This window comes from Bifidobacterium mongoliense DSM 21395 (assembly GCF_000741285.1).
GTDB classification, from domain to species: Bacteria; Actinomycetota; Actinomycetes; order Actinomycetales; family Bifidobacteriaceae; genus Bifidobacterium; species Bifidobacterium mongoliense.
In genome coordinates this window covers 1-57,671 of the sequence record NZ_JGZE01000018.1, presented here as the reverse complement: position 1 = coordinate 57,671, position 57,671 = coordinate 1, and the positions used below count along the sequence as shown (strand labels likewise).

At 62.7% G+C, this 57,671-nt stretch carries 46 protein-coding genes, 4 tRNA genes and 5 pseudogenes (1 of these 55 running past the window's edge); 24 read left to right on the top strand and 31 right to left on the bottom strand.

The features are described from left to right. Both BMON_RS07145 and BMON_RS07140 read right to left on the bottom strand, forming a co-directional pair. Positions 1-617 carry the 5' portion of a transglutaminase family protein gene (locus tag BMON_RS07145; RefSeq protein ID WP_033511662.1) on the bottom strand. The gene continues 184 nt to the left of window position 1, outside the view, so 617 of the gene's 801 nt are visible here — the first part of the coding sequence; it begins with the start codon at positions 615-617; its stop codon lies off the left edge, out of view. A 178-nt stretch (positions 618-795) separates the two neighbouring features. Continuing rightward, a pseudogene (locus BMON_RS07140) lies at positions 796-2,973 on the bottom strand (circularly permuted type 2 ATP-grasp protein). A 414-nt stretch (positions 2,974-3,387) separates the two neighbouring features. Between BMON_RS07140 and galE the strand changes: the two are divergent. The 6 genes from galE to BMON_RS07110 all read left to right on the top strand — a co-directional run bounded on the left by galE (position 3,388) and on the right by BMON_RS07110 (position 8,354). After that, a complete protein-coding gene (galE, locus tag BMON_RS07135) occupies positions 3,388-4,398 on the top strand; it encodes a UDP-glucose 4-epimerase GalE (RefSeq protein WP_033511660.1) in 1,011 nt (336 codons plus the stop codon). A gap of 272 nt (positions 4,399-4,670) precedes the next feature. Then, the gene (locus BMON_RS07130; RefSeq protein ID WP_237745372.1) at positions 4,671-5,363 is read left to right on the top strand and encodes a DUF4190 domain-containing protein; all 693 of its coding nucleotides are present in this window, start codon (positions 4,671-4,673) and stop codon (positions 5,361-5,363) included. Positions 5,364-5,542: 179 nt separating this feature from the next. After that, positions 5,543-5,616 (top strand) — tRNA-Asp (locus BMON_RS07125). 43 nt (positions 5,617-5,659) lie between these two features. Beyond that, positions 5,660-5,735: transfer RNA gene (locus tag BMON_RS07120), tRNA-Phe, on the top strand. 298 nt (positions 5,736-6,033) lie between these two features. After that, the gene (locus tag BMON_RS07115; protein WP_162176698.1) at positions 6,034-7,170 is read left to right on the top strand and encodes a tyrosine-type recombinase/integrase; all 1,137 of its coding nucleotides are present in this window, start codon (positions 6,034-6,036) and stop codon (positions 7,168-7,170) included. A gap of 155 nt (positions 7,171-7,325) precedes the next feature. Further along, positions 7,326-8,354 (top strand): calcium/sodium antiporter, encoded by a 1,029-nt coding sequence (locus BMON_RS07110; RefSeq protein WP_033511658.1) that lies wholly within the window; start codon positions 7,326-7,328, stop codon positions 8,352-8,354. A 152-nt stretch (positions 8,355-8,506) separates the two neighbouring features. Here the strand turns inward: BMON_RS07110 and BMON_RS09320 are convergent. Both BMON_RS09320 and BMON_RS07100 read right to left on the bottom strand, forming a co-directional pair. Continuing rightward, positions 8,507-8,952 (bottom strand): annotated as a pseudogene (locus BMON_RS09320) (arsenate-mycothiol transferase ArsC). 167 nt (positions 8,953-9,119) lie between these two features. After that, positions 9,120-9,347, bottom strand: a complete 228-nt coding sequence (locus BMON_RS07100; RefSeq protein ID WP_033511656.1) for a hypothetical protein — start codon at positions 9,345-9,347, stop codon at positions 9,120-9,122. 23 nt (positions 9,348-9,370) lie between these two features. Here BMON_RS07100 and BMON_RS10535 point away from each other — a divergent pair, with 23 nt between their 5' ends. Together BMON_RS10535 and BMON_RS07095 are read left to right on the top strand one after the other, a co-directional pair. Then, a complete protein-coding gene (locus BMON_RS10535; RefSeq protein WP_272944910.1) occupies positions 9,371-9,502 on the top strand; it encodes a hypothetical protein in 132 nt (43 codons plus the stop codon). Positions 9,503-9,528: 26 nt separating this feature from the next. Further along, positions 9,529-9,729, top strand: a complete 201-nt coding sequence (locus BMON_RS07095) for a hypothetical protein (protein ID WP_033511654.1) — start codon at positions 9,529-9,531, stop codon at positions 9,727-9,729. 318 nt (positions 9,730-10,047) lie between these two features. Here BMON_RS07095 and BMON_RS07090 read toward each other — a convergent pair whose 3' ends face one another. From BMON_RS07090 to BMON_RS07075, 5 genes are all read right to left on the bottom strand, one after another. Next, the gene (locus BMON_RS07090; RefSeq protein ID WP_237745371.1) at positions 10,048-10,740 is read right to left on the bottom strand and encodes a zinc-binding dehydrogenase; all 693 of its coding nucleotides are present in this window, start codon (positions 10,738-10,740) and stop codon (positions 10,048-10,050) included. Then, positions 10,653-11,045 (bottom strand): alcohol dehydrogenase catalytic domain-containing protein, encoded by a 393-nt coding sequence (locus BMON_RS10445; protein WP_237745375.1) that lies wholly within the window; start codon positions 11,043-11,045, stop codon positions 10,653-10,655. The genes BMON_RS07090 and BMON_RS10445 overlap by 88 nt, the downstream gene beginning before the upstream one ends. 120 nt (positions 11,046-11,165) lie before the next feature. Then, complete coding sequence (locus BMON_RS07085; RefSeq protein WP_033511652.1) at positions 11,166-12,752, bottom strand: hypothetical protein; 1,587 nt, start codon at positions 12,750-12,752, stop codon at positions 11,166-11,168. Beyond that, the gene (locus BMON_RS07080; protein ID WP_081882977.1) at positions 12,745-13,590 is read right to left on the bottom strand and encodes an ATP-binding cassette domain-containing protein; all 846 of its coding nucleotides are present in this window, start codon (positions 13,588-13,590) and stop codon (positions 12,745-12,747) included. Before BMON_RS07080 ends, BMON_RS07085 begins: the two co-directional genes overlap by 8 nt. 155 nt (positions 13,591-13,745) lie before the next feature. Then, positions 13,746-14,387: a TetR/AcrR family transcriptional regulator gene (locus BMON_RS07075; RefSeq protein ID WP_033511649.1), complete on the bottom strand. Its 642-nt coding sequence runs from the start codon at positions 14,385-14,387 to the stop codon at positions 13,746-13,748. Positions 14,388-14,811: 424 nt separating this feature from the next. On the opposite strand from BMON_RS07075, the pseudogene BMON_RS07070 reads away from it, so the two are divergent. Continuing rightward, a pseudogene (locus BMON_RS07070) lies at positions 14,812-17,224 on the top strand (glycoside hydrolase family 3 N-terminal domain-containing protein). Between the two features lie 92 nt (positions 17,225-17,316). Here the strand turns inward: BMON_RS07070 and BMON_RS07065 are convergent. From BMON_RS07065 to BMON_RS07055, 3 genes are all read right to left on the bottom strand, one after another. Further along, entirely contained in the window at positions 17,317-17,829 is a 513-nt protein-coding gene (locus BMON_RS07065; RefSeq protein WP_033511645.1) for a low molecular weight protein-tyrosine-phosphatase, read from the bottom strand. Positions 17,830-17,848: 19 nt separating this feature from the next. After that, positions 17,849-18,529: a dihydrofolate reductase gene (locus tag BMON_RS07060; RefSeq protein ID WP_033511643.1), complete on the bottom strand. Its 681-nt coding sequence runs from the start codon at positions 18,527-18,529 to the stop codon at positions 17,849-17,851. 62 nt (positions 18,530-18,591) lie between these two features. Further along, positions 18,592-19,392: a thymidylate synthase gene (locus BMON_RS07055; protein ID WP_237745374.1), complete on the bottom strand. Its 801-nt coding sequence runs from the start codon at positions 19,390-19,392 to the stop codon at positions 18,592-18,594. 268 nt (positions 19,393-19,660) lie between these two features. On the opposite strand from BMON_RS07055, the gene BMON_RS07050 reads away from it, so the two are divergent. Beyond that, complete coding sequence (locus tag BMON_RS07050; RefSeq protein WP_033511641.1) at positions 19,661-20,074, top strand: OsmC family protein; 414 nt, start codon at positions 19,661-19,663, stop codon at positions 20,072-20,074. Between the two features lie 201 nt (positions 20,075-20,275). On the opposite strand, the gene BMON_RS07045 is transcribed toward BMON_RS07050, so the two are convergent. The 3 genes from BMON_RS07045 to BMON_RS07035 all read right to left on the bottom strand — a co-directional run bounded on the left by BMON_RS07045 (position 20,276) and on the right by BMON_RS07035 (position 23,403). After that, positions 20,276-21,301 carry a universal stress protein gene (locus BMON_RS07045; protein ID WP_033511639.1) on the bottom strand — a complete coding sequence of 342 codons (1,026 nt, stop codon included), beginning with the start codon at positions 21,299-21,301 and terminating at the stop codon, positions 20,276-20,278. A gap of 163 nt (positions 21,302-21,464) precedes the next feature. Next, a complete protein-coding gene (locus BMON_RS07040; protein ID WP_051918006.1) occupies positions 21,465-22,229 on the bottom strand; it encodes a C40 family peptidase in 765 nt (254 codons plus the stop codon). A gap of 175 nt (positions 22,230-22,404) precedes the next feature. Further along, positions 22,405-23,403 carry a CHAP domain-containing protein gene (locus BMON_RS07035; protein ID WP_033511637.1) on the bottom strand — a complete coding sequence of 333 codons (999 nt, stop codon included), beginning with the start codon at positions 23,401-23,403 and terminating at the stop codon, positions 22,405-22,407. Positions 23,404-23,718: 315 nt separating this feature from the next. On the opposite strand from BMON_RS07035, the gene serC reads away from it, so the two are divergent. Then, a complete protein-coding gene (gene serC / locus BMON_RS07030; RefSeq protein WP_033511848.1) occupies positions 23,719-24,861 on the top strand; it encodes a phosphoserine transaminase in 1,143 nt (380 codons plus the stop codon). A gap of 44 nt (positions 24,862-24,905) precedes the next feature. On the opposite strand, the gene manA is transcribed toward serC, so the two are convergent. Continuing rightward, positions 24,906-26,366: a mannose-6-phosphate isomerase, class I gene (gene manA, locus BMON_RS07025; RefSeq protein WP_033511847.1), complete on the bottom strand. Its 1,461-nt coding sequence runs from the start codon at positions 26,364-26,366 to the stop codon at positions 24,906-24,908. 68 nt (positions 26,367-26,434) lie between these two features. Here manA and BMON_RS07020 point away from each other — a divergent pair, with 68 nt between their 5' ends. Then, the gene (locus BMON_RS07020; protein ID WP_033511846.1) at positions 26,435-26,689 is read left to right on the top strand and encodes a hypothetical protein; all 255 of its coding nucleotides are present in this window, start codon (positions 26,435-26,437) and stop codon (positions 26,687-26,689) included. A 30-nt stretch (positions 26,690-26,719) separates the two neighbouring features. Here the strand turns inward: BMON_RS07020 and BMON_RS07015 are convergent, their stop codons facing one another. After that, positions 26,720-27,997, bottom strand: a complete 1,278-nt coding sequence (locus tag BMON_RS07015) for a sensor histidine kinase (protein ID WP_033511635.1) — start codon at positions 27,995-27,997, stop codon at positions 26,720-26,722. Positions 27,998-28,175: 178 nt separating this feature from the next. On the opposite strand from BMON_RS07015, the gene phoU reads away from it, so the two are divergent. Then, positions 28,176-28,856: a phosphate signaling complex protein PhoU gene (gene phoU / locus BMON_RS07010; RefSeq protein ID WP_033511633.1), complete on the top strand. Its 681-nt coding sequence runs from the start codon at positions 28,176-28,178 to the stop codon at positions 28,854-28,856. A gap of 143 nt (positions 28,857-28,999) precedes the next feature. Here the strand turns inward: phoU and BMON_RS07005 are convergent, their stop codons facing one another. The 3 genes from BMON_RS07005 to lysS all read right to left on the bottom strand — a co-directional run bounded on the left by BMON_RS07005 (position 29,000) and on the right by lysS (position 32,600). Continuing rightward, positions 29,000-29,740 carry a phosphoglyceromutase gene (locus BMON_RS07005; protein WP_033511631.1) on the bottom strand — a complete coding sequence of 247 codons (741 nt, stop codon included), beginning with the start codon at positions 29,738-29,740 and terminating at the stop codon, positions 29,000-29,002. 113 nt (positions 29,741-29,853) lie between these two features. Then, complete coding sequence (gene menA / locus BMON_RS07000; protein ID WP_237745368.1) at positions 29,854-30,912, bottom strand: 1,4-dihydroxy-2-naphthoate octaprenyltransferase; 1,059 nt, start codon at positions 30,910-30,912, stop codon at positions 29,854-29,856. Between the two features lie 38 nt (positions 30,913-30,950). Further along, positions 30,951-32,600: a lysine--tRNA ligase gene (gene lysS, locus BMON_RS06995; RefSeq protein ID WP_161786304.1), complete on the bottom strand. Its 1,650-nt coding sequence runs from the start codon at positions 32,598-32,600 to the stop codon at positions 30,951-30,953. A 190-nt stretch (positions 32,601-32,790) separates the two neighbouring features. Between lysS and BMON_RS06990 the strand changes: the two genes are divergently transcribed. The 5 genes and pseudogenes from BMON_RS06990 to BMON_RS06970 all read left to right on the top strand — a co-directional run bounded on the left by BMON_RS06990 (position 32,791) and on the right by BMON_RS06970 (position 38,796). Continuing rightward, positions 32,791-32,867, top strand: a tRNA-Pro gene (locus BMON_RS06990). Between the two features lie 109 nt (positions 32,868-32,976). Beyond that, a pseudogene (locus BMON_RS06985) lies at positions 32,977-34,162 on the top strand (MFS transporter). A 112-nt stretch (positions 34,163-34,274) separates the two neighbouring features. Beyond that, positions 34,275-36,422, top strand: a complete 2,148-nt coding sequence (locus BMON_RS06980; protein WP_152595718.1) for a DUF4037 domain-containing protein — start codon at positions 34,275-34,277, stop codon at positions 36,420-36,422. A gap of 127 nt (positions 36,423-36,549) precedes the next feature. Beyond that, positions 36,550-37,161, top strand: a complete 612-nt coding sequence (locus BMON_RS06975; protein WP_033511627.1) for a DUF4125 family protein — start codon at positions 36,550-36,552, stop codon at positions 37,159-37,161. 6 nt (positions 37,162-37,167) lie between these two features. Further along, positions 37,168-38,796: an alpha/beta hydrolase family protein gene (locus BMON_RS06970; RefSeq protein WP_152595709.1), complete on the top strand. Its 1,629-nt coding sequence runs from the start codon at positions 37,168-37,170 to the stop codon at positions 38,794-38,796. Positions 38,797-38,864: 68 nt separating this feature from the next. On the opposite strand, the gene BMON_RS09315 is transcribed toward BMON_RS06970, so the two are convergent. Further along, a complete protein-coding gene (locus BMON_RS09315) occupies positions 38,865-40,751 on the bottom strand; it encodes an HAD-IA family hydrolase (protein WP_051917991.1) in 1,887 nt (628 codons plus the stop codon). Positions 40,752-40,878: 127 nt separating this feature from the next. On the opposite strand from BMON_RS09315, the gene BMON_RS06955 reads away from it, so the two are divergent. After that, on the top strand, positions 40,879-41,412 hold the full coding sequence (locus tag BMON_RS06955; RefSeq protein WP_033511834.1) for a ClbS/DfsB family four-helix bundle protein: 534 nt from the start codon (positions 40,879-40,881) through the stop codon (positions 41,410-41,412). 133 nt (positions 41,413-41,545) lie between these two features. Here BMON_RS06955 and BMON_RS06950 read toward each other — a convergent pair. After that, positions 41,546-41,630: transfer RNA gene (locus BMON_RS06950), tRNA-Ser, on the bottom strand. A 124-nt stretch (positions 41,631-41,754) separates the two neighbouring features. Beyond that, positions 41,755-43,041 carry a serine--tRNA ligase gene (gene serS / locus BMON_RS06945; protein ID WP_033511625.1) on the bottom strand — a complete coding sequence of 429 codons (1,287 nt, stop codon included), beginning with the start codon at positions 43,039-43,041 and terminating at the stop codon, positions 41,755-41,757. Between the two features lie 188 nt (positions 43,042-43,229). On the opposite strand from serS, the gene BMON_RS06940 reads away from it, so the two are divergent. The 4 genes and pseudogenes from BMON_RS06940 to rpiA all read left to right on the top strand — a co-directional run bounded on the left by BMON_RS06940 (position 43,230) and on the right by rpiA (position 48,103). Then, positions 43,230-44,354: a diacylglycerol/lipid kinase family protein gene (locus tag BMON_RS06940; protein WP_033511832.1), complete on the top strand. Its 1,125-nt coding sequence runs from the start codon at positions 43,230-43,232 to the stop codon at positions 44,352-44,354. 85 nt (positions 44,355-44,439) lie between these two features. Further along, positions 44,440-46,116, top strand: a complete 1,677-nt coding sequence (gene pgm / locus BMON_RS06935; protein WP_033511623.1) for a phosphoglucomutase (alpha-D-glucose-1,6-bisphosphate-dependent) — start codon at positions 44,440-44,442, stop codon at positions 46,114-46,116. Positions 46,117-46,191: 75 nt separating this feature from the next. Then, a pseudogene (locus tag BMON_RS06930) lies at positions 46,192-47,312 on the top strand (ribonuclease H family protein). A 92-nt stretch (positions 47,313-47,404) separates the two neighbouring features. Further along, positions 47,405-48,103 carry a ribose-5-phosphate isomerase RpiA gene (gene rpiA / locus BMON_RS06925; RefSeq protein WP_033511620.1) on the top strand — a complete coding sequence of 233 codons (699 nt, stop codon included), beginning with the start codon at positions 47,405-47,407 and terminating at the stop codon, positions 48,101-48,103. 157 nt (positions 48,104-48,260) lie between these two features. Here rpiA and tpx read toward each other — a convergent pair whose 3' ends face one another. The 3 genes from tpx to BMON_RS06915 form a co-directional block, all read right to left on the bottom strand. Next, the gene (tpx, locus tag BMON_RS06920; protein WP_033511618.1) at positions 48,261-48,767 is read right to left on the bottom strand and encodes a thiol peroxidase; all 507 of its coding nucleotides are present in this window, start codon (positions 48,765-48,767) and stop codon (positions 48,261-48,263) included. Between the two features lie 199 nt (positions 48,768-48,966). After that, positions 48,967-49,056, bottom strand: a complete 90-nt coding sequence (locus tag BMON_RS09685) for a 30S ribosomal protein bS22 (RefSeq protein ID WP_003817716.1) — start codon at positions 49,054-49,056, stop codon at positions 48,967-48,969. 121 nt (positions 49,057-49,177) lie between these two features. Continuing rightward, positions 49,178-49,783, bottom strand: coding sequence for a hypothetical protein (locus tag BMON_RS06915; RefSeq protein ID WP_033511617.1), 606 nt, complete (start codon positions 49,781-49,783; stop codon positions 49,178-49,180). Positions 49,784-49,926: 143 nt separating this feature from the next. Between BMON_RS06915 and radA the strand changes: the two genes are divergently transcribed. After that, a complete protein-coding gene (gene radA, locus BMON_RS06910) occupies positions 49,927-51,369 on the top strand; it encodes a DNA repair protein RadA (protein ID WP_033511614.1) in 1,443 nt (480 codons plus the stop codon). Here radA and BMON_RS06905 read toward each other — a convergent pair. From BMON_RS06905 to BMON_RS10145, 5 genes are all read right to left on the bottom strand, one after another. Next, positions 51,358-52,650 (bottom strand): riboflavin kinase, encoded by a 1,293-nt coding sequence (locus BMON_RS06905; protein WP_033511613.1) that lies wholly within the window; start codon positions 52,648-52,650, stop codon positions 51,358-51,360. The genes radA and BMON_RS06905 overlap by 12 nt on opposite strands. Positions 52,651-52,660: 10 nt before the next feature. Beyond that, on the bottom strand, positions 52,661-53,716 hold the full coding sequence (truB, locus tag BMON_RS06900; protein ID WP_051917989.1) for a tRNA pseudouridine(55) synthase TruB: 1,056 nt from the start codon (positions 53,714-53,716) through the stop codon (positions 52,661-52,663). Beyond that, positions 53,713-54,330, bottom strand: coding sequence for a 30S ribosome-binding factor RbfA (gene rbfA / locus BMON_RS06895; protein ID WP_081882974.1), 618 nt, complete (start codon positions 54,328-54,330; stop codon positions 53,713-53,715). Before rbfA ends, truB begins: the two co-directional genes overlap by 4 nt. Before the next feature lie 123 nt (positions 54,331-54,453). Continuing rightward, positions 54,454-57,273: a translation initiation factor IF-2 gene (infB, locus tag BMON_RS06890; RefSeq protein ID WP_033511611.1), complete on the bottom strand. Its 2,820-nt coding sequence runs from the start codon at positions 57,271-57,273 to the stop codon at positions 54,454-54,456. 185 nt (positions 57,274-57,458) lie between these two features. Then, the coding region (locus BMON_RS10145) for a hypothetical protein (protein WP_034885381.1) at positions 57,459-57,671 on the bottom strand (213 nt) is incomplete at its 5' end.

Here is a 57,671-nt window from a genome sequence, read left to right as displayed (position 1 = left end):
ATCTCGACCCAGGCGTGGGTGGCGCCCTCACCGCCGAGCAGGCCGGCGATGTACCGGCTCGGCAGACCCAGATGCCGGCAGACCGCAAGCATCACGTGCGCGTAGTCCTGGCAGACCCCGCGGCCCTGCCGCAACGCCTGCTCGGCCGTGGTCCGAATCGTGGTGGAGGCCGGCGTGTACATGAACGCCGCGTACACCTCGTGCATCGCCACCTCGGCACGTTCCATCACGCTGAGGGGCCGGCCGGCCGCGGCGATCGTGCCGGCGCAGCGCCGTATCATCGTCTCGACCGTCGGCCCCGGCCGGGTGAGCGCCGAATCGAAACGATACAGGGGTTTGCTCATCTCCGGTTTGATGTTCGCATTGTCGACGAACACGATGCCGGTCACCGAATACTCGAAACTGGTGTGGGGCTGCGGGATGAATCCGGTGATCACGATGGAATCGAAGGCGTCGTGCTGGGTCTCGAATTCGGTTTGAGGGGTCACCTTGAGGTTCACGTCATTGACTTGCTGGCGTGGACCCGTCGCGGGTACGCACCGCAGCTGAAAGCGATGGTCCGAAACCGGGGCGCTGAACCGCAAGGTCATCGCATAGTCGAACACGAGTTTCTTCATCGGCACCCAACCCCCAATCTCCATCACCATGACAGCCGATATCGCGGCGCACACCGGCCGTATCCGGGCCACCACCATCCGTGCGCATGCACACGCACATCACACCCTCCGAAGGGTAGCCCACATTCCCGGTGAATGCACGTCCATGCGGCCCACCAGGGGCTGCAGGCCGAAAGGACTAGTGCTCGGCATCCATGTTCATCGCATTGAGCGCATTATAGGTACTCACGTCAGGATCAGCCACCCTGGATTGCGGATCGATGACGAACTTGGAGATCTCCTCCGTCACCTCACCGTACCCGCGCAACGGCAGTTGCCCGAGCAACCACTGGATCCCCGCGACTATGCCTTGGGGCAGGGGCATGCCGTCGAGCATGCCGAGATAGATCGCGAGTTTTTTCAATGGCGCCGTCATGCGCGAGGCCGGCACGGTGAACCGGGAATACAGGTCGACGCGCTCGAGGTACTTGCCGATGAACAGCATCGCCTTGAGCACGGGGTCCAACGCCGAGTCCTCGACGCCTCCCCAGAGCGAGAGCATATGATCGGTGATGTCGCGCTGGCGATAGATGTTCTCGGACGTGCCGTTGCCGTGGGCCGCGTCGTCGATCGTCGACACCGCCAATTCGACGTATTGCAGCAGCCCGGAACCCAGTTCGGGGCGCAGGACCACCGCGTTGTTGAACGCGCTGTGCACGGCGCTGCGCACCGAATCGGGATTCCCATCGTCGTAGAGGAAGGAATGGATGAAGGTGTCGAAGTCCTGGAAGTCCTCAGGCAGGTCCAGCGCACGGGCGAAGGGCTTGAACGCCTCGACCTGCGTGTCCATCACCAGATCGTAGAACAGCGAGAACTGGCTGATGGTGGTGAAGACGCGCTCCGAGTATCGACCGAGCCAATACAGGTTGTCGGCCTTCGTCGCCGTGACCAACGCGGGCGTGCTCAGCGAGCTCTCGTCGAGCAGATTCACCGCGTCGCGCTCACGCTGTTTCGAATACTCCTCGGATTGCGGCGGGGCGAGCACCCACGTGTCCTTGAAGCCGCCGCCCTGCGAGGAGTTGACGATCATCTGGCCCTGCCTGGCGGAATAGCGCGTGAGGCCCGAATACCACACATGCGTCTTCTGCCCCGTAAGCACGAATGCCCGCAGGTCGGCCTTACGCGGCGTGCGCTGGCCGGTGGCTGGATCCACGATGTCGATGTCCTTGAAGGGGATGACCTCCTGGGCGATGAAACGACGCGGCTCGTCGACGATCCGCTGCGCCATCTCCTCGCGCTCGCGGACGCCGAGACTCGAACCGAAGACCACCCCGTAGCCGCCGGCCTCGGCCACGTCCTTGATCACCAGTTCGCCCAGACGATCGAGTATGACCTTGCGATCCTTCTCGAACATGGGCATATAGGTCGGCGCGTTGTGCAGGATCGGCTCCTCGTGCAGGTAGTACCTGATCATCTCGGGCACGAAGCAGTACATGGCCTTGTCGTCGGCAACCCCGTTTCCGGGGGCGTTCATGATGGCCACGTTGCCGCTGCGGTACGCCGCCAGCACACCGGGTATGCCGATCACCGAATCCGGGTTGAACGCGAACGGATCGAGGAACTCGTCGGCGAGACGACGGTAGATTACGCCCACACGATGGCGCTTGCCCGCATAGTCGACGAAGAAGACGCGGTTGTCGACCACCTCGAGGTCCTCGGGGAATGCGAGCGCGGCACCGGTTTTCTCAGCGAGATAGGAATGCTCGAAGAACGCGGCGTTCTGCCGGCCGGGGGTGAGCACCACGGCGATGCCCTCCGTGGAGACGAAATCCATCGACTTGCGCAGCAGACGCGGGTAGGCGCGGTTGTCCCGGATGCGCACGTCGCGGAACGGGGTCGGAGAGATGCGCCGTTCGATGTCGCGCACGAAGAGCGGATAACTGGCGCCCGAGGGAATGCGCAGGTTGTCCTCGAGCACCCACCACTGCCCGTCCTCCCCCTGCACGAGATCCTCGCCGGCGCTGTGCGCGAACACCCCTCCGGGCGGCAGCACGCCATTGACCTGGGGAAAATAGCCTTTCGAGGTGTAGACGTACTCCTCGGGTATCACGCCGTCCTTGACGATGGCCTTGTCGGAGTACAGATCGCGCAAACATGCGTTCAGCGCGTTGACGCGTTGGGCGAGCCCGCGCTCGAGTGTGGAGAATTCATCGGATTCGATGATCCGGGGTATGGGATCGTAGGGGAAGAGCCGGTCCTAGTAATGGCCATCGGCGCTGATGCCGAACCTCACGCCATTACGGCTCAGCTCACGGTTGATGGACGCGCGATGGCCCACCAACGCATCGGCAAGTTCGCGTGCAACGGACTCCAGCATATCTGCCTCGTTTCTTCGACGAACCATGGGCGTCCGGCCCACCCCGCATGACCACTCATGCGCATGGCCGGTCGACACCCACCGCGACCGGCCCGGTGACTGGCGTTAGTGCTCAAGACTAAACGCGTTCGATTTCCGAGACCCACCGCCCATGTTACGAATACTGCGCACCGGCGTATTGCGCAGTGACATCAGGAGGATGGAAGGTGGAGAAGCCGGACGGTCCGTGGGTACCGTCATGTTCGAATAGGGTGCACGTAATGTGCTGAACGCCATATTCGCTGTGCTTCGACCCGTTCCCGCCACCTCCTTGTCGAGTGTTATACTAGAAATGTTCAAAAGGTAACAAATATGAGCAAAAGATAACAAACAAACGTTCGTTCTCCATCTGCTCACAACAACGAAAGGCCAGATATGACAATTCTCGTCACAGGTGGGTGCGGATACATCGGCGCCCATGTGGTTCACGCTCTCCACAAGGCCGGACAGCGCGTCGTCGTCGTTGACGATCTGAGCTACGGCAAGCCGACACGCATCGAAGGTTCGCGCCTGTATGGCATGGACATCGCGGCCACCGGAGCCGGCGAACGCCTCGGCGAGATCATGACCGCCGAGGACGTGGATGCGGTCATCCACTTCGCGGCCCGCAAGCAGGTCGGCGAGTCCGTGGCCAAGCCGCTGTGGTACTACCAGCAGAACCTCAACGGCATGCTCAACGTGCTCACCGGCATGACCAAGTCGCACGCGAAGAAGCTCGTCTTCTCCTCCTCCGCCGCCACCTACGGCGTACCGCCGGTCGACGTGGTGCCCGAGGACGTCGTGCCCATGGTCCCGATCAACCCCTACGGCCAGACCAAGCTCTTCGGTGAGTGGATGGCCCGTGCCTGCGAGGAGCCCTTCGGCATCAGGTTCTGCGCGCTGCGCTACTTCAACGTGGCCGGCTGCGGCCCCGTCGAACTTGAGGATCCCGCCATCCTCAACCTCATCCCCATGCTCTTCGACCGCCTCAAGCAGGGCAAGGCGCCGGCCATCTTCGGCGACGACTACCCCACTCCGGACGGCACCTGCGTGCGCGACTACATCCACGTCTCCGATCTGGCCGACGCGCATATCGCCGCGCTGCACTATCTGGACCGTGACGAGCGCAAGTACGACGCCTTCAACGTCGGCACCGGCGAGGGCACTTCGGTGCGTCAGATCGTCGACGAGGTCAAGAAGGTCACGGGGCTGCCGTTCCGCGAGGCCGTGATGGCCCGTCGCGCCGGCGATCCGCCGCACCTCATCGGCTCCCCCAAGCGCATCAACGAGGAGATGGGCTGGCACGCCAAGTACGGCGTGGAAGACATCGTGCGCTCCGCTTGGGACGCGTGGCAGGCCAACCCCGACCACCACATCGACGTCGCGAACTGGAAGCAGAACGCCTGACGCCTGAGGCCGATGATCGGTGATCGGTGATCAATCTATGACCGGCCGCCATCACACCGACGTCCGCAGCGTCGACACATGAGTGGCGCACCCCATGACGGGGTGCGCCACTTGTCATATGGAGCCGCCCGTGACCTCGAAGCGATGTGACCACACACCACGCTTCCTTATCGCGAACAGCGAGGCCGAACCATAGACCGCACACCTTGGCGGTGCGATTCCCGGGCGTAAAACCATGACCGCCCGGAACAATCTCGCGTAGACTGGTCCGTATGAACGAACAGCACGGCAATCCCATGGACCAGCAGCCCTTTGACAATAATCCGAACGCCTCTGGCGCCGGCTCCAACGCCTCGGACAATCAGACACCCGCGAACCAGGGGTCCCCCGCATACAGGCAGACCGGCGCGAGTCATCCGTATGCCGACAGCCAGCAGCAGTACGCACAGCCCCAAGGCCGGCAGTACGCACAGGGCGGCCAACCCTACCCGCAAGGGCAGCAGTATGCGCAACCGCAGGGCCAGCCCTACCCGCAGGGCCAGTACGCACCCTACGGCGGCCAGGTTCCCCCGCAGGGCCTGTATTACCCACCGAGCGTCAACGCCCAATGGAACGTGATGTGCATCGTCGGCTTCATCCTGGCTTTCCTCCTCCCGCCCGTGGGACTGATTCTGTCGATCATCGCCCTCGTCCAGATCAATCGGACACGTGAGAAGAACAAGGGCATGGCCATCGCCGGCATCATCATCGGTGCCTTCGAGACGTTGCTCTACGTCATTATCTTCATCTTCGTGGCATGGGGCATCGGCATGGCCATCGACAACAGCGACCAGTGGAGCAGCGACCTCAATTCGGCCTGCACCTCCGGCGATTGCTCATGGAGCAGCGATTCAAAAACGGCCGGTCTGCCCCAGTCGTCCGACCATCTCGGGACGCAAATCGCCGCACTTATGGCGCAGCGCTGACAGTCCTTTGCAACTCCCCAATATGAAGAGGCCCACGGATCCTTCAAGGCCCGTGGGCCTCTTCATATTGGCTCCGCTACCGTCTCGTGCCCTCCGCGCCACGCGAGCGACACGCAGGGGTTGCGCAGAGCCGGCATATGAGTAATATAACTACTCGGCTGCTTTAAACGAGCGGCCATGGCCCCGTAGCTCAGCTGGTTAGAGCGCCGCCCTGTCACGGCGGAGGTCACCGGTTCAAGTCCGGCCGGGGTCGCTTGGATAATGAAACCCGGCATATCCGGGTTTTATTCATTCATGGCTCTGTAGCTCAGTTGGTAGAGCGAACGACTGAAAATCGTTAGGTCAGCGGATCGATACCGCTCGGAGCCACCACGAAACGGCGGAATATCAACGATATACGCCATACGGAGACCGCACGGATGCTGTACAATTGTCTTATGGATGTTGCACAATGTTGCACAATCGCATGGAGACAATCATGGCCAGGGAAAATCGCTCCGGAATAATCCGTCCTATCAAGACCGAGGTCAAACACACCCTCAAAAACGGCAGTGTAAAAACATACACAAGATACCGCGCCAAGATCGGCGAACATTGGGTATCCGGGAAAACCTACAAACAATGCGACGAAAAAATCAGAAAAGCCCTACGCGACAAGAATGAGTGGGGCATGGCAGTCAGCAAAACCGTCCGCCTTGGCCCATACGCGGAAGATTGGCTCGCCATCAACAAAGCCAACTGCGACCCCAGCACCTACCGAGGCTACATGACATGCGTCCGCCGACACCTCAAACCATACGCAAACAAACCGGTTAATGACTTCACACCAACAATATGCCGTCGCATCCTCAACCAGATGCAATCATACAATCAAAAAGGCGAGCCGACCGGCCCTGCCTCCATATCATTGCGCCGCACACTGCACACGACGCTCAACCAGATATTCAAGAATGCGCTCGCCGACCGGATCATACCGTCGAACCCGATGGTCGCCGTCGAACGACCAAGCCCGAAGGACAATGAGATTGGCGTGAGCGACGAGCGTGGAGCGTTCACCGTGGAGCAGATGCAGTCAATGCTATCAACAGCAGCGGCTATGGGTCCCGCAATCGGCGCGATATGGTGGTGGCGTCTGCTCACCGGGATGCGCCAGGGGGAGATACTCGGCGCTAGTCTCGAGGATCTCAGTTTCGGTGTCTCCGACGGTGATGTGCCCTACGGGCAGTATGCCGTAAATTGGAAACTCGAGCAGATCATGCGGGAACACGGCTGCGGCGACCCCATCAAAGGCGTTTACCCGTGCAGAAAGAAGCGTCCGTCGTTCTGCACAAACCCGCAGTGGCGGGTGCCGGTCGGTTATGATATCACTCTCCTATGGGGTCGCTGGTGTCTCACGCGACCGAAAAGCAAGACTGGGAGGATTGTTCCCATCATCCCCATGCTCGCGCAGGTCATGCAAACATATCTCAAAGCCACATCATCACAGCCCAACCCCTACGGGCTCGTATTCCACCGGACCGATGGCAGGCCGATAGAACCCGACGACGATGAGCAGGCGTTCCGTGATCTCATGGATCAGGCAGGTATTGACGACACGCAGGTCCGGTTCGGTCATGGGACTCGGCATAGCACGGTGACCCTGTTGTCCAGCATGGGTGTCGATGTTGGGTTGATCATGCAGATCGTCGGGCATAGCAGCATAGCCATGGTGGAACATTATCGTCATGCCGACATCACGGAGCGCCTCAACGCCATGGAAACCCTCGACTCGTCGTTGAACCTCGCGCAGATCGAATGGAAGAAGTAGAGAATTGTATCTGGTGTTTTGTGACGGTGTCGAATCCCTGTGGTGGAATATTGGCATTCATCATGTTGTAGAGGTTGGGCTTTCATAAGCTTCAAGGAAATCATTCTCCGAGGGCGCGGAGGACGGTGCCGCGCACCGAAGGAAGGTCTCCTTTGATGGAAAGTTTTATATCTAGCCAGTCGAGTTTCCTCGTCGTGATTGTTCTACTGCTGGCATTGGCCTTGGTCGTGTTCAGCGCCGACAAGTTGATCGACGGGGCTGTGATCGTGTCAACAGAGTTGGGCATTCCAAGAATAGTCGTCGGTGCGACCGTCATCTCCCTGGGTACGACTTTGCCCGAACTGGCAACCTCGATCGTAGCTGTCGCTCAGGGGTCCTCGGATCTGGCCGTCGGCAACGCCACCGGTTCGGTCATTACAAATACCACCGTCGTTCTAGGAGCAGGTGCTTTGTTCGGTTCGATACCAGTTCTGCGGGAAACAGCATCCAAACTTCGTGTATTCACCATTGTCATGATTCTGCTGATCGGTCTGTGCCTGCTTGACAACGGTATATCGAGCTTCTCCATAGGAGGTTTGCTGCCACAGTGGGCCGGAATACTGCTGCTGGCAGTTGTGCCTGTATACCTCTTCATGATGTTCAAGGGCTCATCGCGACTCAAGACGCCCCACAGTTCCTCAAGCGACGATGGTGCGGGCACCGATGATGGCCGCAGCAAGAGCATACGCATGATCGCGGTGAACTTATGCGTGATCATCGTTTTCGCATCACTGCTGGCTTTTGGTTCCGATGCCGTCGTGTCCAGCGCATCGACCCTAGCCGCAAGGGCCGGGCTCTCCGAGGTACTCATCGCCTCAACAATCATTGCCTTGGGGACGAGTCTTCCCGAACTCGTGACGACCATCAATGCCGCCAGGAAAGGCCGTGGCGATCTCGCCGTCGGCAACGTTCTGGGAGCAAACACACTCAACATGACCCTGGTCCTTGGGTATTCCGCGACTTTCAACCAGGGTGGCGTTGGCATCGCACGCGATATCTTCACCACACACTTTCCCGTCATGGTCGCGACCGTCGCGATCTTCAGTTATTTCGTTTACAACACCAAGAAACACAGCATCTCACGTATCGAGGGGATGGGACTGGTCATCCTGTATGTTGTCTATCTGACTTCACTTATTATCTGAGAGAAGCACATGGGCCAGGAAAACCTAAAGCGTCGAGTATCGTGTCTTTGCGTTTCTCGAGGAGTGTGCGGGTGCGCTGGTTGCGTTCCTTGTCGGTGTTGCCATGCTGTTCGGCCTGCACTTTTGGTCGAGTGGTCACGTCGTCGTAATCGTCATAGTGGAGATGCTCTCCGGAATATCTCACATCGGCAGCCTAACTCGATGATCAGGACCTTGACTTTGCTCCGAATCAGTTCGATGACCTCATCATATGCTTCATCGCTGCCGCCCATCGGATCAGGTATATCCCACTTGACAAGCAGCGCACCTGGTACGTATGGGCAGGCCACGCCACACCCCATGGTGACCAGCACATCGATTCCGCCCACCTCATCCAAACGTTTGGGATGCTTGCCGGACAGGTCGATGCCGTGATTCGACCTCATGATTCTTACGGCACCAGGATCGACCATCTCATCAGGATGGGTTCCCGCTGAGACAGCACGGATGCCTCTGAGGCATACTTGTTGGCCCACGCTTCAGCTATCTGGCTGCGACATGCGTTGTGTGTGCACACGAACGCCACAACGGTCGGATCCTGCTGCTGTTCATTGCTCATATCCAACAGGATACGAAACCGCGTGAGTTAACACCACGAGCAGAACGCAGAAAAGGCCCCGCCCTCGGCGTGATGCCGGTAGCGGGGCTTAAGGGTAAATATGTACGAATTCGTACAAATTTAATGATTAGGATTTGGGGGCTGGCTGTGTGGCGTCAAGACTCTTATCATCGGCCGAGGTATTTCCACCCGAACGCGGCGGATACCATGGCACCAGCGGAGCCAAGCCCGCCGATCAGCGCGGGAATCCACGCGGGAGCGCTCACCACAGCCACCACGGGAGCCGCGACAATGGTTACCACGCCAACGGCGAAAGTGGCCATGTAGATGATTTTTCGTTGTGCCGGCGTGAATTGTGTAGCCTCATCAGGCGTTTGGGTGTTTTTGTCTTCCATGGCGTCCCCTATATGTTGATTACTTGACCGACGTAAATGCGAATTGGGTCACTGATGCCATTTTTATCGGCGAGAACGCAGGATACGTGCTCATGATCGGCGACGACGAGGAGAACAAGGAAGTGCTCGAAAGCGCTAAGGAAATCATCCAATAATCAGAACCATCGAGAATCGAGGAATCATGAAGTTCGGTATGCGCACGCCGAGTCTGAAACGCTCGTTGAAGGCTCGCACCACGTCGAAGTGGAAACGCCAGGCGAAGAAGGCCATCATCCCCGGATACGGGAGGAAAGGCATGGGCTGGGTGAAGAACCCACGCAAAGCCGCGTACAACAAGATCTACAGGAAGACAACGTTCAGCTTCTGGGACCTGTTCAAATAGATTAAGGCCTCGCTTCGGCGGGGCTTTTCCATGCCGCGAAAGTTTGTTGCACAATGTTGCACAATATGGTTTTTCCACTGAATCACATGCGTGTGGTTTGGGGCATTCGAGGCGTTGCGCGAGTAAGCGCACGAGGTCGCGCGCTACCACTTTCGGCGGTGATCCGCGCTAGCATCTGAAAATCGTTAGGTCAGCGGATCGATGCCGATCGGAGCCACCACTTTCAACCCTCACCCATCGGAAACACTGGCGTGAGGGTTGTCCTATATCCGCGGGTGCCGGGGTTGGCAAGAACGACCCCAGCACATACCCGCACACTCACGGCTGCAGCAGCACCTTGATCGCCCGGCGCTCATCCATGGCCCGATACCCCTCGGCGGCCCGCTCCAACGGCAACGTGAGATCGAAGACCTTGCCGGGATCGATCTCACGCCTCCAGATGCGCTGTATGAGATCGGGCAGGAAACGGCGGACCGGGGCGGGGCCGCCGAACAGATGCACCTCTTTGCCGAACAGCTCGCCGCCCGCAAGGGAGACGCCATGCGAGACACCGACGAAGCCCACATATCCCCCGGAGCGGGCTGCGTGGATCGCCTGCATCATCGATTCCTGCAGGCCGACCGCTTCGACGACGGCGTGCGCCCCATACCCGTTCGTCAGCTCCTTGACCGCCGCCGCACCCGCATCGCCACGTTCCTCGACGATATCCGTCGCCCCGAATTCACGCGCAAGCTTCTGGCGGTCCGGGTGACGGGACATGGCGATGATGCGCGAGGCTCCGAGCTGCTTGGCCGCCAGCACGGCCATCAGGCCGACGGCGCCGTCTCCGACCACGGCGACGGTCTTCCCCGGGCCGGCGTGCGCCGCGACGGCACCGAACCAACCGGTGCCGAGCACATCCGATGCGGTCAGCAACGACGGAATCAACGACGCATCGGGCATGCCGGGGGTCTTGACCAATGTGCCGTCCGCAAGCGGCACACGGGCGTACTCGGCCTGGGCGCCGGACATGAAACCGCCGTTCGCACAGCGGGAGGGTACCCCTCCTCGCAGATCTCGCACGTGCCGTCGGACAGGCAGAACGAGCCGACCACGAAATCGCCGACGGCCACGGTGCGCACCGCCGAACCGACCTCGGTCACCACGCCGACGTATTCATGGCCCATCATCTGATGGCCGACGGGCTGGGCACCTCGATACCCCCACAGATCGGAACCGCAGATGCATGCGGCCGACAGTCTGATGACCGCATCCGTCGGCCGTTGAATCCGAGGCCTGTCCACATCCTCGACCCGCACATCACCGGCGGATTCCATAACCACTGCACGCATGACACACTCCTACCAACTCGACATGGGATAATCGCAAACACACTCACGATAGAACGTGCCGTGCGCCGCATGCCGGTTGCGCTGGAGGAGATATATCGAGTTATGTCACGCCTTGAGGCGGAAGGTACGTGGGGCGAAGCGGAACACGGCCATGCAGGCGACCACGGAGTACAGCACGCAGAACACCAGGCTGCCCCCGGCGAACACCAACAGCGACGGGTTGGTGTAATAGACCGCAAGGAAATAGCACGCCAGGTATGTCAACCCGGTCGTCAGCTGATAGGGGTAGCTTTTCACCACGGCTTCGGAGGTGTAGGGCTGCAGGAGGTAATACAGCGCCAGGTAGTGCACCGAGAAGAAAACGCCGATAAGCAGCATGGCGGCGAAGGCCAGCGGATACTCGTAGGAGGGACGCGCCGCGTTCTCGATGGCCATGAGCGCCACCATCCCCGCACCGAGTATGCCCGCGGGCAGCAGATTGAGCTTCACGATCTCCACCAGCCGCAGCACGAACAGCTCGAGTATCGGCTTGGGTTGCTTATAGAACGGGTACGTGAGGAAGCTATGGTCGCAGTTCGCATACATGGCCTGCGTCATCACCGCACCGCGGTTGACGAAGTACATGGCGAACAGCATCGTCGGCATGAAGCCCACCGGATCGGGCATGGGCACCGGCCTGACCAGATACGCAACAATGGCGACGATAACCACGAAGGCGCATAGGGCCGAATACCGTAACGTGGCACCCCACAGGATCTTGCGGTGCCGTGCGATGAACACCGCGTTGATATAGGCGAGCCCGGTCTTGCCCCGGGACGATGAGGCATCGGTGGCGTCAAGCCGAATCGCCTTGTCCATCTGCTCACGCTGCACGGTGCCTTTCCTGACGCTGTCGAGCACCTCGACGGTCTGCGTGGCCCCTCTCTTGCACAGTTCCGGGTAGTACGCGAACCGCAGGATGGCAGGGGCCACGGCCACTCCCCCGACGATCAGCACCAGCATGACCACGAGAGCCACGCCCCTCGGCAAGGCCCACCCCAGCACGGTCAGACCGATGCCAATAACAGCCAAACCTATGATCAGCGGCCATGTCAGGGCGCCGATCGGCTTACTCGCGTTGAATCCGCCGGTGCGCCGGTAATATGCCATCTGCCCTGCCGTGACCAGGGATTTCACAGCGCTGGGCAGCAGCGCCATGATGAGCGCCGTCCACCACGGCAGGCCGAGCCTCGACCCGAACACCAGCAAAAAAGGCAACAAGCCGACAATCGAGCCACCCACCGCATAGATGAATCCCGAAAGCGCCCTATCTCTGGCGTTCATACGCATGAGCACCAACGCATAGTAATCGTGTCGGTAGAACGAGAACATCCAGGGGTCCAGGCACGCGCCCGCCAACGTCAGGAACAGGTAGGCTGTCAGGAACGAGGTATCAGGGGTGATGTTCAACGCCGAAGCGGGGCCGATGATGACGGCGAACATCAGCCCGACGAAGGCGAGTTTGCCAAAGAAGATGTCCAGCACCTCGCGGATTCCGGCGAGCACGACGGCCAGGGTCTTGATCCAGCGGATGCCGAAGACGTCATGGGGGAAGATCGGCAGCTTCGACACCATCTGTCGGATGCCGAAGAGGATCATGTTGACACGATAGACCGTTTTCAGGCGGAAGGAGATCAGGAACGTCTCACGCATGCTCGCCCCCGCGATCGAAGGTCGAGGCGGGACGGGGAGTCTCAGCGGCGACAGAAGCTTCGGCGACGACATCGGCAGCAACCTCGGCCTCGATGGCGGCATCCGCTGCCGGACCGGCATCCTCATCGCTGTCGAGCGATGCGCCGTGCGACAGCGCCGCGATAATCCGGTTCTTGAAATCTTCATCGTCGAGATTCGACTTCGGCACCTCCTGGAGCCGACCGTCATGGAGCAACACAATCTCGTCGCACAGACCCACGGCCAAGTCCAGCAGATGCGTCGAGAGGATGGTGATCCTGCCCGACTTCATCGACCTCAGCAACTGCTTCATCTCCTCGGCCACGACCACGTCCAGGGAGGTCAACGGCTCATCGAGCAGCAGTACGGCGGGGTTCGCGATGATGTTGACAATCATCTGCATCTTGTTCTTCATGCCCTGTGAATAGTCCTTAAGCAGCCGATCGCGGTCGGCGGGCTCGATCCGCAGATCGTCGAAATACTCGTCGACTTCGCGATGCACAGGCACCCGCTTCGCGTTGATCTCGAGGAAAAACTTCAGGAACTCCCGGGCGGTGAGGAACTCCGGCACCTGCGGTGTGGAGAGCACATAGCGAGATCCTCCGGCAGTATCGGCCCTGCTGCCATCGGGCCGAATCAGGCCGAAATCCCCGCCATCGACGGTGATGTCACGGTTCAACGCATTGAACAACGTGGTCTTGCCGGCGCCGTTGCGGCCGAGCAGACCGTAGATCTTCGAATCATCGAACGTGAAGTCGATATCCTTGAGCACGGGTTTGCCTTCATAGGATTTACTCAGATGGTCGATGAAGAATTGCATGGGTCTCCCCTCAGGTGGCCACCCGATACGGTGACTCCACAGGTCCGACCAAAACCGGGCGGCCCCCTGGGGCACCGATACAGAGCGTCCGCGGTTAGTAAGGCATTACCACTGTATCAGGAGCAACTTGAGGCGAGAGCGCCCTCGTTGTATCGCTATGCCGTGAGTTTGGAACCGGGCAAGACTGAATCGACGATGGTGTCAATCGCATACTCGGTCACTTTCGGTAGATTGATATCCTTGCCATCCAGTAGCCACTGCAACTGCAAACCGTCCATTACCGCCAATATGGACGCACTGGCCATAAGGACCTTGTCCATGTTAATCGTAGCTCGACGCTCCTTCGCCATATCAATCAAAGCTTCGGCAATCTCATCTCTGAGGTTGCCGTATCGCTGTAAAAAGTAGTCATGACCGGGATTACCTTCGGTGATTGATTCAGCAGATAGGGTCACAAAAGTGTACACAATACCCGGACGTTCCTCATTCCGATGCGCAGTTGCTTTGAGATGACGAAACAGATCAGCACCACCTGGCATATGGTGATATTCCAAATCCGCTACCGCGCTTGAGTCACGATATTGAAGGACCGCGAGCAACAGAGCACGCTTAGAACCAAAATGATGCAGAATCCCCGCCCTTGTCATCCCCACCTTGTTGGCGATTTCCTCAAGGGTGCCTTTGGCTGAACCTTTCATTCCGAACACTTCAGAAGCGGCCCTGAGTATTTCACGTCGTTTCAAGACCGTCTCAGGCCTGTGCTTGGTCTGTGCACGGCCCTTGCCAACGTCATCCATCGTTTCTCGACCCCTCACCGTTACACCAGGCTTAGCAGGCACATCATGCATTAACGAATACCACTATACAAATCTAGAGCCAACCATATCTTGTTAACGGCTAAGCGTGCTGAACTGAATGATGTTGAAAAACAGAGAACAGCAGCCATGTGTGGAGATATGCCGTGAGACTGAACGCAAAAAACACTACACGACCAACAGGCGGGCCATAACTACTTTGTCACCTCACAAGATACTTACTAATGAGTTAGTTGTCAACTCGTATTGTCGAGTCAATCAGTGGGGTCTTTTACAATGTTCCTAACGGTCCCACCAGTGTTCCGAACTTGATTAAAAACTAACTCTCCAGTAACATAATTGACAGCACGAGCCGTCCTCCTCAAGTGCGCGGAGGATGTCCATCGTTCAACGCCAAAGGAAAACCATGCATTCCACAAGCCAATCACCCACACCCACCTACCTCAACCGTCACGCAGATATAGATGACCGCGTCCAGGACCTCCTCTTACAAATGACAGTCGAGGAGAAGGTCGGACAACTCATGCAACTTGACGCTCAGCATGACCTCGCATCAAATATTCGGAATAAGCACATCGGGTCGATTCTTCACACATCGCCAACGAACCTCATCGAAGCAGCGGCATTGACTCGAGAGACACGACTACGCATACCTCTGCTGGTTGGCGAGGACTGTATCCACGGCTACTCCTTCTGGCCCGGCGCCACGATTTTCCCCACCCAACTAACCATGGCGGGATCTTGGATTATGACCTGGTGCGACAAGTGGCACGCATCACAGCAATCGAGGCATCCGCAACAGGAATTCACTGGACCTTTTCCCCCGTGCTATGCATCGCAAGAGATCTGCGCTGGGGAAGGGTCGGAGAGACCTTCGGAGAGGACCCCATGCTTATCGGTGAGCTCGCATGCGCCATGGTTGAGGGATACCAAGGTTCGGGCCTGAACGACCCCACGTCCATCCTGCAACCGCCAAACACTTTGCAGCGTACTCTGAGACCCAAGGCGGACGAGATGCCTCCGAAGCCGACGTCTCTCACCGCAAAATGCGTTCATGGTTCCTTCCCCCATTCGAAAAAGTGGCACGTGCTGGCTGCCGAACCTTTATGCTTGGATATCAAACCACCGACGGCATTCCCATTACCCTGAATCACTGGTTACTCAATGACGTATTGAGAAACGAGTGGGGGTACAAGGGCACTCTGATCACCGATTGGGACAACGTCGGGCGAATGATATGGGAACAACATCTCCAACCGGACTACACACATGCCGCAGCTGCAGCGATTCGTGCAGGAAACGACATGATCATGACCACGCCAAACTTCTACGAGGGAGCCCTGAACGCCATTCATCGGGGTTTGATCACGGAGTCCGACTTGGACCGTCCAGTACGCAATGTGTTGCGTCTGAAATTTGAACTGGGGTTATTTGAACATCCTCGAACTCCCGATCAGGCTCGCATCGCCGCTGCCATCGGAACCAGGGAGCACACGGAACTTAACTTACGTATGGCTCGCGAGTCTCTTGTTCTCCTTCGCAATGACGGCACTTTGCCACTGAACACTCAAGGATCCAATGTGAGCACAACTGCTCAGTCCTTCAGCTCGGTTACACACGATACGAAACCCGACCAGCAGAAACCAATTGCGGCAGCATCAGTTGCGAACCAACACACCATTGCCTTGATAGGCCCCTTGGCCGATGACCCCAAAAACCAACTGGGAGACTGGGCAGGGGGCTCCGGTCAGGTCAGCTGGATCAAGGAAGAGCCACGCGAAACCGTGGTAACGGTTCGTGATGGTCTCCAGGAGGCTTTACCTCACAATTATTCGCTAACCTACGCCAAGGGTGCAAATATACTCACTTTGGAGGCCGATCCTGCGGGCGCCACATTCCCCGACGGTCAACCAAGGCCACCGATTCAAACGCCCTGCGCGCCCGACCCCCACATGATCAATGAGGCAGCAGATGCAGCGGCTAACGCAGAGACGACAATCGTCGTCGTCGGCGACGTGATCGAACTAGTAGGGGAAGGTCGATCGACGGCCACGCTCGAACTCTTCGGAGCACAAACGGCGCTGCTTGAGGCGATTGCTCAAACTTGCCACGATAACCACCACCCTTGGATCGTCGTACTCATGGCCTCCAAGCCACTCGTCCTGCCACAATGCACAAGCCAAGCCGCTGCCATCATCTGGGCTGGCAACCCAGGCATGCAGGGTGGTAGAGCGTTGGCCGAACTGCTACTGGGAAAAATTGAACCTCAAGGTCGCCTCCCCATTTCATTTGCTCGCCATTCGGGGCAATTGCCGATTTACTACAATCAGATACGCGGACAACATGGTTCCAGATACGCCGATTTGACTCAGGAACCAGCATTCAGCTTCGGCGAAGGGCTGTCGTACACACACGTCGATTACTCGAATCCCTGTCTATCCGTAGAAGGCAGGGCCAATGACAACATACACGGCGGCAGGCTTCAGGATGTTCACATGGATGACATCCTCAGAATCACCGTGACCCTACACAATACAGGTCAACGCCCCTGCGTTGAAACAGTACAAGTATACGTTCGCGACGTCGTGACTTCAGTGAGTTGGGCCGACAAGGAACTCAAGGCATTCCAACGTGTTCCGTTGGAGATAGGTCAGGAAGCTCGGGTATCGATTAACCTCCCCGTATCAAATTGCACCATCGTGAACGCGGAGGAGAAGCGCGTCGTCGAGCCGGGAGACTTCGATGTCATGGTCGGTCACTCCTCGAAACCCGACGATCTTCTACCAGTCGGATTCACCGTCGTAGCGGAGAATCGGTAATCGACCACATGTTTCGAGCGACCACACCATCCCGCTACGTATGAACCATGGCAGTGTGGTGTGACGCCGCGACACCACACCAGAAGAAACCGTTACAGCTGCCGCTTGACCCAGTCGACGATGTAGGGCGCTCCCTGTTCGATCTGATCGATGGCGACATCGAACTCGTGCGCTCCCCCGTACCACGGGTCGACGAGATCGAGCTTGTCCTCCTGCCCGGCGGCCGGACGGGGCAGATCGGGGTCGAAACTGCGATACATATGCACATCACCACGCCGATCGGACGGAATGAGCCTCAGCAGGGCGCGCATGTGCGAGAACGTCATGGGCAGGAAGAGATCCGACTCCTCGACTTCGGCACGCGTAATTCGGTGGGCGCTGTGGTGCGCCGGAATCTCATACCCGCGGGCCCGGAGCACACGCACGGCTCGGGGATCGATGGGGTGCCCATCCTCCTCGTCGCTCACGCCACTGGATTCGACACGCACCCGGTCCGTGAGTCCGGCACGCTCGAATTGTGCGCGCAGGATGATCTCGGCCATCGGCGATCGGCAGATATTGCCGGTGCAAACGGTCATCACGGTGTAGGGATGCTGCAATGTCATGGTGTGCCTTATCGTTTCCTTATGCGTCGTGGTGTGATGGGCGTCGACGTTCGAGGGTCAGGAAACGATAGCCCCTGACGCTCGTCGACGGCGATGTGGGTTTGATCCAATCGGTCGACTCCACGGTCCGCCATCGTCTCGATGACGACAGCTGCTCCAATGAAGGCATATACGTATCCGCGTCGACCTTGGCATCGATCTGCGTGAGGTAGATCCGGTTGGCCAGCGGCAACGCCGACCTGAACAGCTTCGCTCCCCCGATCACCCAGATCTCACTGCGATCCAGGCCATCGTCGGGTATGGCCTCCTGGCGTGCGAGATCGAGCGCCGCATCCATATCGGGCACTACCGTGGCCCCCGGCGCGACGTACTCGGCATTGCTGGACACGACGAAGTTGTCGCGGTTGGGCAGCGGACGATACTTCGGGCTGAGCGACTCCCATGTGCCCCGCCCCATGATGACCGGATGCGACACGGTCAGTTCCTTGAACCGACGCATATCCTCCGGCAGGCGCCACGGCAGGCCCCCTTTGAACCCGATGGCACCGTCGCGACCGCCTTTGTCGCGAGCCTGGGCCCAGATAAGATTCACCGAGAAGGTCTTGACGATATCGTCACCCCACTCTTCGGTTTCCTCGAGCCCGGCAAATCCGGGCTCGGGTTCGTGATAGCCACTGCGGCTACTACTGTCATGCTCCATTTCACGTTCTCCTTGGACGATCCGACTGGCTCAATAGCATAGCGACGGGTTCAGACGGTTGTTCAGACCGCTATGGGGGCTTTGATGGCGGGATGGTGGCGGTAATCGACCACGGTGAAATCCTCGTATTGGTAGTCGAATATCGACGGCGCCTTACGCAGTTCCAGCCGCGGGTACGGGTACGGTTCGCGTCCCAGCTGGGTGAGGATCTGTTCGACGTGGTTGTCGTAGATATGGCAGTCGCCACCGGTCCAGACGAACTCCCCCGGCTCCAACCCGGTCTGCTGGGCCATCATCATGGTGAGCAGGGAATACGAGGCGATGTTGAACGGCACGCCGAGGAACATGTCGCATGAGCGCTGGTACAGCTGGCAGGAGAGCCTGCCCTCGCTCACGTAGAACTGGAAGAGGGCGTGGCAGGGCGGCAGCGCCATGTTCTCGACCTCCGCGGGATTCCACGCGCTGACGACCATGCGACGCGAGTCGGGGTGGTTGCGAATGAGATCGAGGACGTTGGCGATCTGATCGATGGTGCGATGCGGATCCTGCGCGGTCGGCGCGGGCCAACTGCGCCACTGCACGCCATAGACAGGCCCGAGATCGCCATTCTCGTCGGCCCATTTGTCCCAGATATGCACGTTACGTTCCTGCAGCCAACGCACATTGCTCGACCCCTTGAGGAACCACAGCAGCTCGTAGGCGAGGCTTCTGAAGAACACGGTCTTCGTGGTCAGGAGCGGAAAGCCCTTCGCCAGGTCGAACCGCATCTGCCGGCCGAACAGCGAAATGGTGCCGGTGCCGGTGCGATCGGACTTGAGATGCCCTTCGGTGAGGATCGTGCGAACCAAATCCTCGTAGGGCATGGGAATATCGCTGCTGGGACGCTCGGGAATGCGTGTGCGAATCTGTGCCAGTTCTTCGGGAGTCAAAGCCATGGGCTCCAGTGTATCGAGCATATGCGACGCTACCCCGCCCCGCCCTATCGCCATCCTTAGAACGAACCACGCTCCCATGCCTGGGCCGGTACCCATGCCGAAACCTTGGAACGGACGACACTCCCCTGCCCGGACTGGACTAGATTGATGAGTATCGGCACGTGCGACGCACGGCACTGAACAACGAGGAGGACGTATGGCCAAGCGGTTATGGGTTGAGCGCAACAAAGATGGTTCATGGGACGGGTTCAGCCAGGACGGGGCCCACGTCAAGTTCGGCAAGGGGCGTGGTCAGTTCACGCCGGGAGACCTGATGAAGATCTCGCTGGCGGCCTGCGGGGCGCTCAGCAGCCAGTTCGCCATCGAGCATGCACTGGGCGAAGGCAAGGGTGCGAAGATCGTCGTGGATGGCAAGTACGACGATGAGGAAGATGCCTACATGAGCTTCAGCGAGCAGGTCGTCGTCGATGCGGTCGACGCCGGGCTCAGCGACGAGGACGCGGCGAAGCTCAGGGATCGCATCATGCGGCACATCGACAAGGCTTGCACGGTGAAGCACACCTACGAGCGCGACACTCCCGTGCGCATGGATGTGACCATTCGTCACTAGACGATGACGGTGTGAGGCCGGACCGCGGTGGCGATTCGAGACACCGCGGCGATCACGGGCAGCACCACGCGCAATGCAACAGCGAAGGACCGGCGGTTATCAACCGTCGGTCCTTCGTTCTATCACTCGGCGCCTCGTCGCTCAGTGCTCTATCACTCAGTGCCCTATCGCTCAGCGGCCGATTTCCGCGCCGTTCGAGAGTTACCTCGTTTCAGGGTGGCTGCTTGCCTCACGCTGCGGGTCGATGGTCGACTCGATGGAACTGGTCTGCTCATGGGTCGCCGTGGGAACCTCGACTTGCTTGACGCCGCTGATGTCCTCGAGCTTCTTGGCGCGGGATTCCTCGGCCTCCACGTACTTGCGCGGCACCACATAGACCGGGCTGACCGCATGTTGGATGAGTCCCTGGCTGGTCGAACCGACGATGAGTCCGGTGAACCCTCCGCGCCCACGCGAACCGACGACCACGACGTCATGGTCCTTGCTCGCCTTGGTCAGTGCGTTGATGGCGGTATCCGACACGATGGTCTTGTTGATCGTCAGGTCCGGATAGCTCTTCTGCAACGGCCCGACCACCGTGGTGAAGTCCTCCATGTAAGCGGCCATGACATCCGAGTCATCACCCAAGCCCTTGACGTTCGGCAGGGCGAGAATCACATCGAGTTCCGCGCCCCACGTGTTGGCGAAGGCCGCGGAGATCTCCATGGCCTTGATGCCCCACTTGCTCTCGTCGATCCCGACGGCGACCTTCGTGATGCGGTTGTTGAGGTGCATGACCTCGCCCTCGTCGTTGGTATACGGCACGACGACGATCGGGCAGTAGGCATATGCCGGCAGCGACGAACTGGTGGTGCCCAGGAAGCGTTCGGCGAGTCCGCCCTTGCCACGGTTACCGATGACGATGAGATTGTAGTTGCGCGACAGTTCTACGAACACCGACGCCGGATCCCCGGTGACGATGAGCGTGGACGCCTCGACGCCCTGCTCGTCGGCGATGGCCTTGGCCTTCGACAGGATCTCCTGTGCGTCGCTGTGCGCGGCGTTGTCATCACCCATGGCCGTGTAGGTGGCGTCGAACGATACGGCGGCATAGCTCGGCAGCGAGTAAGCGCACACGATCTGCAGGGTCAGCCCCGCATGTTTGGCGTAATTAGCGGCCCACCACGTGGCCTTGTAACTGGCGTGCGAACCATCGACTCCAACAAGAATGGCCTTATCGTTGATCATGATGACCTCCTTATGGTCTTTGTCATCAATAGCGCCAGTGCGCTTCGATACCACCAAGAATACTCGCTGTACTGTGATTCCACTGAAAACGCCGGGGCGATCCGAATCGGGTACGCAAAAGGCGCACCCGAAGGTGCGCCTCAAAACTACGAAATTCTAATCTCTACAGCACTCGCCGAATCGAATAGCCGCCGGTGAAAGCGACACTAACGGGGGTCAATGCGGTACCTGCGCTCTCATTCAACGCGTTCACGACCATGCCATTGCCGATGTAGATACCGGCATGCATGCCATTTGCGATGATGTCGCCCGGTTGAGCTGCATTAATATCGCTCACAGAACTGCCAACCATAGCCTGTGCACCAGAGGTACGCGGTAAATTGATACCGATACTGGCGAATACATACTTCACAAAACCCGAGCAATCCCATCCCTTCGTGTCATTGCCACCATAGACATAAGGAACATGACCAACAAAGGAATTCGCGTAACCTACCACGCCACTGGCGGTGGCGCTATTGGGAGCCGGCGGGTTATAGGACGTCGCCGCCGGTGCGGAATTGGTTATCGGCTGACGTTCCTCGGAACGACTTGCAGCGGCCTGCTGTGCTGCAGCTGCAGCCTGCTCGGCCTGGCGTTGAGCAGCGGCACGGGCAGCTTCGTCCGCTGTCTTCTCGGCTGGACTTTGCGTCTTGGGAACATCCGTCTTAAAGGATGTGAGCGTCCACGGAGAACTGCCGTCGACCGTAGTCGAGACAGACTCCTGGAGGAGGTTCTTCCGGGGTGCCTGGACCCTGAACGAACGAGCTGAAGCCACGGCACCGTTGCCCTGACCCACCGCCGTAGCGGCCGGAACAAACACGGAGAGCATCGTGGCAGAGGCCAATATGGCGATACCTGTCGAAAGGGACTTCGTTAGTTTCATCATCGGGCACCAACGTAGCACACGAATCCGATAATCCTCGAGCCGGTCGCCCCACATACCCTATCATCGCTCGGAACACGCCGAAGGTGACGGTTATCGGAAACCGTAATTGGATTACCGTGACGCTCGGCACGCCGATGACGTCATGATCGCGTCTCAGACGCCCCACTCGGTGTCGTCAGTAATGAATGATGTCGTGCTGGGCGACCGAAGCCGCGCTGTACGTGTGGGAATAGGTCTTGCCGTTCATGACCGAGCCGCATTCCGAAGTCTCGACGGAGCCGTCGGGGTTGATCTTCTCGATGATCGCGACATGGCCGTAGGTCGCATCCGTGCCGTCCTGACCGGCGGCGAACACCATGATGTCACCGACGTGACGCGCTGTGTGGTCAACCCAATATCCAAGGGCGCGAGCGGAATTGCCCCACATGTTGCCGTTGCCCATATGAGACCCGGCGGGCAGACCGAGTTGATGGCGCCTGACGTACACCCACCAGGTGCACTGGCTGAATTCATAGGCGTTGCCCGAGTCACCCGTGGCGTGGTTGGGATCGAACCCGCGGGGCAAATCGGCCTGGTCGGCGTCGAGCCATGTGGCCACCTGGGGATTGTTGGCGGTGGCCCTGGTCATGCCATCGACCTTGACGTCGGTGTTCGTGCCGCTCAGCTGCCAGCTGCCTTGATTGGTGGTCTGGGCGGAGACGGAGGAGGAGCCGTTTGCGCTCAGATCGGTGCGATCCTCGGACCGTGACACGGCCTGGGACTCCACGCGCTTGAGCTCGGTGGTGGTTGTGGCGGGATCGCGTTCCGCGGCTGCCACGGATGCCATGGGGTTGGAGAACGACATGGCCGTCGCCGCGGCGCCGACGAGCGCGGCGAGCGAGGATGATGTGAGGACCATGGACTTGCGTTGTGCGGCCTGCGCCGATTCGCGAATCGAACGCCGAGTGACGGGAGCGACGGCATTGAATTGTTTCGCCAGATCCCAACTGACGGCGACTTCGGCGACATCGCCGGAGGTCGTACGCGCCATGGCTGCGGCTTTGACGCTATGGGATCCATGCGCGCCGTGCGAGCCGATACCACCGGGAATCAGCGAGAACAGGGACAAGTGTGACTGAGACGATATTGCTTGGCTAGTCGTTCGCGCCATTGCTTTATGCGCCGCATGCTTCATACCTGTTTGGCTCCTTGGTCGGGGTTCGGGACGGGGACTTGCCACGGTCCTGAGGAGGGTTTCACGGGGAAACCTCAAATACGCTCCACTGCGATACTGTACAAGACGGGGTGACTGGACGACGGTACCCGCCGCATCGACGAGGTCGACACCCGGCAAGGATTTCCCCGCCCCTGCACTGGAATACGTGGCCTTCATCACATTCCACCAATAGATACCTCCACGCCGGCCTCCGGCGTGTCTTATGCCCATCATCACGACGACATGACGACGACTCCGCAGAACGGCTCAACCGCATGCGCTATCCTGATGACCATGGTGCATTCCGTCACAATCCCCCGTTCCATATTGCCCTCCGATGGTCGTTTCGGCTCCGGTCCAAGCAAGATCCGCGTCGACCAGATGCGGACCCTGTTCGAGGCCGGCACCGACCTCATGGGCACCTCTCACCGTCAGCCGCCAATCAAGCATCTGGTCGCTTCGATCCAGGAGGGGTTGCACGATCTCTTCTCGTTGCCCGATGGCTACGAGGTCGTGCTCGGCAACGGCGGGGCCAGCGCGTTCTGGGACATCGTCTCCTGCTGCTTGGTGCGTCAACGCGCCGCCTGCGGCAGCTACGGTTCGTTCAGCGGGTCCTTCGCCACCACGATGGCGGCCGCACCCTTCATCGACGACCCGGCGATCTACGAATCCCGGCCGGGCACCTATCGCCTCCCCGAGTACATGGATGCCGTGGACGCTTACTGCTGGGCGCATAACGAGACATCGACCGGCGTGGCGGCACCCGTGAGACGGGTCGCCGGCAGCGCGGAACAAGGTGCCTTGACGATCATCGACGCCACCAGCGGCGCCGCGGCCCTGCCCGTCGATATCACGCAGACGGACGCCTACTACTGCTCGCCTCAGAAGGCACTGGGATCGGATGGTGGTCTCTGGATCGCCATGCTCTCCCCCGCCGCCATCGAGCGAGCCGACATCATCCAGCGGGAGGCGAACGAGGCGGGCTCCGCCCGGTGGATACCCCGATTCCTGTCGCTGCAACTGGCGATCAACAATTCGCGCAAACATCAGACACTCAATACCCCGGCCATCGCCACGCTCATCATGCTGGAACGGCAGGTGCGTTGGTTGAACGACAAGGGCGGTCTGACGTGGTCCACGGCACGATGCACGCAATCGGCCGAGACTCTATATTCCTGGGCGACACGCAGCGATTTCGCCGCACCGTTCGTCACCGATCCCGACGCACGCTCACACGCCGTCGTGACGATTGACCTGGACGACGCCATCGACGCGAACGAGATCGTCGCAGCACTCGCGGCGAACGGCATCAGGGATACCTTCGGATACCGCAAACTCGGCCGCAACCAACTGCGCGTCGGGGTCTTCCCCTCGGTCGAACCGGGCGACGTCGAGGCACTCACGCATTGCATCGACTACGTGGTCGAGCATCGCTGAGCCCCAGGTGAATCCGTGCCGCCTCCCAACGATGGCGGCACGGATCACAACTGGGTGGACGCGACCACATAGGAGCCGCTTGACGGTTCCCCGTCCACCTCGACACCGCCCTCGACGCCCTCACCGCCCGCGAACGACCGCATGTCGGTCTGAGCCACGCGATTGTTGGTGGAATCCCCGCCGACGGCACTCACCGATATCGCACCTTCGCAAGCGGGGATGAACACCGCCTCGCCGCACCGCAAGACACGCTCATCGCGAGGGCTTGAACACCGTATGCGCCCCTCCGTGCACAGCAGCACCCGGGGTCCGGCCTCCGCCGGGATCGTACGCTCCACACCGATCTGACGGATCAGCTTGCCGTATCGCCGTATCAGGCGCTCCGGCATCGCCCACTGGCCGTGCCGCTCATCGACATGGCCATAGGCGAGCATGAACGCCTCGACGCCCGGCTTGTAGACCACGGTATCGCGCATCATCAGCGTGACGAGGTTCTTGGCCACGGGGTCGATCGGCGCCGACGGCGCGCAATTGAGGGTGTGCAGCAGATTGCCGATGTCCTTGTGCTTCACCGTCATGCCGGCGCGCAGCACATTGTCGGAATTCGTCATGATCTCGACGCCCGTGCCATGGATGTAGGCGTGCGGCGTGCCGGCGGGGATGAACACGGACTCCCCCTCGTCGAGCGACACGGGGTTGAGCATGAGCAGACTGAGCACGCTCGGATCGTCGGGAAAGTCCCGGGCGGCGGCCACCGCGTAGGCGAACGACAGGCGCGAATGCGGCAGCATGGCCCTGCCTCCGGCATCGATCAACGCATCGATCAGGCCGGAATCAGGTGCGGCGGTGACGGCCGCATGAAACGCGCGGAACACCTGACGACTCGATTCGGGCCACACGGCTGCGGACATGGGCATCATGGCCTCGGCCTCCGAGAAATCCTCCTGACCGCTCGCCCGCATGGAGAACCGTCGGGACAGGGCATCGACCATCACTCGGGCCACCGGGTGGTCGACGAGCCTGAGATTGCGCAGCATGGAAGGTATGGGGGCGAAACCGACCACGGCCTCGAACGGCTCGAGGGCGACGATCATCTCGCATTTCTCGACCGCATCACGGAACGATCGCTTCGGATCATCCGAAGGTATGCCGGCGGCGTTCTCCGCGTTGAAGCCCGCCCTCGCCTCGAATGCGACCGGATGGACCTGCAGGGACAGGGGGATGCGCGCCGAGATGACTTTCAGCAGATACGGCAGCACGGGCCCGAACCGTGCCGAGTCGCGAGGCCCGACCAAACGCCCGGGGTCCCCCTGAATCAGGCTGGTCAACGGCGTGCGGTCACCGGTCGTCATATCGATCGAAGAGGGCCACTGCTGATGCCCGCTGAACCACATCTCGGCGAGCGGACCCTCGAGCCCCGCCTCGGGCGTCGTGGAGAACATGGTCTGCAGCCGTGTATGGGACCCCCACGCGTAGGGTTTGGCGACCGGATGCATCACGAACACCGGCACCCTCCTCTCCATGCGCTCATATGGACCCTCCCAAGGTTACCCCCGCGGCTAGTGTGATGAATATGAAATTCGCACCCATCGTCAATCCGGAGGCGCGCAGGGCATCACCACAGCCGGTTCGTGTCGATTTGCGGACGGTCTTTCTGGTGGGCATCGGCGCTTGGGTCGTGGCGGCCATCGTCTGTGCCGTCCTGCTGGCCGTGGGCCTGCATGCGATGCCCTATCTGCAGATATGCCTCGCCGGCATCGTCGTCGGCATCGCGCTGCTGATCTGGGAGCACTTCGACCGCTGCAACTATCGCAAACTGGGCGCCTAGCCCACGGTCAGCGCCCCTGCATCCGCGCCGTCACCGCCCTTGCGCGACCGGTAGGGTCATGCTGAATGTACTGCCCTGCCCCGGAGCGCTCCATAGGGCGACGGTGCCATGGTGCGTCAGGGCCACGTGTTTGACGATGGCGAGACCCAGACCAATGCCCTCGCGCGTACGATCGTTCTGATTGCCGCCGCGGTAGAAGCGCTCGAACACCCGGCTCTGATCCGCTTTGGCGATGCCCGGTCCGCGGTCGATCACGCGGATGATGACGTGGCCGCCGTCCTTCGACAACCCCGCCGTCACACTGACCGAAGCACCCCGAGGCGAGTACGCCATCGCATTATCCAGGAGTTTACGCACGGCGGCGCGTATCTGCACGGCATCGCCGTTGAGGCACAGGCCGGGGTCGCACGCCACGACGATGTCAACGCCCAACCGGCGTGACTCGTCCTGCAAACCGTCGACCACGGCGCGCAACTGCTCGCCGACCAGCAGCCGGTTCGCCTCGGACGGGGTCACCGGTTCCTGCGCCTTGATCAGCAGCAGCAGATCGGAGACCATATGGCTCATGTACCGACTCGAACGCCGCACCTCTCGAGCCTGGGCCCGCACACGGTCGACATCGAGATCCTCGGCCTCGAGGCTGTCGGCGAGATGCTCGAGATGCTCCGACGGTGCCAACAGCTGTTCGGAGACGTTCACGATGAATGAATCACGGGTCTGGGCGAAGCGCATCTCCTCGCTGACATCGTTGAGCAGCACCACGACGATTCGGCTGTTGAGCCGGCCCACCGTCACCTTGATCCAGTTCGGCCGGCTCACCGCCTGCATGTCGCGCTGATGCCGCGTATGACCCGGGGCATCGGGCATCGTCGGCACGAAGCGCTCCGGCGTGGCGGTCGTCAGATCGAAGCTGCGCCTGCCCCCATGCTCACGCACGTCGCGCACGGCCTGGCGGACGGTGTCGTTGACGATGGCGTCATCATCGACGACGCCGAGCGCATAGGCATCGGGATTGGCCTGCACGACGCCGTCCGTGGCATCCACGACGACCGAAGCGACGTCAAGCATGGCGATCAACGCGGCCGTGGAATCATCGAGATCATCGGACTGCTCATCATCATCGGGGACCCGGCCGCCGATGCGCTGCCGCAGCGTCGCGAACACTCGGGACAGATGCAGCCGTGGCAACAGGCGTACCACCACCCCGACGGCTCGGTCATAAAGCATGTAGATCGCCGCACCCACCAACGTGACGGCCAGAAGACCGAAGAGCACGAAGATCACAACGGAGGAATCGGAGGCGGACATGGCTCCATTCTCGCATAGCCACGGACCACTCGGGAGCGCCACACGCGTTGAAGATGAACGCCGGGTGAACCCACGGATGAATTCTGTGCGAACACCACGGGATTCCACATGTCGCGGCCCGTGGCGTGGGCATGTGCGCATACACTGGGACTACACAGATGATCAGGAAGGCTGCAACATGCGTGTTATTTTCAACGAAGAGCTCAAAGCCGTCGCCGACGACCTCGACCATATGGCGCAGTTGGTGCGCACGGCGATCACACTCGCCGGAGACTCCCTCATCGACGGCGACATCGACGCGGCGCAACGGGTGATCGACGGGGACATCGAAATCGATGCACTCGAATCGAGCATCATCGACCAGTGCGTCAGGCTGTTGGCCAAACAGAACCCGGTGGCCACCGATCTGCGCGTCGTCGTCGCCTCCATGCGACTGGCCTCGACCTTCGAACGCATGGGCGACCTGGCCCGTCACATCGCGGAGGCTTCACGGCGCACCTATCCCGAATGCCCCGTCCCCGCGGGGGCGAAGCCGTTGTTCGGCAAGATGCGCGATTTCCTGAACATGACAGCCGATCGTCTGGTCAGCATGCTGATGGACCGCGACGCCGCGGTCGCCGAAAGCATCATCACCGACGACGACACACTCGACAAACTGCACCACCAGACGTTCGAATTCGCGCTCAGCGACGACTGGAGCGGCACCAACCAGCAGCTCATCGACGTGGTGCTCATCGGCAGGTTCATGGAGCGTCTCGGCGACCACGCCGTGTCCGCCGCCCGCCGTGTGGTCTACATCGTTTCGGGCTTCGACCCCTCCAAGGAACCGCAGCGCGACGAAGGCACCGACATCGACTGATGACCGAGCGCCGGCCGATATGACTGAGGGGAACCGTTGATAACGGTTCCCCTCAGTCATATTCAGTGCATATGGCGAGATGCCCTGCCGGACATCTCGCCTCACCAGGCCCTGCGCCCGTGAACGGACGCCGGACCCTCAGATCACTTCTGTCCCTGGGCGGCGACGGCGGCGGCGCCGGCAGCTGCGGCGGCGGGGTCGAGATACTCGCCGCGGGGCTTGATCGGCTTGAAGTTCTCGTCAAGCTCGTACAGCAGCGGGATGCCCGTCGGGATGTTGACCTTCGAGATCTCCTCTTCGCTCAGGTTATCGAGCATCTTCACGATGGCGCGCAGCGAATTGCCGTGGGCGGCGATCATGACGGTCTTGCCGGACTGCAGTTCGGGAACGATGTCCGACTTCCAATACGGCATGACGCGGGCGACGACGTTGGCCAGGGCCTCGGCCTCCGGCACCGGATCGCCGGCGTAGCGCGGATCGTTGTTCTGGGAGAACTGATCGTTGGGATCGATCTCGGGCGGCGGGGTCGCATATGAACGACGCCAGATCATGAACTTCTCATCGCCGTACTCCTGGCGGATCTCCGACTTGTTCTTGCCCTGCAGCGCGCCGTAGTGACGCTCGTTGAGGCGCCAGCTGCGCTGGACCGGAATCCACAGGCGGTCGGCCTCGTCAAGGGCGTAGTTCGCGGTGTTGATCGCGCGACGCAGCAGCGACGTGAACACGATGTCGGGAAGAACGTTCTTCTTCTTGAGCAGTTGGCCACCGTGCTTGGCTTCCTCGACGCCCTTCTCGGTCAGCGGGACATCCACCCAGCCGGTGAACTGATTGGTCTTATTCCATGCGCTCTGACCGTGTCGGAGCAATACTAGTTTGTATGACATAGCCCTCAGTTTATGTGACCGAGCAGACAGTAGCCAGCCCATCGGCGGCCGTGCCGGACGGTACGGATGGGCTTGCCATATGACGCCCGTGGAGAAGCCGACCGGCGCCCGACCTAGAAGGCCGCGATGGCCGCACAGCCGGCACTGATCACCATCACGACGGCGAAGAGCAGCAACTGCCGCCCGGCCGCCCCGAGCGACCTGGGGAAGTCACCCGCATGCACGGCTCGCATCGTCGAGACGGAGGCAGGGACCAGAGGGAGCCAGATCAGGGCGCCCCACGGAGTCCAGAGGGTAACGGCGAGCGCCAGCGTCGCCACCGCTCCCCCCACCGTGCCGAACTGGAGCAGCGCCCGCGCCCGGGAGGCGCCGAGACGCACCGCCAGGGTGCGTTTGCCCGACATCTCGTCCTCCGCGACATCGCGCAGATTGTTGACCATAAGCACCAGCACCGCGTACCAGCCCGAGCAGGCGGCCGCAAGCAACCCCGCCCAGTCGACGCCCAACGCATGCCCCGGGTCGGGGAACCCGGAGGGATGGCCGATCATGACGGTATGCACGATGACGAACTGCGTGCCCAGCGTGGCGACCAGGCCGAAGAACAGAAACACGAACCACTCGCCCCAACCCGCATACCCATAGGGGTGGCTGCCGCCGGTGTAAAACCATCCGGCCAGCAGGCAGCACACGCCGACGAGCACGATCCAATACTGATGGCTCACCGCAGCCACGGCCAGCCCGCATACGCAGGCCACCGCCGCGGCGACACCCGCCGCGAGCAGGACGCTCTGCGGTTCGACCAGCCCGGATGCGGTGAGGCGCTGCGGTTTGCCAGATCGGCTTTCGTCCCCGCCTCGGTCGCCATCCGTGCCGCGTATGCCATCGGAGTAATCATTGGCGAAATTCACCGCAATCTGCAGGAACAACGCCACCGCAAGGCATAACACCATCGCGCCGAAGAACCGGAACGTGGCGCCGGGCCACGCGGACCACGCCAGAACGGCATCGGCGGAATCGGCGGATCGCCCCGTCGCGGGCGGTGCGACGACCCGACTGCCCATGTCGGTCAACAGCCGCCAGGCGGCCGCCGCACCCACGGCGACCGGGGCGACCGATGCCGGCAACGTGCGGGGTCTCAACCCCTCGACCCATAATCTGCCGTGTCGCATCATGCCCCGCCTCTCCCAAGTCCGGCCCGTCGGTCCAACGCTCAGTTCAGCGGCTTGACCAGCGGGAAGGTGATCGTCTCGCGGATGGTCGCGCCCGTAAGCGCGATCAGCAGACGGTCCACCCCCATGCCCATGCCACCGGCCGGCGGCATGCCCACGCCGAGCGCCTCGAGGAAGTCCTCGTCGATGTCCATGGCCTCCTCGTCGCCCGCCAGGGCGTCGTGCGCCTGGTTGACGAGCCGTTCGCGCTGCACGACCGGGTCATTGAGCTCCGAGTATCCGGTGGCCAGCTCGAAGCCGCGCACGTACAGATCCCATTTCTCCACCATGCCCGGCTTGGAACGGTGGGCCTTGACCAGGGGGCTGGTCTCGACGGGGAAGTCGCGCACGAACGTCGGCTCATAGAGCTTGTCCTCGTAGAAGTGCTCCCACAGGTGCTCGACGAGCTTGCCGTGGTTCTCGACCGCGTCGCGTTCCACACCGAGTTTGTCGGCGATGGCCCCCAGATGCTCGACCGTGGTCTGCGGGGTGATCTCCTCACCCAGCGCCTCGGAGAGCGAGCCGTACATGGTCATCTGCTTCCATTCGCCGCCGAAATCGTATTCGGTGCCGTCCAGCAGCGTGACCTTCGTCGAACCGTAGACATCCTTGGCGGTCTTCTGGATGAGCTCCTTGACGAGTGCCGCGATGGTGTCGTACGTGCCATAGGCCTGATAGGCCTCGACCATGGTGAATTCGGGGGCGTGCGTGGCGTCGACGCCCTCGTTGCGGAAGTCGCGGTTGATCTCGAAGACGCGGTCGATGCCGCCGACCAGGCAGCGCTTGAGGAAGAGCTCGGGGGCGATGCGCATGTACAGATCGATGTCGAAGGCGTTCATGTGGGTGATGAAGGGCTTGGCCGCCGCACCGCCGTGGATGGTCTGCAGCATCGGGGTCTCGACCTCGATGAAATCGTGGTCGTCGAACGTACGACGCAGTGAGGAGACCGCCTTGGAGCGGTTGCGCACCATGGAACGCACGCGCTCGTCCGCGATCATGCCGACATACGGCTTGCGGATACGGGTGTCGTCGTTGAGTTCCTTGTGCAGGGCGGGCAGAGGCTGCAGCGCCTTGGCGGCGATGGCCCACTCGGTGGCGAACACCGAGAGCTCGCCGGTCCTCGACGCGATGACGCGGCCGCGCAGATAAAGATGGTCACCCAGATCGACCAGCTGCTTGAACCGCTTGAGGGAATCGGCGCCGATCTCGCGCTTGGAGACCATGCCCTGGATCTTCGTGCCGTCGCCTGCGGACAGCTGGATGAAGCACAGCCCGCCGGAGTTGCGCAGGAACAGGACGCGGCCGGCGATGCCGACCATGTCCTCGGTCTCCTCGCCGGCGGCGAGCTTGCCGTCATAGCGGGCACGGATGTCCTCGATGCGATCCGTGACATCCAGATGCACCGGATACGGCTGCAGCCCCTCCTTGAGCATGAGGGCGCGCTTGGCCACGCGCATCTGCACCTGCTCGGGGTGGGCCAGTGGGCCGAACTCCCCGTTGCCCGGGTCGATGGCGTCATCCAACGCGGTGTCCTGATCGATGCGTTCGCGAATCGCGGCGTCCTGCTTCAGGAGCATGGTCGCACGGTCCACCGTGGACATGCGGGGCTCCTCGGCCCCCTCTTCGTCATGGTGTTCAACAGTCTGTGTCATGTCAGTCATACCGCACGAGTGTACCGAGGTGCCAATACACCTCAGAGGTTGTCGCGCACCCCCCAACTCGGCCGTGCGACCATCGCCGAAAGCCGCCCGACGGTATGGATTGGCGCCGAAACAACCCCCGACGCCGACACGCGTTTGCGGATGTCCCGGCGTCGGGGGTATCATTGCCCACGTTGCCAAACGGGCTGTGGCGCAGCTTGGTAGCGCGCCTCGTTCGGGACGAGGAGGCCGCGAGTTCAAATCTCGCCAGCCCGACCAACAATAGGGGAATCGCCAGTCATGGTGGTTCCCCTTTTTATTGCCGTAATGCGAGGCACCGGCGCCCTGCGCCGCACGCATCCGACGCCATGGAACACAGGGAGTGGGTATGAAGAAGAGTCTGCTGGCACTGGCCTCGGGGGCCTTCATCCTCGGCGCCGCCGAATTCGTGATGATGGGCATCCTGCCCAAGACGGCCGCGGCCATGGGTGAGCATACCGTTCGCCGGCAACTTCATCTCCGCCTATGCCCTGGGTGTGTGCGTCGGGACCCTGATGCTCGTCTTCGGCCGCAAACAGCCGCCGAAACGTCTCATCGTGGTGTTCATGGTCCTGGCGTTGATCGGCAACACGCTTAGCGCGCTCTCCACCGGACCGGCCATGCTCATCGCCGCACGATTCATCGCGGGTCTGCCGCACGGCGCCTTCTTCGGCACGGCCGTGCTCATCGCCAAGATCCTGGCGGCACCGGGCCGTGAGGCCAGGGACATCTCCATCACCATCACCGGGCAGACCCTGGCGAACATGCTGGGGGTGCCCGCCGGCACCCTGCTCGCCGAACACCTCTCCTGGCGTCTGGCCTTCGGGACGCTCGCGCTGTGGGCGGCGATGACGATCGTGCTCGCCCTGGCATGGATCCCGTTCGTGCACCCGGTCAAGGACGCCGGCATGGCCGGCCAATTCCGGTTCCTGCGCAAACCGGGACCGTGGATGATCCTGGGCGCCGTGTTCATGGGCAATACGGGCATCTTCTGCTGGTGGAGCTACGTATCGCCCTGGCTCTCCTCGGTCGGCGGTTGGTCTTCGCCGGCCATCCCCTGGCTCATGATGCTGGCCGGATTCGCCATGGTCGTCGGCGGCCTCATCAGCGGCAAGATCACCGATAACTGGCGGCACGCCGCCACCGCCGGCCTAGGACAATGCATCAGTTGCATCGGCCTGGTGCTCGTGTTCCTCATCCCCGGATCCCGCCCAAGCACCCTGGTGCTGACCTTCGTCATCTCGTTCGGACTGTTCTTCATCTCCACTCCCCAACAGCTGCTCATGACCGAATCCGGCCAGGGCGGCGGCGAGCTGCTCGCCGGGGCGGCCGTGCAGATCGCCTTCAACTTCGGCAACGCCGTCGGCTCCTTCATCGGGGCCCGCATGCTCGAAGCCTCATCGCTCAACTACCACTACCCCGCACTGGGCGGCGTGCCGTTCGCCGTACTCGCGGTGCTGCTGCTCGTCGTGTACTCGCACCGCTACGAACACGACACCGACGCACTCTCGCGCATGCAGCATGTCGAGGTATGAGCGGCGCCACCAGGTCCTAGACTGAATGGGAACCCGCGGCCAGCGGGCATGCACCATCCAAGGAGCGGTGATGAGCGACGAAGCACGACGCGAAACCGATGAGGCGGCCGGCATGTATGCCGATACCGATGTCAATTCGCAGAACGGTTCACAGGCCGGTTCACAGCCCGCTGGGGACGGGGTTCCGGCAACATTCGACACGGATCGGTTCCTGGCGGGATTGGATGCGATCTACGAGGCGCATGAGGCCCCCACGAAGGCGGAACCCTACCTGCAACAGGCGATGGCGGACGCGGAGAACGCGGGCAACGACGCCGGCCTGCTCACCGTCCTCAATGAGATCATGGGCTTCTACCGCTCGCAGGGTCGGCACGACGAGAACCAGTGGATCGTCCAACGGGCCATCGAGCTCGGTCTGAGACTGCAGCTGCCGGGCAGCGAAGCCTGGACCACGACGCTCATCAACGCGGCGACGGCCATGCGCGCCGCGGGCAGGTACGACCAGGCGCAGGACCTGTACCATCAGGCCCTGGAGAGCGCCAAGTCCACGATGCCGGCCCACGACCGCAGACTCGCCGCGCTGCACAACAACCTGTCGATGCTCTACAGCGAAACCGGCAGGCCCACGCTGGCACGACATGAGCTCGAAACAGCGCTGCGGATACTCGAGACGGCCAGCACGGACATCTCGACCGACCTCGACGCGGCCTCGACCCACACGAATCTCGCCCTCGTTCTGCTTCAGGAGACTCTGCCCGGCAACGGCACGGAGCACCATCCGGACCCCACAACTGAGGCGGGGGATTCGACTCAGAGCCCCGCAGGTGCATCCGATGCGACGCGACCCGATCACGTCGCGAGGCATACGGACGAGGCCGACCGCGAGCGCGGACTCGCCGAGGCCCGACGACACGCTTCAGCGGCGTTGGCCATCTACCGCGCCGGCCATCTCGAGCACAGCGCGCACTACGCCTCGGCGCTGGCCGGGTACGCGCAGGTCTGTTTCGCCTCGGCCGACTTCAGGTCATCCGTCGACGCCTATCGTCACGCCCTCGCCGTCATCGAGGAATGCTACGGCACCGACACCGACTACTACCGGACCACGGCGGCCAATCTGCACGACGCCCAGGTGGCGCTGGACCATGCCACGCCGGACCCCGCCACGCCAAGAGTACCGTCACGGGGAACGGCGACGCCGGAGCCGGGCCACCAGCCGCCGCATGCACTGCATACACCGCAGCACCCGCCGATGAAGGGGATGGCGCTGTCACGGACGTTCTGGGAACAATGCGCCAAGCCGATGGTCGAACGGCGCCACCCCCGGCTGCGCGGACGCGTCGCCGCGGGGCTTATCGGCCATGGTTCGGAATGCTACGGTTTCGACGACGAGCAATCGCACGATCATGATTTCGGTCCCGGCTGCTGCCTGTGGCTGACGGATGAGGATTACCGGAGGTTCGGCGCGGACCTGCAGGCGGACTACGATGCCCTGCCCGAGACCTTCATGGGCTACGGTCCGCGCGAATCCACCGCTCGGGCGCAGGGCCCGGCCCGCCGCGTGGGGGTCTTCGCCATCGGCGACTTCTTCGCCGGCATCACCGGCTACCGCGCGGCACCGACGGACGACCGACCGCATGAATGGCTCATGCTCGACGAGGCGACACTGGCCGCCGCGACCAACGGCGAGGTCTTCGCGGACCCGCTGGGCGCACTGCTCAGCACCCGCCAAGGGTTCAAGACGATGCCCGATGACGTGCGGCTCAGTCTGATATCGAAACGTCTGGGCATGATCGCGCAGGCGGGTCAGTACAACCTGCCGCGCATGCTGAAACGTGGCGACGGGGCCGCCGCATGGCTGGCCGTCAATGCCTGCGTCGAAGCCGCCGCCTCATTGGTCTTCCTCATCAATACGCCCATCACCGCCGGGTACATGCCGTTCTACAAATGGCGGTTCGCTGCGCTTCGCCGACTCAGCGGCCGCATGGCCACGCGCCTGTCCGACGTCGGCGCCCGTCTCGAACGCATCCTGGCGCTCTCCTCGGCGACCTGCTTCGGCGGCGCGGGGTTCGGCGAGGGTGGGAAGGGGTCGGCTCCGGCGCAAGCCGACGTGCACGATCTGATCGAGGGCATCTGCCGCGATATCGTCGCAGAACTGCACCGGCAGGGTCTGAGCGACGCCGACGAGACCTTCCTCGAATGGCAGCGCCCGTACGTCGAGGCGCATATCACCTCGGCCGATCCGGTATTGCACAGCCTCTGAACACACGGTCGCCGACCCGGCGCACCGACCCGAAGCACCCACACCGCAACGCCCACAACCGGCATTCCTCCATCCGGAATCCGGAATCCCGAAGTCCAAAGCCCAACGATAAGGAACCGTGGTCACGATGAACGAACACCCACTGGCGGAACGAATCGTGCTGCATGAATGGCGGCAGTTCCAGGAGACCGACAACGAAGGCGGGAGGGCCGCCTGCCAGGGCAACTGGCCCATGTTCCACGAGATGCGGATCAGTCAGTTCCTCACTTGGCCCCAGGACCTCCTGCGCAGCTACGCCGCGGACCTCGATGCGGCCGATGCCCTGGGCCGCAATCTGGTTACGGAGAAATACGCCCGGATGATGGCGTCGACGGCCCCCGAGGAGTTCCACCGCTCCATCGAGCCCCATATCCCCAAGCTGAGCCCGGAGCGCATCGCCGACCAGGAGCGGGTCATCGCCCGTCAGCTGGCATGGGCCGATGCGTTCCGCACCCGATACCCGAAACTCGGTCGCGCCATGCGCGTGCTGCGCACCGCCGAGGACACCGACCGCGACACCTCCTTCGAAACCTACCTGCGCGGCGAACTCGGCACCTACTCCCCCGCGACGTTCTCCCGATACGCCGCGTTCACCGAGTCGCTGCAGGGCGCCGGCCGCAACCTCACCGAGGAGACGATACGCAACACGGTGCGGCTGGCCGGCTTCCCCGGACTCGATGAGGCGGAGGCGTTACAGTAGGGAGCCGTGTATGCCTTACGACGAATTCCGGCGGTGCTGGGCACCGCGATAGTGCTGGCCGTGCTCTTCGGCCTGCTGGGCCTGGCGATGACGCCCGGGTGGAGCGTGCGTCCCAACACCTCGCACGTCACCGTCGCCTCCCCCGACACGGCGATCTCGGCCCGTGGCGTGGACACCGACCATGAGGGCCGCTACGCGGTGAAAACCTCCACGCTGCGCGTGCGGCTGACCGACGCCGTCACCGTGTCGGCGCTGCTGCGCGAACCGATCGGGGCGCAGGGGACCCGCCCCGCATGCCTGTTCATCGAGGGTGCGGGCACCGGCTCGTCCACCGAAGTGTTCGGCGACATCGCGCAGGCCATGGCTTCGGCCGGCATCGTCACGCTGGTGCCCGACAAACGTCTGGACAACTACACACCGCTGCACCGCGACTACCACGCCATGGCACGGGACTACATGACCTCGCTGAACCTGCTGCGGGGCCTGCCGGGAGTCGACCCGGCGCATGCCGGCATCTACGCGGAATCGGAAGGCACGTGGATCGCCAGCGTCATGGCCCACGACCACCCCGACATCGGCTTCATGATCCTCACCTCGCCACCCGTCGTGCCAGGTCGTCACCAGATGGCCATGGCCGCCACCACGTATCTGGAGCACGTCGGTGCGGTGCCCGAGATGAGCCGCGACATCAGCAAGATCATAAGCATGGACTTCTCCTCCATCGGTCTCGAATACGCCGATTTCCCGTCGGAGCGATACCTGCCGTCGCTGACCATGCCGATGCTGGTCAATTTCGGCACCCGCGATCTGTCGATGCCGATCGAGCAGGGCGCGAACATGCTGCTCAAGGCGACCTCCCGGACCGGCAATCGCAATGTGACGCTGCGCTACTACGCGGCCAACCACCAGATCCGCACCGGGGCCTCGACCGCACTGCCCGGCCTGCCGCTGGCGCAGGGCTACACCCGCAACCTCGAGGATTGGCTCAACGCCGTGGCCGCCGGGACCACGGCCGACGGATGGAACACCCCGATGATCGCCGGAGCCCAGCCCGATCAGCGTCTTGCGACGCCGCAGGGCATGAGTCCGGGACTGATCCGTTCGCCCACGATGCTGCTGGCCATCGTGGTGCTCATGGCCGTGCTGCTGGCGCTGGCAGCGTTGGGTGTGATCGTGCTGGGCGTCACGGGCCTCGCCGCCGGCCTGCGCGGCAGGCGCCAAGCGTCCCAGTCCCCCGCACACCGCAATCCCGACACCGCAAGCGACCATGTCGACCCCCACTTCCGTCGGGAACTCATCGCGCCGATGCTGCTCAATGCGGTATGCGCCATCGCCTCGATGGGCGTGCTCGGCCGCTACCTGGTGCTCACGGCGCAGGCCGCGCTGACGTTGGATGCGCAGGAGACGGCCTTCGAACACTGGTGGCGGATCCTGCAGTTCCTCACGGCAGCCGGCGTGCTGATGCTCGCCTGGCTGGCCGTGGCGCTGATCGGCAGGACGGTGGTCGTGGACGGCACCCGTCGACGCATCCGCGCCGTTCGTGGATTCGGCCACTGGTTCGTGGCGTGCTGCATCGCCGCGACAACCGTGCTGTCGCTGGCCATGCTCGCCTTCTGGGGGCTGTTCTCGCTGTAGGACCCCGCCGTGAACGGCCGACGAGACGGCCGACAGATCCGCGCGTACCCAGACGCCGCCGACGCCACTTATGCCCGCAGTTGCCCGATGCCGACGCGACGCCGGACCTGCGCGGCATCGGAGAAGACCAATCCCTGCAATCCCTGGTGGCGCGCTCCGGTGACATTCACGGGATCGTCGTCGACGAACAGCGACGTGGCCGGGTCGATGCCGAATCTCGCGATCGCACGGCGGTAGATGATCGGGTCGGGCTTGCACAGTCCCTCTTCCGAGGAGATCACGATATCCTGCAACAGGGCCAGATCGGGGAACAGCCCGCGGGCCACCTCGACCTTGTCGGTCGTGAAGTTCGTCAACCCCCAGACGCCGATGCCGCGTTCCCTGAGTTCACGCAACAACGTTCCCATGCCGGGCATGAGCGAGGGCAGCGAATGGCGTATCCGCTCCAGATAGGTGCGGTAGGCCCACGCGACCGCCGGGCCATGGTGCCGCTCGTATTCGCGCAGCACCCGCTCGCGGCTCCACCCGCAGTTGGCCATGGTGTCGAAATAGGCGAATCCCCACACGTCGCGCGGATCGAAGATCATGTCGATCACCCCTTGCGGGTACATGCCGTCGAGCGCCATCCACGGCCGCGAATCGACCAGCACCCCGCACATGTCGAAGACCACATCGGTAATGGCCGGCGACGTACCGTCCCCGCACGCGCCATCGTGTGATATCTCACCTGGACGAGCCCCATCACCCGTCCGCTCCTTCGACTCCGTCATCGCGAGCGCACCATCCTTCCCGGCCGTCGCACCATGGCGCACGGCTGTCATCGCTGCATAGTCTACCGTCGGGCCACACCCTGTCACGATTTTCGCTGTGGTCCTCGCTGTGGTCCTCGACCGATCTGGTTCCGCGGACCCCGGCCAACCGGATTCATTGCCCTGCAGTGGCGGGCGTCGGCGTGGGCGCGACCGAGGCGAGGAAGGCCTGCGTGGCGCTCCACACCTGGGCCGATTCTGGGTGAGCGAAGTCGAATTGGAATTCGTGCGGCAGTTCGGGATTACCGGGGAAGAACGAGGAGGTGACACCCACCCCGTCGGAGCGTAAGGCCGAGACCAGCGCCCTGCCTGATCGGGGAACGAGAAGGCATTGCCATCCACGACATACGCCTTGGGGAACCGGTCCGACACGTGCCGCACCACGGATGCCTGCCGCATCTGCGGGCTCGAGGCCCAGTCCCTCGTACCGAGATACCCCCATCCAACGGTGTTCATGAACCACCGCTGTATCCAAGGGGCGTTCGCGTCCGTGAACCGAGTGAAATCGTAGGGCCCGCAGAACAGTAAGGCACCGGCCAGAGGCGCACGCATCGCGATGCGTTCGATGCCGCTGCTCTCGGCGTACCCCGGTGTCGTCTGCACAGCAGCGAACTGAGCCGCGATCTGGGCGCCGGCCGAGTCACCGCCGACGACGATGCGATCCGGGTCAAGACGCTCACGTTGCGCGATGGAGGCGACGTGCGACACCATCTGCCCCAGCTGCACGACGGGCGTGGGGTAGGTGCCGGTGGGCGCGTAATCGTAGTTCATGGCAATCACGGCGTACCCCCGCGCCGCCATGAGCGTGGCGTAGGTCGACAGCCCGGACTTGTCTCCCGCTATGAATCCGCCGCCATGGACCCACACGATGACGGGCAACGCGGCATGGGCCGGAATCCGCCTCGGCCGGTACAGATCGAAGGTGTGGCGCCGGTACGACGAGGGATACTCCTGATCGCGGGTCACCTGGACCGTACGCCGCACCTCGTCGAACCGGGGCGGCTCGACGGGGTGACCTTCCTTGAAGGCGTTGCGGAACAGCATGATCGAAGGCACGGGGCTCACGACGAACGCCGCCCCCACCACCAGGGCCACACCCAGCACGACCGCGAGCACCCATGCCACGATCCGTCGTATGCGTTTCATTGTTTCCATCCGTCCACGAGCAGTCATAGGTCACGAATATACGCCGAAGGGCACGCCGGCCCGCGCGCGCTCGAAGCGGTCCGAAAGGCATGGACGCGCACACCCGGAGCATGGCATAATGAAGGCCATGGCAAGACCCCGAACCAAGGCCGAACTCCTGGATGCCGCATCCGCGCAATATCGGAAACTCGAACAGCTCGTGGCATCGATGGGCGCACCCATGCAGGAGGCGACGTTTTCGTTCACCGGTGACCGCAAACACGTGGAACCGCATTGGCGGCGGGACCGCGATCTGCGCGATGTGCTGGCGCACCTCCATAGCTGGCAACGGATGCTGGTGGATTGGGTCTCGGCGAACCGTGCCGGGAGTCCACGCCCCTTTCTTCCGGACGGATACCATTGGCGAACCACTCCGGCGCTCAATCAGCGCATCTGGGCGGAATATCAGGATATGTCGCTCGAGCGCGTCTCGGCGATGCTCGCCGAAAGCCATGCCGACGTACTCGCCCTCATCGAGGGGTTCAGCGACGAGGAACTCTTCACGAAGGCGTATTTCTCATGGACGGGCACGACCTCCCTCGGGTCGTACTGCGTCTCGGCGACATCGAGTCATTACGACTGGGCGTTGAAAAAACTCCGTGTTCACATGGCCATGGCCTAACAACGCTGACCGTCGCGGACCATCAACCGTTCCCTTCAGACCGACGACCTGCCGCCTGATCCAAGCCTCGTCATGGGCACAGGGAACCGGCATAACAAAAGGGCTTCCGGCACATGGCCGGGAGCCCTTCAGGCGGATAGGGCGAGATTCGAACTCGCGGTGGGTTGCCCCACAACGGTTTTCAAGACCGTCTCCTTAGGCCGCTCGGACACCTATCCCAAGCGCGTTCATCAGGCAACGACGGCAATGCGCCGACCCCGTGAATGCACAAAGACCGATTATATCAGCGGCGTCGACGTCGGGTGACACGCATCGCCCGGTGCGGATCGGATTCGGCCGGGGTCAGGCCTCCCAGGCCGTGGGCTCGATGACCTCGCGGCCGCCCATGTAGGAGCGCATGGCTTCGGGGATCTCGATGGAGCCGTCCGCCTGCTGATGGTTCTCCATGATGGCCACGAGCCAGCGCGTGGTCGCCAGCGTGCCGTTGAGTGTGGCGACGGCGCGTGTGGAGCCGTCCTCGGTGCGCTCACGGATGTTGAGGCGACGAGCCTGGTACTCGGTGCAGTTCGAAGTGGAGGTGAGCTCGCGGTAGCGGCCCTGCGTGGGGACCCACGCCTCGTTGTCGAACTTGCGCGCGGCGGAGGCGCCCAGATCGCCGGCGGCGGTGTCGATCGTGCGGTAGGGCACCTCGACCTTGGCCAGCATCTCCTCCTCCATTCCCAGCAGCTTCTGGTGCATGGCGCGGGAATCCTCCTGCTTGCAGTAGACGAACATCTCGACCTTGTCGAACTGGTGCACGCGAATGATGCCGCTCGTGTCCTTGCCCGCGGCGCCGGCCTCGCGCCGGTAGCAGCTCGACCATCCGGTGTACTTCAGCGGCCCGTTGCTCAGGTCCAGGATCTCGTTCTCGTGCATACCCGCGAGCGCCACCTCGGAGGTGCCGACCAGGTACTGGTCATCGGGTTCGCGCAGGCGGTAGATCTCGTCGGCGTGGGAGTTGAGGAAGCCGGTGCCCGCCATGACCTCGGGGCGCACGAGCGTGGGGGTGATGGCCAGCGTGAAGCCCTCGGCCTCGGCCTGGTCCACGGCCATGGTGAGCATGGCGATCTGCAGGCGCGCGACCATGCCGCGCAGAAAGTAGAAGCGGGAGCCGGAGACCTTGGCGCCGCGGCGCATGTCGATGCCGGCCACGCCGACGCCCAGCGTCAGATGGTCCTTGGGCTCGAAGCCCTCAGCGGAGAAGTCGCGGATCTTCCCGACCTTCTTGACGACCATGTAGTCGTCCTCGCCGCCCTCGGGCGCCTCGGGTTCGACGACGTTGGACAGCTGCCACATCGCCTTCGTGTACGCGGCGGTCGCGTCATCGGCCGACGTACGGTATTGCGCGACCTTCGAGGCCAGTTCCTTGGTCTGTCCGATCAACGAGGGCCGATCGTCCGCGGACGCCGAAGCGACCTTCTTGCCCATGGCCTTCTGCCGGGAGCGGGCTTCCTCGAAGTCCTTGAGCAGTCGGCGGCGCGTCTCATCGGAGCGCAACACCTCGTCGACGAGTTCGACGGATTCGCCCCGCTTGCGCTGGGATTCCTTCACAATATCCGCATGGTCACGGATGAACTGGATATCAAGCATGGCTCCCAGAGTAATGCCGCAAGCAGACACGCCCAAGGCTCGCGTGCCCGTCGCAACCTCCGCGAAGACATGGGGAGGATACAGTCATGACGTCGGCGCATGCACCGCCGCGGATGATTCCGTGCAGAAACCGTCGATATCGCCCACCGGACGCGCCGATGGGGTGCCCTCCGCGCACAATGGTGAACATGACTCGCGCCTGGCTCATCGTCCTCATCGTGGTCGCCGTCGCCCTCATCACCGTGGTCGGCGTCGCCCTCGGCGTCAGGGCGGCACGGAAGCGCCATTATCAGAGGATCGTGAGCTCACGCGACGACGATCAGGTGCACTACGCCTTCATCATCAACCCCTCGAAACCACAGGCCGGGGCGTTGCGCAAGCGCATCGCGGAATTCTGTGAGGGCCGGGGACTCACACAGATCGAGTTCATCGAAACGCAACTCAACAAGGACGGCCGCGCCTGCGCCCAGGAGGCCCTCGGGCATGGCGCCGACGTCCTCGTGGCCGTGGGCGGCGACGGCACCGTGCGGACGGTGGCGAGCGCCGTATCAGGCACCGGCCGACCGCTCGGCATCATCCCCATCGGCACCGGCAACCTCTTCGCCCGCAATATGGACATCCCCGTCGACGATGTGGAGGCGGCCCTCGCCGTCGCCACATCCCACGGATCGCGCATGGTGGACGTGGGACGTCTGGCCATTCTGGATCGGGACGACGAGGACTATGCCCACGCGTTCCTCATCATCGCCGGCATCGGCTTCGACGCGTTGATGATCGACGGCACCGACCCGCAGCTCAAGAAGAACATCAGTTGGCTGGCCTATTTCGTCAGCGCGATGGGGCACCTGTTCGAGCCCAAGAACCACGGCACGGTGATATTGACCAGCGAGGACGGCAGCGTCCACACCTCGCATGACGTCATGTTCCGCACCTTCCTGGCGGGTAATTGCGGGCAGATCCCCATGCTCTCGCTCATGCCCGAAGCCATCTCAGACGACGGGCTGCTGGATTTCGAACTCATCGACACGACCGGCGGCATCATCGGCTGGGCGAGCCTGTTCGGCGACGTCGTTCATCAGACCATCGTCGGCAAGGCGCAGCAGAGCCCGCTGTCGACCAACTCCGTGATCGACCAGATCCAGGGGGTCGCGGCGGAGGTCACCCTCAAACGCAAGGCCTTCGCCCAGGTCGACGGCGACAGTCTCGGGGAAACGCGCCACATCCGCTTCAGCGTCGACAGACAGGCGCTGTGCGTGCGCGTCCCCGCGGGCACGGACACCTCCGTGATCAGCCCAATAACGAACGTCAGCTGACCCTCCTCCCGTGACGAGTGGCCCAAACCCGGTGAAAACGAGCCAAGCGCACCCCGATTTCGCCGCGGCGTGGCAGAATGGGGGCATGGTAGCAAAAAACGCGGGACAACCCGCAACACCGGCAGACCTGATCAATGTCGATGACGTCATCGGCAGATACTATGACGCCGTCCCCGACCCTTCGAACCCCGAACAACGCGTCATCTTCGGCACGTCCGGGCATCGCGGATCGTCCCTGAAGACCTCGTTCAACGAGGCCCATATCGTCGCCATCTCCCAGGCGATCGCGGAATACCGCAAGAAGGCCGGGGTGACCGGCCCGCTCTACATCGGTCGCGACACCCACGCGCTTTCCGGCCCCGCCCAGCACACGGCCATCGAGGTGCTCGTGGCGAACGGCGTGCGCGTACGGGTCGATTCGCGTGACGACTTCGTGCCCACCCCGGTCGTCTCCCAGGCGATCCTCACCCACAACCGCGCCCAGGACGGTACGCAGCGCTTCACCGGCGACGGCCTCGCCGACGGCATCGTGGTCACCCCCTCGCACAATCCCCCCACCGACGGCGGATTCAAATACGATCCGGTCACCGGCGGCCCGGCCCCGGCCGACGTCACGAACGCCATCGCGGAACGCGCCAACGAGCTGCTCGGCTCCTACCGCAGCGTCAAGCGCATCCCCTACGAACAGGCGACCACCTCCGATCTGGTGGAACGCTTCGACTACCGCGAGCACTACGTGGCCGACCTGGGCGACGTCATCGACTTCGACGCGATCCGCTCCTCCGGCGTGCGCCTCGGCATCGACCCATTGGGCGGCGCCTCCGTGCACTACTGGTCACTCATGAACGAGCGCTACAACCTCGACATCGACGTGATCCGTCCCGACGTCGACCCTACCTGGCGCTTCATGACCATCGACCACGACGGCAAGATCCGCATCGATCCGAGCTCCCCCTACGCCATGAAGGGCCTGGTCGACGAACTCAACTCCGGCGCGTGGGACCGCTACGACCTCGTCGGCGGCACCGACCCCGACGCGGACCGCCACGGCATCGTGTGCCCGAACTGGGGCGTGATGAACCCGAACCATTACATCGCCGTATGCGTCGAATACCTCTTCGGCGGTCACCGTCCCGGCTGGCCCAAGACCAGCGGCATCGGCAAGACCCTCGTCTCCTCGAGCCTCATCGACCGTGTGGCGGCCTCCATCGGCGCCACGCTCGTCGAGGTCCCCGTCGGCTTCAAGTGGTTCGTCGACCCGCTCTTCACCGGCAAGGTGGCCTTCGGCGGCGAGGAAAGCTCCGGCATGAGCTTCCTACGCCGCAACGGCCGCATCTGGACCACCGACAAGGACGGGCTCATCCCCGACCTGCTCGCCGCCGAGATCACGGCCGTGACGGGCAAGAACCCGGCCCAACTGCATCAGGCGCAGGTCGAGCGCTTCGGCGAGAGCTGGTACAGCCGCGTCGACACCCCCACGACCCTGGAACAGAAGCGCAAGTTCGCCTCGCTCTCCGGCGACGCCGTCACCGCGACCACGCTGGCCGGCGAGGACATCACCGCCAAGCTCACCGAGGCGCCGGGCAACGGCGCGCCGATCGGCGGACTCAAAGTGACGACCAAGAACAACTGGTTCGCAGCACGCCCCTCCGGCACCGAGAACATCTACAAGGTCTACGCCGAATCCTTCGTCTCCCCCGAGGCGCTGGATAAGGTGCTCGCCGAAGCGTCCACCGTCGTCGACAAGGCGCTCGCCGACTGACCCACGCCATACGCACGGCAACCGAACAAGGCCGCGACCGAGTTGTTTCTCGGCCGCGGCCTTTACAATGACGGCATGACCATAACCGTTTCCACCGATGGCAGCGCCCTCGGCAACCCCAACGGCCCATGGGCTGGGCCTGGGCCGACCACGAGACCGGCAAGGCGCACACCCCCGGGCACGACCACGACGGCGACTGCGATGCCGGCGGTGCGACCAACGGGACCAACCAGATCGGCGAGCTCTGTGCCGTGCTCGAAGCGCTTCGTGCCCATCCCGGTCCGGAGAGCCTGCTCATCGAGACCGATTCGAAGTACGCCATCAACTGCTCCACCACCTGGGTGCATGGGTGGAAGAAGAACGGGTGGAAGAACTCCCAGAAGAAGCCGGTGAAGAACGCGCCCCTCATCAAGGCCATCGACGCCGAGATCTCGCGCCGCGAGGGATCGGTGAAGTTCCGTTGGGTCAAAGGCCATGCGGGCAACGCCGGCAATGAGAAGGTCGACGACCTGGCCCACACCTATTCGGGCGATGCCCGCAGCGGCGTCAAGGATGGGTATCTGCCGCTCGAAGGGTGGCGTTCGCTCCTCGCCTCGGCCTACGCCAAGGGCGTCGACATTCCCCCGGATGCCCAGATGCTGCTCGATGGAGCCATTTCACCGGAGCAGTACCACCTCGGACGGGGCACGACGACCAGTGATGACGCTTCGAATACTGCAACGTCCGCCGATGTCGCCGATGCTGCCGATGCTGCCGATGCAGGCTCCCATGGGTCCGCATCCACGCCGAGACTCGAGCGGATGCTCACCGAAGCCGAAGGTGTGCCGGACATCGTCCCGGCACCTGAATCCTCTTCCGCATCATTGCCCCCTTCCGCATCATTGCCGTCGTCCGAGCCGTTGCCTGCATCCTCAGCATCGACACCGGATTCCCCAGCGCCCACCGCATCCGCATCGACGACATCGGCGAACGCCCCGACCACCCGCACGCCCCAATCGAATGCGACACCCCGACGGAAGCGTGCAGCCACGGGGCTCACGGTATCCGGCATGCTCCATTTCTCCCCTCCCCCGTCAACAAGCCCCACCTATGACGGCCGTCCGCGACGTATCACGGGCACGGTCACGATTCATGGCGAAGTCGACGGCAACGGCGACATCCGCATCGACGACGCACCGTTCACGGTCCTGCCGTAACCATGGCGCAAATCCAAAGCAGATAGCCGGGTCCGGCTACGATGGAAGGGACTTTGCATAAGCTGAAGTACCGTTGCGAATGAAGGAGCAGTATGGATAAGGCACAGCAGGATGCGCTCAAGAAGGCGGCCGGCATCGAAGCCGCCAAAATCGTTGAGAACGACATGACCGTGGGACTGGGAACGGGCTCGACCGTACGGTTCCTCGTCGACGAGCTGGGACGCCGCGTACAGGAAGAGGGCCTCCACTTCACCGGGGTCACCACGTCGCGTCGCACCCAGGAACAGGCCGAGGGCTACGGCATCCGCATCGTCAACATCGACGAGGTGGACCACATCGACGTGACCATCGACGGAGCCGATGAAGTCGACAAGAACTTCAACGGAATCAAGGGCGGCGGCGCCGCGTTGCTGTGGGAGAAGATCGTCGCCATCAATTCGAACCGCATCGTATGGATCGTCGACCAATCGAAGGTCGTCGACGTCATCGGCGCGTTCCCGCTGCCCGTCGAGGTCATCCCCTTCGGCGTCGGTCACGTGATCAAGAAGTTCGAAGCCAAGGGATATCGCCCCACACTGCGCATGGATACCGACGGCAAGCCCGTACGCACCGACGAGAACGATCTCGTCGTGGATCTGCACCTTGAGCGCATCGAACACCCGCAGGACCTGGCCACGGATCTCATCACCACGGTCGGCGTCGTTGAGCATGGCCTGTTCCTCAACATGGTCGACACGGTTATCGTGGGCGACCCGAACGGACCCTGCGTAATGACCAACTCGAACAAGTAGTCCGATCGGCATCACACCAAGAACCGCATGATTCATATCGGTTCTTGGTGACCATATGATGGGGGCGGTGACCAGTGGTCACCGCCCCCATCATGCAATCTCGCGCGCTATACCGGCAGACATGCCTGTCGCTGCGGACACGGACCGGCGATCGAGGTCAGGCCAGAGCCTCCACGGCCTTGCGCGCGGCGTCGTAATCGGGCTCCTGCTTGATGTCCGGCACCTGCTGTGTATAGGTCACGACCCCGTTGCGGTCGGCCACCACGATGGAGCGGGACAGCAATCCCTGCAGGTCCCCGCTGGTCATGGTCACACCGAAATCTTCACCGAAGGATGACCGGAAGGCAGAACCCACAACGACGTTTGTAATGCCCTCGGCTCCGCAGAAACGGCCCTGGGCGAACGGGAGATCCTTCGAGACGCACACCACGACGGTATCCTTCAGTTCTTCGGCGATCTGGTTGAACCGACGGACCGAAGCCGAGCAGACATCGGTGTCGACCGAAGGGAAGATATTGAGCACAACGTTCTTGCCCTTGAACGAGGAGGAATCGACCTCCTTGAGTTCCGGAGAGACGAGCGTGAAGGACGGCAGCGTCGATCCGCTTGCGGGGAGTGTGCCAACGGTTGTTACGGGTGTTCCACCCAGCGTGATAGTAGTCATACCGATATCATGACACATCGGGCACGCGAGCGCCACTGGAAACCGGTTTCAGTTGACAGCAAAAGCCCGCATTGACCTGAGGGCCGAGATGCGGGCTATGCCAATATGCGCCGAACGCCGCCACGGTACTAGCGACCGTATGAGACCCGAGCCATGAAAGGCTTCCGGCGTCTCTCAGGGGCGTCGCGGCGACAGAACGCTACTTGCGCTGGTGACGAGTCTTACGCAGCATTTTGCGATGCTTCTTCTTGCTCATCCTCTTGCGACGCTTCTTGATGACAGAACCCATCTGAAGCCTCCATTCCTTGCTTGAAAGTTTGCAACTTGCCCAATAATACACGGTCACGCCGACTTTGTGGACCGTGTCCTCATCAGCGGTGCCACCAACCCAGGTGCGCACCGCTCGCGGCTCAGAGCGGGAAATGCTGATAGAAGCGTTCCACGGCGGCTTTGGCGCCCTTCGCCTGGAAGACCACGGTGTCGTTCTGCCACACCGCGATGGCCTTGGATGGATCCGCGTCATCCGTCTTAGCCAGATAGCTGCCGGTGGTGTTGCCTGAGACCTTCACACTGCCGGATCCGAGCTCGGTGCCCTTCATATTGCCTGTCAAGGTGTCGTATTGCTGCTTCGCCGCGTCGGCGGATGACCACTGGCCGACGACCAGCGAGACGTTCTTGGCGTCATCACCGGTCCCATACGACAGGGAATACTCCTCGAGCGGCGACGCGCCCGTCCAATCGGCGCTGGGCACCGCCTCGACCCTCGCATAGTTGAGCACGCTGTCGGGCATGGCCTTGAGCAGCTCCGACGCATCGGCCGGCAGATCCTTGGGCTTGATGGTCGGCTCGGTCGGCTCGGATGTGCTCTTTGACTGCGACGACGGTTGCTTTTCAGTGGCCGTGTTGAGGGCCCAGCCCGGCCAGATGAACGCCGAGACGAAGGCCAGGGCGATGACGAGGGCCGCCGCGACGACGACGATGGTGACCCCACGATGCGAGGATTGACTTTTCGACATGGCTCCGATTATGGCACAGCGGATTGACGCCCCGAGTGCCTACGCAGGGCCTGAACCACGGGGCGACATGCCACCTCAGCGCGCTCGCGCGGCAGCAGATTCATGTCATGGATATGTCTGGAAAGCTCGGTAGCGTCGGGGGCATGGCGAAAAGCACAACGCACTTCGTGTGCACCGAATGCGGATGGAGTGGCCCCAAATGGTATGGACGCTGCCCTGAATGCGGCCAATGGGGCACCGTCGAGGAATTCCATGAGGCCCGTCCGACATCGTCGTCGCGCTCGTCATCGACCGGCCGGGTGTCGCGCACCAAGGCGATGTCATCCGTCTCCGCGAACGCCCGGCCGATCACCGAGGTCGGCACGGAGGACGCCTCACGCGTCTCCACGGGATTCGAGGAGTTCGACCGGGTGCTGGGCGGCGGGATCGTCGCGGGGTCGGTGGTGCTGGTCGCCGGCGAACCCGGCATCGGCAAGTCCACGCTGCTGTTGGAGACCGCCGGGAATATCGCCCGTGGCATTCCCGATCAGCCCTTGCTCTATATCTCCGGCGAGGAATCGCAGGCGCAGGTGCGCATGCGCGCCTCCCGCGTCAACGCCATGGAGCCCAATCTGCTCCTGGCCGCGACGACGGACCTCGCGACGGCGCTGGGTCTCATCGAGGACCGCAGGCCGTCGCTGGCCATCGTCGATTCGGCCCAGACGATCACGTCGCAGGACATCGACGGCATACCGGGCGGCTCCACCCAGGTGCGCGAGGTGGCGGGCGCGCTCATCGACAGCGCCAAGACCCTGAACATACCCGTCATGCTCGTCGGCCATGTCACCAAGGACGGCTCCATCGCGGGCCCGCGCACGCTGGAGCATCTCGTGGATGTGGTCTGTCAGTTCGACGGTGACGCCCAGACCTCCCTGCGTCTGCTGCATGCCGCGAAGAACCGGTTCGGCCCCACCGACGAGGTGGGCTGCTTCGACATGAGCGGGGAGGGCATCCAGGAGGTCAACGACCCTTCGGGGCTGTTCCTCTCCCCCGACGACACCGCCGTGGAAGGCACCTGCGTGACCTTCACCCTGGACGGCCACCGCAGCCTGCCCATCGAGATCCAGGCGCTCGTGACCTCGTCCGTGCTGCCGTCGCCGCGACGTGCGACCAGCGGCATCGACACGAACCGACTGGCCATGCTCATGGCCGTGCTCTACCGTCACGGCGGGGTGAACCTGCTGGCCAACGACGTCTATGTCTCCACCATCGCCGGAGGGGTCGCGAAGGAGCCCGCCTGCGATCTGGCCATCGTCGCGGCGTTGGCGAGCGCCGCATCGAGTGCGCCGGTCCCCCGCACTAGCTGCGCCATCGGCGAGATTTCGCTGACCGGCCAGGTGCGTCCGGTGCCACAGCTCGCGCACCGTCTGGCCGAAGCCGCACGCATGGGATTCACCCGGGCGATCGTCCCGGTCACGCGCGGACGTGCCGGCGTACGCTCCCATCCGGGACTCGAGGTGATCGAGGTGACGACGCTGCGCGACGCGCTCGAGGCCCTGGGCATGCAAGGGTCGACGAACCGTCGCCGAACCGGATCATCGCGCTGATTCGTCCTTGGCTTCGTCCTTGGCTTCGTTTCCGGCGACGAGGGCGAGCGTCTTGTCGGACCACCCCCCCATGGCCCGCTTCAGCGCTTCGGAATCCGGGAAGGCGATCTGCGGGCTGATGAATCCGGAGAACTCCACCCGCACCGTGTGCCCGTACAATTCGAGCCAATCCTTGGTGATGGCATAGGGTTCGATGACGCGCTGATTCGCCCCATTCCCATCGTCATACGTGGGCTTCGTACCGATCGAGATCGCCGCCGGCCACCGCCACGGTGAATGTGCCGCCATCCGTATCTCGTCGCTGGGCGAGGTCGCGGACGAAAACCCGACGGTCTCACCGTTTGCCTGGGTCGGAGTGGACGTCGCTTCCGACCCGCTTGCATCATGGTTCCGCTCGCCCAGATCCACCAGCCAACCGGCGTATACGCCGTCGACGGGGATGTAGCCGTCGATGTCATCACCCAGGTTCGCCGTGGGGAAGCCGAGCGTCCTGCCGAGTCCCTCGCCGTGCACGACGAGCCCCTCGATCGCATGACGGGAGCCCAACACCTCGTTGGCGTCATGAATGCGGCCCTGCGACAGCAGATAGCGCACATACGAAGAGCTCCACACTCGGGTCTTGCGGCCCTGATGCTCCTTGCTCCATGCCCTGAGTTCGGCCTTGGTCATCTGTGCCGTGGGGTCCTGCGGCTCGCCGGCGCGGTCGGGCACCCGAGGCGTGATCACGGCGGGCACACGGACATACCCCGGACCGAGATCCTCCACGACGCTCAACTCGAAGACTCCGGTGGCCTCGCTCAAGTTGCGAATCGCTGCGATGTCGCCGGTCCGGTTGGCGCCCATGGCCGCGTCCGAACCCAGCACCAGGGTGCGCATGCCGAGTTTGCCGACGAGCTGTCCCAGGAAGAACCGGAAGGATTTCGCCGCGAAAGCCAGCGTGTAGTGCACGACCAGCACATGGTCCACGCCGAGCTCGTGCATGATGCGCAGCCGCTGGTGCACGGATGTCAGGGCGTCGGGGTCGCGCGTGCCCGGGGCCGGATCCTCACCGTGGTGGGTGGCCGCATATCCGTGTACGAGCGCTGGACGAGGGTCGAACATGACGACCACGCTGTAGGCGCGATGGGATTGGGCCAGGGCCACGGTGCGTTTCACCACGGCGAGATGTCCACGATGCATCCCATCGAATCCACCGACGGTCACCACCGATTTCTTCACCGTGCTCAAGGTCGGCCAATCGACCAGACCCGTTCCGTCAGGTATCAATGTCGTGACATTCATAGTCTTCCCATCATCGTGTGTCAGCCGCGTCCACTCTAGCAGTCCGCTCCTCGGCGGGGAATACCACCGCCGGTTTGGCCTGGCCGTGCGGCGCGGGCCGCAGTAACGCCACGACCTCGTCGGATCCGGTCACGATGGCGGCGCATTCGCCGTCGATCGCCATGTCGATGCGCCGACCGAACCGCAACTCTCGGGCCTGGCCCTCATCGATGGCGACGGTGTCCATGGTGCGGCGAGCGGCCTCGGCCATCGGCAGGGCATGGGCGAGCAGGGTCGGGGCGTCCATGTCGAGTATCGCCTTGTTGCGCGTGTGCTCCACCCCCTCGCGATCGGTGAACCGGTGTTCACGGGCCTCAGGGCGCACGGCGCAATCGGTGGTGACATCGAACGCACCGACCGTGGTCCGCCGCAGACGGGTGAGATACCCGCCGGTCCCCAATATCTCACCCATGTCACGGGCCAACGCCCTGATGTAGGTGCCGGCCGAACAGCAGACGATCACGTCGAGGTCGACGCAGGTGCGTGGCGCACCGTCGACCGCCACCTCGGACGGGCGCATGGCCAACAGATCATAGCGTGAAATGGTGATGCTCCTCGCCTCGAGCTCGACGGCCCTGCCCTGCCGCGCCAGGTCATAGGCGCGGCGACCGTCGACCTTGATGGCCGAGTAACTGCTGGGGATCTGCGATATCTCGCCGAGGAACCGCTGCCGTATCGTATCGGCGACCATCTGCTCGGTGATGGCCGCGCAATCCACGCGGGCGGGTTCGGCGATGAACGCCCCCTCGGCGTCATCGGTGACGGTGCCGACTCCGAGGCGAATCGTGGCCTCGTAGGTCTTCATATGGTCGACGATGGCGTTGAGCAGGCGCGTGGCGTGCCCGAACCCGACGATGAGCGCTCCGGTGGCCAAGGGGTCCAGCGTGCCGGCATGGCCGACCCTCCTGATACCCAGCACCGCACGGACCGCGGCCACCACATCGTGACTGGTCACACCCAAGGGTTTATCGACGACCAACAATCCCGAAGGACCGGTGCCCGCCGGCCCTTTCGTTCGTGAGCTCATCGACCGTCCGCATCGTTGATATCGGTGTCGGCGGTGGCGGCGGTGCCGTTAGCGGCGGAGGCGGCGGGTGCGGCGGCCGAAGAGCCGGCATCCGCACCCAAACCTGACGATTCCCCGGCGCGCGCGTCGGACCCACCCGGTTCACCGGGAACATCGGCATCGTCCCCGTCGACCACTGGCTTCTCATCATGACGATACGGATCGGCCTCACCGGCGTACTGCGCGTGTTCCCTGGCCTTGGCCAGCTCCTCGTCGCGGTGTCGCGCCGCCACGAGGATATCCTCGATCTCGGTCGCTTCCTCCGGCACCTCGTCGTAGACGAACCTGAGCTGCGGCGTGAGCCTGAGCCCGGCCTTCGTGCCGACGAGCGAACGCAGTTTGCCGCTCGCCTGACGCAGGGCCTGCTGGGCGCGATCGCGCTCACCGCGTTCCTTGCCCTCGGAGCCGAACTGGGTCCAGTACACGGTCGCGATCTGCAGATCGTTGGTCACCCTCACCTCGGTGACGGTGACTCGTGAGAGCCGTTTGTCGTGCAACTGACGTTCGATCGCCGAAGCGATGACGCGCTGAATAAGGGCGGCGATACGGGCCGCTCTCGGATTGGTTCCGGCCATGGGAACCCCTTTCCATGCTGATGGCGCACATACCGGCCATGGAACAGGTATTGCCCGCCGCAATGCTGTGGACGGGCAATACCTGCGGGCACGACCGGTGCCTGCGCTTCGATGCTGCTTGGGTTACTGGCGTTCGATCTCGTGCATCTCGAAGGTCTCGATTATGTCGCCGACCTGGATGTCGTTGAACGTGCCCAGGTTGATGCCGGCCTCGTAGCCTTCCTTGACCGATTGGACGTCGTCCTTGAACCGGCGCAGCGAGGAGATCTCGAGATCGTTGACCGTGGCGATGCCCTCGCGCAGGATGCGGGCCTTGGTGCCGCGCTTGACCTCGCCATCCTGGACCATGACACCCGCGATGTTGCCGAACTTGGAGGAACGGAAGATCTCGCGGATCTCGGAATGCGAAGTGGCGACTTCCTCGTACTCCGGCTTGAGCATGCCCTTGAGCGCGGCCTCGATGTCCTCGATGGCCTTGTAGATGATCGAGTAGTACTTGATCTCCACGCCCTCGCGATCGGCGAGATCGGCGACCTGCCGGTTCGGACGAACGTTGAACCCGATGATCACGGCCTTGTCGACCGTGGCGAGGTTCACGTCGTTCTGGGTGATCGCGCCGACGCCGCGGTGGATGACCTGGATGCCGACCTCGTCGGAGACCTCGATCTTCATCAGGGAGTCCTCGAGCGCCTCGACGGAGCCGGAGGAATCGCCCTTGATGACGATGTTGAGCATATCGACTTCGGACTTGGCGAACTGCTCCTTCAAGCCTTCCAGAGAGATGATCTTGCGACGCTTGGCGAGCTGCGCCGCGCGTTCCGTCGCCTGGCGCTTCTCGGCGATCTGGCGGGCGGTGCGGTCGTCGGAGGCGACCAGGAAGAGGTCGCCGGCGGTCGGCACCGAAGTCAGTCCGAGGACCTGCACCGGTGTCGAAGGACCTGCGTCGGCCATCTGCTTGCCGTTCTCATCCATCATCGCGCGGACACGTCCATAGGACGTTCCGGCCACGATGGCTTCGCCGATGTGCAGGGTACCGGACTGGACCAGTACGGTCGCCACGGCGCCACGGCCCTTGTCTAGCCTGGCCTCGATGGTGGCCCCTCGGGCGTCGGTGTCGGGGTTGGCGCGCAAGTCGAGCTCGGCGTCGGCGGTGAGCAGCACCGCCTCCAGCAGTTTGTCCACGTTCGTGCCGATCTTCGCGGAGATGTCGACGAACATCGTGTTGCCGCCGTACTCCTCGGGGACCAAACCGAATTCGGTGAGCTGGCCGCGCACCTTTTCGGGGTTGGCGCCCTTGACATCGATCTTGTTGACGGCCACGACGATGGGTACATCGGCGGCCTGGGCGTGATTGATCGCCTCGACGGTCTGCGGCATCACGCCGTCGTCCGCCGCCACGACCAGAATCGCGATGTCGGTGAGTTCCGCACCACGGGCACGCATGGCGGTGAAGGCCTCGTGGCCAGGGGTATCGAGGAACGTGATCTTGCGTTCCTGATCCTCGAGGTTCACCATGACCTGATAAGCGCCGATGCGCTGGGTGATACCGCCGGCCTCACGCTCGAGCACGTGGGTCTTGCGGATCGTGTCGAGCAGTCGGGTCTTGCCGTGATCGACATGGCCCATGACGGTGACCACCGGCGGACGGGGCTTAAGGCTCTCGCTGTTCTGCTGCTTCTCCTGATCCAGATCAATGTCGAACTGGTGGAGCAGTTCCTTGTCCTCCTCCTCGGCGGAGACGATCTTGATGTTCCAGCCGATCTCCTCGCCCAGAATCTGGAAGGTCGCCTCATCGAGGGATTGCGTGGCCGTGGCCATCTCACCCAAGTGGAAGAGCACGGTCACCAAGGCCGCAGGATTGACGTTGATCTTCTCCGCGAGATCGGAAAGCGTGGCGCCCTGACGCAGACGAATGGTCCTGCCATTGCCCGCGGGGATGCGCACTCCACCGATGACCGGTGCTTTAATCTCCTCGAAATCATGACGTTTCGCCAGACGGTTCTTACGCGCCCTTGAGGACTTGCCTCCCTGACGACCGAAGGCACCTGCGGTGCCACCACGGCCGCGGCGTGACGGACCGCTGCCACCACCGGCGGGAGCCCCGCCTTGGAAGCCGGAACCGAAACGATTGCCGCCGGCTCCGCCCTGTCCCGAGCCCTGTCCGGGACGATTGTGACCCCACTGACCCGGGCGTGCGCCCTGATTGCCCTGCCCCGGGCGTCCACGGAAACCGCCGTGGTTCTGACCGGGCCGGCCGCCCCTGCGGTTGTTGTTGACGGTGGGACGCGCCATGGGATGCGGACGCGGAATGTCGCCGGGAGTCGGGGTGTGCATGCCCTGCTTGCGGTTGAAGGGATTATTGCCCGGACGAGGCCCGGGTGCGGCGTGCTGATGGCCGGAAGCCGGAGTGGCTCCGCCCTGCTGGCCGCGAGCCGACTGACCGCCGGGACGGGGCGTGCCGTTCTTCGCATGAGGACCGCCGTGCTGGCCAGGCATGGTCGAACCATGCCGACCGGGAACCGCGTGGGAACCCTGACCGGGACGGGATGTCTCCTGACGATGTCGATTGTGCTGTCCAGGCATCGCGCTGGTGCCGGACGATGCCGGACGCGGTGTGGACGCCTCATGCTCGGCGGCACCGTGGGGCTTGGGTGCATTATGGCGATGGTCGCCCTGCTGCGCACCACGGGCGGCACGCGCCGTGGAAGGCGTGGCCGAGGTCCGAGGCTTGGGATGGCCGGCCGGAGCACCCGGCTTGACATCGACGCCCGCGGCGCCCTTCGCGTTCTGCGAGAACGCATTCTTCAATTTGCGTACGACAGGTGCTTCGACCGTCGAGGAAGCGGATTTCACAAACTCCCCCATATCCTTGAGCTTCTCAAGGACGGTCTTACTATCGACGCCAAAGGTCTTGGCGAGTTCATATACGCGCTGTTTTGCCACTCAGTTTCTCCTAAATTTCTGCTGACCGCGCGTACATGCGCGATCACACTTCGATGACGGCGAGCCTACCCTGTTTCATCGTGCGACCATGATCGTGTTACCTCGTCTCCATACCGCTGCACGCGCCTTATGCGCGTACTTCCGGTTTTCCGAATTTCAGCATACTCGTGCCGTTGGATTGCGCTCTACCGCGCGTCATCCTCCGTCGCATCCGTTTCATGCCGTGCCGCCCCCGCGCCATCACCCGGTGCTGACGCTTCCGGCGTGGCCGCGGCGTCCTGGGTGGAACCGTCGGAGGATGCGTCGGCAGCCGAGGGTTGCGGCGCCGGTTGCGCGGCCGGCGAATCACCGGTGACGGCATCGGCGGCAGGCGCCGACCCTTCGTGCGCGGCCGCTTC

Excerpts from the sequence above, each read along its gene's own strand:
- BMON_RS07080 (WP_081882977.1), bottom strand. The coding sequence starts at position 13,590 with ATGCAATTCTTCATCGACCATCTGAGTAAATCCTATGAAGGCAAACCC.
- menA (WP_237745368.1), bottom strand. The coding sequence starts at position 30,912 with ATGATGCGACACGGCAGATTATGGGTCGAGGGGTTGAGACCCCGCACG.
- BMON_RS07065 (WP_033511645.1), bottom strand. The coding sequence starts at position 17,829 with ATGACATTGCAGCATCCCTACACCGTGATGACCGTTTGCACCGGCAAT.
- BMON_RS07095 (WP_033511654.1), top strand. The coding sequence starts at position 9,529 with ATGAAGTTCGGTATGCGCACGCCGAGTCTGAAACGCTCGTTGAAGGCT.
- BMON_RS07015 (WP_033511635.1), bottom strand. The coding sequence starts at position 27,997 with ATGTCCGCCTCCGATTCCTCCGTTGTGATCTTCGTGCTCTTCGGTCTT.
- phoU (WP_033511633.1), top strand. The coding sequence starts at position 28,176 with ATGCGTGTTATTTTCAACGAAGAGCTCAAAGCCGTCGCCGACGACCTC.
- BMON_RS07055 (WP_237745374.1), bottom strand. The coding sequence starts at position 19,392 with ATGCCCTACGAGGATTTGGTTCGCACGATCCTCACCGAAGGGCATCTC.
- BMON_RS06975 (WP_033511627.1), top strand. The coding sequence starts at position 36,550 with ATGAACGAACACCCACTGGCGGAACGAATCGTGCTGCATGAATGGCGG.
- serS (WP_033511625.1), bottom strand. The coding sequence starts at position 43,041 with ATGCTTGATATCCAGTTCATCCGTGACCATGCGGATATTGTGAAGGAA.
- galE (WP_033511660.1), top strand. The coding sequence starts at position 3,388 with ATGACAATTCTCGTCACAGGTGGGTGCGGATACATCGGCGCCCATGTG.
- truB (WP_051917989.1), bottom strand. The coding sequence starts at position 53,716 with ATGAGCTCACGAACGAAAGGGCCGGCGGGCACCGGTCCTTCGGGATTG.
- BMON_RS07045 (WP_033511639.1), bottom strand. The coding sequence starts at position 21,301 with ATGATCAACGATAAGGCCATTCTTGTTGGAGTCGATGGTTCGCACGCC.
- BMON_RS07100 (WP_033511656.1), bottom strand. The coding sequence starts at position 9,347 with ATGGAAGACAAAAACACCCAAACGCCTGATGAGGCTACACAATTCACG.
- BMON_RS06955 (WP_033511834.1), top strand. The coding sequence starts at position 40,879 with ATGGCAAGACCCCGAACCAAGGCCGAACTCCTGGATGCCGCATCCGCG.
- lysS (WP_161786304.1), bottom strand. The coding sequence starts at position 32,600 with ATGACACAGACTGTTGAACACCATGACGAAGAGGGGGCCGAGGAGCCC.
- tpx (WP_033511618.1), bottom strand. The coding sequence starts at position 48,767 with ATGACTACTATCACGCTGGGTGGAACACCCGTAACAACCGTTGGCACA.
- BMON_RS07090 (WP_237745371.1), bottom strand. The coding sequence starts at position 10,740 with ATGTCCGGCGCCCAGGCCGAGTACGCCCGTGTGCCGCTTGCGGACGGC.
- BMON_RS07005 (WP_033511631.1), bottom strand. The coding sequence starts at position 29,740 with ATGTCATACAAACTAGTATTGCTCCGACACGGTCAGAGCGCATGGAAT.
- BMON_RS07130 (WP_237745372.1), top strand. The coding sequence starts at position 4,671 with ATGAACGAACAGCACGGCAATCCCATGGACCAGCAGCCCTTTGACAAT.
- BMON_RS07075 (WP_033511649.1), bottom strand. The coding sequence starts at position 14,387 with ATGGATGACGTTGGCAAGGGCCGTGCACAGACCAAGCACAGGCCTGAG.
- pgm (WP_033511623.1), top strand. The coding sequence starts at position 44,440 with ATGGTAGCAAAAAACGCGGGACAACCCGCAACACCGGCAGACCTGATC.
- BMON_RS07085 (WP_033511652.1), bottom strand. The coding sequence starts at position 12,752 with ATGCGTGAGACGTTCCTGATCTCCTTCCGCCTGAAAACGGTCTATCGT.
- BMON_RS07040 (WP_051918006.1), bottom strand. The coding sequence starts at position 22,229 with ATGATGAAACTAACGAAGTCCCTTTCGACAGGTATCGCCATATTGGCC.
- BMON_RS10445 (WP_237745375.1), bottom strand. The coding sequence starts at position 11,045 with ATGGAATCCGCCGGTGATGTGCGGGTCGAGGATGTGGACAGGCCTCGG.
- BMON_RS07060 (WP_033511643.1), bottom strand. The coding sequence starts at position 18,529 with ATGGAGCATGACAGTAGTAGCCGCAGTGGCTATCACGAACCCGAGCCC.
- BMON_RS06980 (WP_152595718.1), top strand. The coding sequence starts at position 34,275 with ATGTATGCCGATACCGATGTCAATTCGCAGAACGGTTCACAGGCCGGT.
- BMON_RS06915 (WP_033511617.1), bottom strand. The coding sequence starts at position 49,783 with ATGTCGAAAAGTCAATCCTCGCATCGTGGGGTCACCATCGTCGTCGTC.
- BMON_RS09315 (WP_051917991.1), bottom strand. The coding sequence starts at position 40,751 with ATGAAACGCATACGACGGATCGTGGCATGGGTGCTCGCGGTCGTGCTG.
- BMON_RS06905 (WP_033511613.1), bottom strand. The coding sequence starts at position 52,650 with ATGAATGTCACGACATTGATACCTGACGGAACGGGTCTGGTCGATTGG.
- rpiA (WP_033511620.1), top strand. The coding sequence starts at position 47,405 with ATGGATAAGGCACAGCAGGATGCGCTCAAGAAGGCGGCCGGCATCGAA.
- BMON_RS09685 (WP_003817716.1), bottom strand. The coding sequence starts at position 49,056 with ATGGGTTCTGTCATCAAGAAGCGTCGCAAGAGGATGAGCAAGAAGAAG.
- BMON_RS07020 (WP_033511846.1), top strand. The coding sequence starts at position 26,435 with ATGAAATTCGCACCCATCGTCAATCCGGAGGCGCGCAGGGCATCACCA.
- BMON_RS07035 (WP_033511637.1), bottom strand. The coding sequence starts at position 23,403 with ATGAAGCATGCGGCGCATAAAGCAATGGCGCGAACGACTAGCCAAGCA.
- BMON_RS06940 (WP_033511832.1), top strand. The coding sequence starts at position 43,230 with ATGACTCGCGCCTGGCTCATCGTCCTCATCGTGGTCGCCGTCGCCCTC.
- BMON_RS07115 (WP_162176698.1), top strand. The coding sequence starts at position 6,034 with ATGGCAGTCAGCAAAACCGTCCGCCTTGGCCCATACGCGGAAGATTGG.
- BMON_RS07050 (WP_033511641.1), top strand. The coding sequence starts at position 19,661 with ATGGCCAAGCGGTTATGGGTTGAGCGCAACAAAGATGGTTCATGGGAC.
- serC (WP_033511848.1), top strand. The coding sequence starts at position 23,719 with ATGGTGCATTCCGTCACAATCCCCCGTTCCATATTGCCCTCCGATGGT.
- rbfA (WP_081882974.1), bottom strand. The coding sequence starts at position 54,330 with ATGGCCGGAACCAATCCGAGAGCGGCCCGTATCGCCGCCCTTATTCAG.
- radA (WP_033511614.1), top strand. The coding sequence starts at position 49,927 with ATGGCGAAAAGCACAACGCACTTCGTGTGCACCGAATGCGGATGGAGT.
- BMON_RS07110 (WP_033511658.1), top strand. The coding sequence starts at position 7,326 with ATGGAAAGTTTTATATCTAGCCAGTCGAGTTTCCTCGTCGTGATTGTT.